Source organism: Sedimentibacter sp., from assembly GCF_038562225.1.
In the GTDB taxonomy this organism is placed as follows: Bacteria; Bacillota; Clostridia; order Tissierellales; family Sedimentibacteraceae; genus Sedimentibacter.
The window spans coordinates 461,372-519,042 of record NZ_JBCFAS010000002.1 but is presented as its reverse complement, the minus strand read 5'-3'; the positions used below and the strand labels follow the sequence as shown (position 1 = coordinate 519,042).

At 41.6% G+C, this 57,671-nt stretch carries 51 protein-coding genes and 1 pseudogene (2 of these 52 running past the window's edge); 46 read left to right on the top strand and 6 right to left on the bottom strand.

The window, feature by feature from the left end:
- The 6 genes from AAGU76_RS08895 to AAGU76_RS08870 all read left to right on the top strand — a co-directional run.
- A protein-coding gene (locus AAGU76_RS08895; RefSeq protein WP_342485120.1) for a metallophosphoesterase crosses the window boundary here: on the top strand, positions 1-978 show its 3' portion. The gene continues 111 nt to the left of window position 1, outside the view; 978 of the gene's 1,089 nt are visible here — the last part of the coding sequence; its start codon lies beyond the left edge, outside the window; the stop codon is at positions 976-978.
- Positions 978-3,671 (top strand): AAA family ATPase, encoded by a 2,694-nt coding sequence (locus AAGU76_RS08890; protein WP_342485119.1) that lies wholly within the window; start codon positions 978-980, stop codon positions 3,669-3,671. The genes AAGU76_RS08895 and AAGU76_RS08890 overlap by 1 nt, the downstream gene beginning before the upstream one ends.
- Before the next feature lie 8 nt (positions 3,672-3,679).
- Entirely contained in the window at positions 3,680-4,369 is a 690-nt protein-coding gene (locus tag AAGU76_RS08885) for a metallophosphoesterase (RefSeq protein WP_342485118.1), read from the top strand.
- Between the two features lie 241 nt (positions 4,370-4,610).
- Entirely contained in the window at positions 4,611-5,651 is a 1,041-nt protein-coding gene (tdh, locus tag AAGU76_RS08880; protein ID WP_342485708.1) for an L-threonine 3-dehydrogenase, read from the top strand.
- A 23-nt stretch (positions 5,652-5,674) separates the two neighbouring features.
- Positions 5,675-6,865, top strand: a complete 1,191-nt coding sequence (locus AAGU76_RS08875) for a glycine C-acetyltransferase (protein WP_342485117.1) — start codon at positions 5,675-5,677, stop codon at positions 6,863-6,865.
- Between the two features lie 245 nt (positions 6,866-7,110).
- The gene (locus tag AAGU76_RS08870) at positions 7,111-8,133 is read left to right on the top strand and encodes a branched-chain amino acid aminotransferase (protein ID WP_342485116.1); all 1,023 of its coding nucleotides are present in this window, start codon (positions 7,111-7,113) and stop codon (positions 8,131-8,133) included.
- A gap of 85 nt (positions 8,134-8,218) precedes the next feature.
- Here the strand turns inward: AAGU76_RS08870 and AAGU76_RS08865 are convergent, their stop codons facing one another.
- Complete coding sequence (locus AAGU76_RS08865) at positions 8,219-10,924, bottom strand: calcium-translocating P-type ATPase, PMCA-type (RefSeq protein WP_342485115.1); 2,706 nt, start codon at positions 10,922-10,924, stop codon at positions 8,219-8,221.
- Positions 10,925-11,117: 193 nt separating this feature from the next.
- Here AAGU76_RS08865 and greA point away from each other — a divergent pair, with 193 nt between their 5' ends.
- From greA to AAGU76_RS08810, 11 genes are all read left to right on the top strand, one after another.
- Entirely contained in the window at positions 11,118-11,594 is a 477-nt protein-coding gene (gene greA, locus AAGU76_RS08860; protein ID WP_342485114.1) for a transcription elongation factor GreA, read from the top strand.
- A gap of 122 nt (positions 11,595-11,716) precedes the next feature.
- Positions 11,717-12,661 carry a DUF1385 domain-containing protein gene (locus tag AAGU76_RS08855; RefSeq protein ID WP_342485113.1) on the top strand — a complete coding sequence of 315 codons (945 nt, stop codon included), beginning with the start codon at positions 11,717-11,719 and terminating at the stop codon, positions 12,659-12,661.
- A complete protein-coding gene (prmC, locus tag AAGU76_RS08850; protein WP_342485112.1) occupies positions 12,655-13,515 on the top strand; it encodes a peptide chain release factor N(5)-glutamine methyltransferase in 861 nt (286 codons plus the stop codon). Before AAGU76_RS08855 ends, prmC begins: the two co-directional genes overlap by 7 nt.
- 67 nt (positions 13,516-13,582) lie before the next feature.
- Positions 13,583-14,653, top strand: coding sequence for a peptide chain release factor 1 (gene prfA / locus AAGU76_RS08845; RefSeq protein ID WP_342485111.1), 1,071 nt, complete (start codon positions 13,583-13,585; stop codon positions 14,651-14,653).
- Positions 14,654-14,664: 11 nt separating this feature from the next.
- Positions 14,665-14,910 (top strand): RNA-binding S4 domain-containing protein, encoded by a 246-nt coding sequence (locus tag AAGU76_RS08840; protein WP_342485110.1) that lies wholly within the window; start codon positions 14,665-14,667, stop codon positions 14,908-14,910.
- Positions 14,911-15,060: 150 nt separating this feature from the next.
- A complete protein-coding gene (gene rbr, locus AAGU76_RS08835; protein ID WP_342485109.1) occupies positions 15,061-15,597 on the top strand; it encodes a rubrerythrin in 537 nt (178 codons plus the stop codon).
- A gap of 221 nt (positions 15,598-15,818) precedes the next feature.
- Positions 15,819-17,210, top strand: a complete 1,392-nt coding sequence (gene argH / locus AAGU76_RS08830) for an argininosuccinate lyase (protein WP_342485108.1) — start codon at positions 15,819-15,821, stop codon at positions 17,208-17,210.
- Complete coding sequence (locus tag AAGU76_RS08825; protein WP_342485107.1) at positions 17,200-18,360, top strand: malic enzyme-like NAD(P)-binding protein; 1,161 nt, start codon at positions 17,200-17,202, stop codon at positions 18,358-18,360. Before argH ends, AAGU76_RS08825 begins: the two co-directional genes overlap by 11 nt.
- 18 nt (positions 18,361-18,378) lie before the next feature.
- Positions 18,379-19,566, top strand: coding sequence for a M20 family metallopeptidase (locus AAGU76_RS08820; RefSeq protein ID WP_342485106.1), 1,188 nt, complete (start codon positions 18,379-18,381; stop codon positions 19,564-19,566).
- 15 nt (positions 19,567-19,581) lie between these two features.
- Positions 19,582-20,949 carry an amidohydrolase family protein gene (locus AAGU76_RS08815; protein WP_342485105.1) on the top strand — a complete coding sequence of 456 codons (1,368 nt, stop codon included), beginning with the start codon at positions 19,582-19,584 and terminating at the stop codon, positions 20,947-20,949.
- 157 nt (positions 20,950-21,106) lie between these two features.
- Entirely contained in the window at positions 21,107-22,507 is a 1,401-nt protein-coding gene (locus tag AAGU76_RS08810) for a YfcC family protein (protein WP_342485104.1), read from the top strand.
- Between the two features lie 132 nt (positions 22,508-22,639).
- Here the strand turns inward: AAGU76_RS08810 and AAGU76_RS08805 are convergent, their stop codons facing one another.
- Positions 22,640-23,806, bottom strand: coding sequence for a M20 family metallopeptidase (locus AAGU76_RS08805; RefSeq protein ID WP_342485103.1), 1,167 nt, complete (start codon positions 23,804-23,806; stop codon positions 22,640-22,642).
- Positions 23,807-24,022: 216 nt separating this feature from the next.
- On the opposite strand from AAGU76_RS08805, the gene murB reads away from it, so the two are divergent.
- The 15 genes from murB to rbsK all read left to right on the top strand — a co-directional run bounded on the left by murB (position 24,023) and on the right by rbsK (position 40,149).
- Positions 24,023-24,949: a UDP-N-acetylmuramate dehydrogenase gene (gene murB, locus AAGU76_RS08800; protein WP_342485102.1), complete on the top strand. Its 927-nt coding sequence runs from the start codon at positions 24,023-24,025 to the stop codon at positions 24,947-24,949.
- Between the two features lie 68 nt (positions 24,950-25,017).
- Positions 25,018-25,755 (top strand): PHP domain-containing protein, encoded by a 738-nt coding sequence (locus AAGU76_RS08795; RefSeq protein WP_342485101.1) that lies wholly within the window; start codon positions 25,018-25,020, stop codon positions 25,753-25,755.
- A gap of 15 nt (positions 25,756-25,770) precedes the next feature.
- Entirely contained in the window at positions 25,771-26,625 is an 855-nt protein-coding gene (gene rapZ, locus AAGU76_RS08790) for an RNase adapter RapZ (RefSeq protein ID WP_342485100.1), read from the top strand.
- A gap of 10 nt (positions 26,626-26,635) precedes the next feature.
- On the top strand, positions 26,636-27,604 hold the full coding sequence (gene yvcK / locus AAGU76_RS08785; protein WP_342485099.1) for a uridine diphosphate-N-acetylglucosamine-binding protein YvcK: 969 nt from the start codon (positions 26,636-26,638) through the stop codon (positions 27,602-27,604).
- A gap of 17 nt (positions 27,605-27,621) precedes the next feature.
- Positions 27,622-28,710 (top strand): SpoIIE family protein phosphatase, encoded by a 1,089-nt coding sequence (locus tag AAGU76_RS08780; protein WP_342485098.1) that lies wholly within the window; start codon positions 27,622-27,624, stop codon positions 28,708-28,710.
- Positions 28,711-28,719: 9 nt separating this feature from the next.
- On the top strand, positions 28,720-30,006 hold the full coding sequence (locus AAGU76_RS08775) for a glucose-6-phosphate isomerase (RefSeq protein ID WP_342485097.1): 1,287 nt from the start codon (positions 28,720-28,722) through the stop codon (positions 30,004-30,006).
- Positions 30,007-30,059: 53 nt separating this feature from the next.
- Complete coding sequence (locus AAGU76_RS08770) at positions 30,060-30,983, top strand: S1-like domain-containing RNA-binding protein (protein ID WP_342485096.1); 924 nt, start codon at positions 30,060-30,062, stop codon at positions 30,981-30,983.
- 112 nt (positions 30,984-31,095) lie between these two features.
- Entirely contained in the window at positions 31,096-31,797 is a 702-nt protein-coding gene (gene deoD / locus AAGU76_RS08765) for a purine-nucleoside phosphorylase (RefSeq protein WP_342485095.1), read from the top strand.
- Between the two features lie 26 nt (positions 31,798-31,823).
- Entirely contained in the window at positions 31,824-33,224 is a 1,401-nt protein-coding gene (locus AAGU76_RS08760) for an ADP-ribosylglycohydrolase family protein (RefSeq protein WP_342485094.1), read from the top strand.
- 1 nt (position 33,225) lies between these two features.
- Positions 33,226-34,374, top strand: coding sequence for a BMP family ABC transporter substrate-binding protein (locus AAGU76_RS08755; protein ID WP_342485093.1), 1,149 nt, complete (start codon positions 33,226-33,228; stop codon positions 34,372-34,374).
- A gap of 149 nt (positions 34,375-34,523) precedes the next feature.
- Positions 34,524-36,074, top strand: coding sequence for an ABC transporter ATP-binding protein (locus AAGU76_RS08750; protein WP_342485092.1), 1,551 nt, complete (start codon positions 34,524-34,526; stop codon positions 36,072-36,074).
- On the top strand, positions 36,064-37,134 hold the full coding sequence (locus AAGU76_RS08745; protein ID WP_342485091.1) for an ABC transporter permease: 1,071 nt from the start codon (positions 36,064-36,066) through the stop codon (positions 37,132-37,134). The genes AAGU76_RS08750 and AAGU76_RS08745 overlap by 11 nt, the downstream gene beginning before the upstream one ends.
- Position 37,135: 1 nt before the next feature.
- Positions 37,136-38,056: an ABC transporter permease gene (locus tag AAGU76_RS08740; RefSeq protein ID WP_342485090.1), complete on the top strand. Its 921-nt coding sequence runs from the start codon at positions 37,136-37,138 to the stop codon at positions 38,054-38,056.
- 237 nt (positions 38,057-38,293) lie between these two features.
- Positions 38,294-39,238, top strand: a complete 945-nt coding sequence (locus tag AAGU76_RS08735) for a nucleoside hydrolase (protein WP_342485089.1) — start codon at positions 38,294-38,296, stop codon at positions 39,236-39,238.
- 11 nt (positions 39,239-39,249) lie between these two features.
- The gene (gene rbsK, locus AAGU76_RS08730; protein ID WP_342485088.1) at positions 39,250-40,149 is read left to right on the top strand and encodes a ribokinase; all 900 of its coding nucleotides are present in this window, start codon (positions 39,250-39,252) and stop codon (positions 40,147-40,149) included.
- 91 nt (positions 40,150-40,240) lie between these two features.
- On the opposite strand, the gene AAGU76_RS08725 is transcribed toward rbsK, so the two are convergent.
- Both AAGU76_RS08725 and AAGU76_RS08720 read right to left on the bottom strand, forming a co-directional pair.
- A complete protein-coding gene (locus tag AAGU76_RS08725) occupies positions 40,241-40,441 on the bottom strand; it encodes a cold-shock protein (protein ID WP_342485087.1) in 201 nt (66 codons plus the stop codon).
- Positions 40,442-40,586: 145 nt separating this feature from the next.
- Complete coding sequence (locus AAGU76_RS08720; RefSeq protein ID WP_019230445.1) at positions 40,587-40,787, bottom strand: cold-shock protein; 201 nt, start codon at positions 40,785-40,787, stop codon at positions 40,587-40,589.
- Between the two features lie 302 nt (positions 40,788-41,089).
- On the opposite strand from AAGU76_RS08720, the gene AAGU76_RS08715 reads away from it, so the two are divergent.
- The 12 genes and pseudogenes from AAGU76_RS08715 to AAGU76_RS08660 all read left to right on the top strand — a co-directional run bounded on the left by AAGU76_RS08715 (position 41,090) and on the right by AAGU76_RS08660 (position 53,843).
- Complete coding sequence (locus AAGU76_RS08715) at positions 41,090-42,100, top strand: LCP family protein (protein WP_342485086.1); 1,011 nt, start codon at positions 41,090-41,092, stop codon at positions 42,098-42,100.
- 28 nt (positions 42,101-42,128) lie between these two features.
- Entirely contained in the window at positions 42,129-43,139 is a 1,011-nt protein-coding gene (locus AAGU76_RS08710; RefSeq protein ID WP_342485085.1) for an LCP family protein, read from the top strand.
- 55 nt (positions 43,140-43,194) lie between these two features.
- Positions 43,195-44,154 carry an LD-carboxypeptidase gene (locus AAGU76_RS08705; RefSeq protein WP_342485084.1) on the top strand — a complete coding sequence of 320 codons (960 nt, stop codon included), beginning with the start codon at positions 43,195-43,197 and terminating at the stop codon, positions 44,152-44,154.
- Positions 44,155-44,330: 176 nt separating this feature from the next.
- The gene (alr, locus tag AAGU76_RS08700; protein WP_342485083.1) at positions 44,331-45,485 is read left to right on the top strand and encodes an alanine racemase; all 1,155 of its coding nucleotides are present in this window, start codon (positions 44,331-44,333) and stop codon (positions 45,483-45,485) included.
- Between the two features lie 2 nt (positions 45,486-45,487).
- A complete protein-coding gene (locus tag AAGU76_RS08695; protein ID WP_342485082.1) occupies positions 45,488-46,675 on the top strand; it encodes a M20 family metallopeptidase in 1,188 nt (395 codons plus the stop codon).
- Between the two features lie 24 nt (positions 46,676-46,699).
- Positions 46,700-47,494, top strand: coding sequence for a M55 family metallopeptidase (locus tag AAGU76_RS08690; RefSeq protein ID WP_342485081.1), 795 nt, complete (start codon positions 46,700-46,702; stop codon positions 47,492-47,494).
- A gap of 11 nt (positions 47,495-47,505) precedes the next feature.
- Positions 47,506-48,864: a 23S rRNA (uracil(1939)-C(5))-methyltransferase RlmD gene (gene rlmD / locus AAGU76_RS08685; protein WP_342485080.1), complete on the top strand. Its 1,359-nt coding sequence runs from the start codon at positions 47,506-47,508 to the stop codon at positions 48,862-48,864.
- Between the two features lie 395 nt (positions 48,865-49,259).
- A complete protein-coding gene (locus AAGU76_RS08680; protein WP_342485079.1) occupies positions 49,260-49,487 on the top strand; it encodes a helix-turn-helix transcriptional regulator in 228 nt (75 codons plus the stop codon).
- 2 nt (positions 49,488-49,489) lie between these two features.
- Positions 49,490-49,767: pseudogene (locus tag AAGU76_RS08675) on the top strand (DNA cytosine methyltransferase); the annotation flags it as partial.
- Positions 49,742-50,152 (top strand): hypothetical protein, encoded by a 411-nt coding sequence (locus tag AAGU76_RS08670; RefSeq protein ID WP_342485078.1) that lies wholly within the window; start codon positions 49,742-49,744, stop codon positions 50,150-50,152. The pseudogene AAGU76_RS08675 and the gene AAGU76_RS08670, both read left to right, overlap by 26 nt.
- A gap of 878 nt (positions 50,153-51,030) precedes the next feature.
- Positions 51,031-51,546, top strand: a complete 516-nt coding sequence (locus AAGU76_RS08665) for a MerR family transcriptional regulator (protein WP_342485077.1) — start codon at positions 51,031-51,033, stop codon at positions 51,544-51,546.
- Between the two features lie 326 nt (positions 51,547-51,872).
- A complete protein-coding gene (locus AAGU76_RS08660) occupies positions 51,873-53,843 on the top strand; it encodes an FAD-binding protein (RefSeq protein WP_342485076.1) in 1,971 nt (656 codons plus the stop codon).
- Positions 53,844-54,016: 173 nt separating this feature from the next.
- Here AAGU76_RS08660 and AAGU76_RS08655 read toward each other — a convergent pair whose 3' ends face one another.
- Positions 54,017-54,430, bottom strand: coding sequence for a transposase (locus AAGU76_RS08655; RefSeq protein ID WP_342485075.1), 414 nt, complete (start codon positions 54,428-54,430; stop codon positions 54,017-54,019).
- Between the two features lie 92 nt (positions 54,431-54,522).
- On the opposite strand from AAGU76_RS08655, the gene AAGU76_RS08650 reads away from it, so the two are divergent.
- Both AAGU76_RS08650 and AAGU76_RS08645 read left to right on the top strand, forming a co-directional pair.
- Positions 54,523-54,822: a hypothetical protein gene (locus AAGU76_RS08650; protein ID WP_342485074.1), complete on the top strand. Its 300-nt coding sequence runs from the start codon at positions 54,523-54,525 to the stop codon at positions 54,820-54,822.
- Positions 54,823-55,262: 440 nt separating this feature from the next.
- Positions 55,263-55,622 (top strand): hypothetical protein, encoded by a 360-nt coding sequence (locus AAGU76_RS08645; RefSeq protein ID WP_342485073.1) that lies wholly within the window; start codon positions 55,263-55,265, stop codon positions 55,620-55,622.
- Positions 55,623-55,803: 181 nt separating this feature from the next.
- Here AAGU76_RS08645 and AAGU76_RS08640 read toward each other — a convergent pair whose 3' ends face one another.
- On the bottom strand, positions 55,804-57,671 hold the 3' portion of the coding sequence (locus AAGU76_RS08640) for an FAD-dependent oxidoreductase (RefSeq protein ID WP_342485072.1). The gene runs 58 nt beyond the window's last position; the window shows 1,868 of its 1,926 coding nt (coding positions 59-1,926); its start codon lies beyond the right edge, outside the window; the stop codon is at positions 55,804-55,806.

Genomic DNA, 57,671 nt, shown 5'->3' with positions numbered 1-57,671 from the left:
TTTGACGAAATCATAAAGACAGCCAAAAATGAAAAAATTCAATATTTGTTCATTGCCGGTGACATGACTGAAGGCGATTATACGGATTTCAAAAGCCTCAGCAGCTTATCCAGGAAATTCAAGTCCATTGAAAACACCACTGTCGTCATTGCGTGCGGCAAAAGCGACCCATACACCATCAACAGCCTGTATGAGTATATGGACTGGCCTGACAATGTCTATTTCATAAAAAGCACCGATTCTGTGGAAAAACTTATTTTTCCGAAAGACAATCTGTGCATACATTCTCTTAGCTGGGATAATTCCAAAAACAGCGAAAGGGAACAGCTCATATATGATATCTCCGTTGATGAAAGCAAAATAAACGTGTTGCTTTTAAACTGCCGCCTGGACAGCGACGATGAATTTTCCGTGAGACTTGATCCCATTAAGAACAAGTTTGACTACTGTGCCATGGGAGGAAAACACAACTTTGAACAGCTTAAACAAAACGTTGTGTACAGTGGCTCGCCGGAGCCTCTGGGTTTCGATGAAAGCGGAGACCACGGCTACATAAAAGGCACGCTGGAAAAGGAAAATCCTGAGCATTCCCTGGTAGTTTCAGCCAGAAGAAAGTTCACCACAAGAGAAATTAACCTTGACGTAAACTACAGCTTCAACAAGATTCTGGACCTCATCAAGTTTTCAGGAGACACATTTTCCAACATCAAGGATTATGTAAAAATAAATCTTACAGGAACCGTAAGCACAGACATATCCATGGATGAAGTGGAAAACGAAGCAAAACAATTTTTTTACTACATTGAATTTGAGGAAAACTATTCATACAAAAACACTGAGGACAAGATTTGCGACAGCAATGACTACAACATAATAGAAAGCTACAAGCTGCAGTTTGAAAACCAGCAGGATAAAAAGGAGCAGCAGGCATTTAAGCTTGGACTAGAGGTTCTCAGAAAGGAAAAGGTGGTAAGGTAATGTACATCAACAAACTGCATTTGAGGGCTTTTGGAAAATTTTCATTCAAGAAACTGTACTTTGGAAGCAGGTTCAACATAGTGTACGGTGAAAACGAGGCAGGAAAAAGTACAATCCACAATTTCATTGAAGCCATGTTGTACGGTTTTGAAGACGGTGAAACAGGACAGGAGAAATATAACAAGTACAAACCGTGGATCGGCGACCTTTACAGAGGTTCCCTGGGCATGAGCCTTGAAAACGGCGAGAAGTATGTGGTGTCCAGAGATTTTTTACTGGGAACCACACAGGTTTTCAAAAAAGAGTCCAGTGACCGCAGCGATCCGGAAATGGTCGAGGAAGAAATAGATAATCCGGGTGAATTTTTCTTAAACATGAGCAAGACTTCATTCAGAAATACCGTAAGCGTCAGGCAGCTGGGAAACAAGACTGAGCAGGAACTGGCGCGGGAACTGAAGAATAAGATAATAAACTTAAGCAGCACCAGGGATCAGTCCATATCCATTGAAAGGATAATCTCAAGGCTTAAAAGCATCAGGGAAGAGGCCGGCAGCGAAGACAACGGTAAGACTCTGCTGGGTCAGTACTCCCTGAGGCTTGCAGAGCTTAAGGCAGCGCGTGAAAATTCGCTCAATGCTTCCGGGCAGGTTATGTTTCTTGCCATGGAGAAAAAGAAGCTCAGAAATAAAATAAACGAGCTGGACATGCGCATGGATGAACTGAAAACACAGCTTCGGGATTATGAACTGTCAAAAGCCAGAGAAAGATTGGATAGGGCGCAACCTGTAAAGGCGGAGCTTGAAGAAATCAAATCATCATTGGCCAGGATTCAGATAGAAAACAGCTTTTCAAAGGAGGATTTCAGGGAAGCTGAAAATATCGAAAGAATTCTTCAGGACATGAGCGCCCAAAAACAAAAGCTTCTAGACCAGAAGCAGGATGCAGAGGAAAATTTGAAGTCGCTGGAAAGCCACCTGGCAATGCGCTTTGAAAAAGGTTTTTCCATTGACACCCTCAACGAAGACTACGCAAACTACATGGCCAGCGCCGCAAAAATAAGCGACATGAAAGCAAAGATACTTTCCGGCTATGAAAGTCTAAAAAGTATAAGCATGGATGAAATACTCAACTTCCTTGGCGATTTCTCAAGCGTGGAGGAAATCAACAAAAAAATTGATACCATAAATGTTTTTCTCGATTCAAAGGACTATGAGGCCATGAAGCGGTTCAAAAGGTCTCAGGGCATGAAGAGCTTTTTCCTTTTCCTGCTGGGCACAGTATTCCTGGGTGGGGGAGCGTACTCAGGTTACTACGGATATACCTACGGAATAATTGAATACTACTACGGGGCAGCAGGAATAATACCGGCCTTGATGCTGTATGTCTCCTCTTCCAGGAAAAGCGTCAGGGCAAGAAGCGCCAAAAATGAAATTGAAGGCATGGAATGCAGCTATGCTGATTATTCGGCTTCAAAAGCGCAGCTTGAAGCAGAAAAAGACGAGATAATCAAGAAATCAGGATGCGGCAATTTCGGTGAAATGACTGAAATCTGCAGTAAAAAAACCACGGAAAAAAACATAGCGGAAGAAAAGATGAGGCTTTTGAAGTTTGATGAAGAGAAGCTGAAGGAAACTGAACTGGAAAACAAAGAACTTGCGGGAAAACTGAAAAGGATTTTTTCTGTATTTGGTTTTGATGAACCGGATGCCGACAGCATAAAAGAAGTAAATGAAGCCTACAACAGAAGAGACAGCGTCAAATATGAAATATCAGAGCTTGTTCAGAAGTTTGACCAGCTGGTGCAAAACCTTAACAGGCTTGATAAGGAAGCTTCCTTCGAGGAAAAACGCCTGGAGATGATACTGGCATCAAACGGCATGGACAATCTTGAAAATTTCAAAAAAGCTGCAGTCCAGATGGAAAAGTACGAAGAGCTCATACAAAAAAGAGACCTCTGTGAAACAACACTGTCATCAATATTGGAAAATGAAGATTTTGAAGAATTGAAGGAAAAGACAAAAGGCCTGATGTTTTTTGAAACAAAGGAAGTAGACGAACAGAAATCACAGCTTGAGATATTCAGAATAAATGATGAGAAAACGAAGCTGAATGAAAATGTGAACAACATACACAAGGAAATCGCAGACATTGAATCCGGTACCAGAAGCCTTGCTGAAATTGAGGAAGAAATAGATTTTTATGAGGACAAAATAAGCACTTTCAAAAGAAAGATTGAAATTGCCGACATGGCTGCTGAAAAAATCATCAACATCTCAGATTCAATCAAGGGAGATTTCATGCCTCTTCTTAAAAAATCCATCAGCGACAACTTTTCATACCTGACCGGAGGAAAGTACTGTGAGGTTGCATTTGACGAAGACATGAATATAACGGTTATTGCTGAGGATAATAAAGACATGCACGTGGAGCTTGAAAGCCTCAGCGGAGGAACACTGGACCAGCTGTATTTGTCCCTGAGGGTGGGATTAAGCAGCATCTTAAGCAACAACATGGACATACCGCTCATATTTGATGACAGCTTCGTGCAGTACGACACAACCAGGCTGAAAAAGTCCATTGAGATGCTTTCCAAAGAAAGCGAAAGAAGGCAGGTAATTTTGTTCACATGCCAGGAAAGAGAAGCTGAGACAGCAAAACAGATGAACGTTAAGTTCAACTATATAAAATTATAAGGATGCATATGAAAATATTTGCTATAGCCGATTTGCATTTTGACTTCAAAAAGGAAAAACCTATGAATGTGTTCGGCGACAATTGGATTGACCACGAGGAAAAAATAATACATAACTGGAAAGCCGCGGTTGGGGAAGAGGATATTGTCCTCATACCGGGCGACATTTCATGGGCTCTTAAGCTTGAAGACTCCATTGGTGATCTGGAGAGAATCGACTGTCTGCCTGGAACAAAAATAATAGGGAAAGGCAACCATGATTACTGGTGGTCAACTTCAAGCAAGCTTGACAGGCTGGACCTGGGCACCATCAGGTTCCTGAAAAACAACAGCTATGAGTTTGAAGACTGTGTCGTATGCGGCACAAGAGGCTGGGATACCATGGAGGAACACACTGAAGAAGAAACAAACAAAAAAATATTCATGAGAGAAATGAACAGGCTGAAAATTTCCCTGGATTCAGCAAAGAAATGTTCAAAGCCCATAATAGTCATGCTTCATTTTCCTCCGTTTACAAGTGATGGCCTCCCCAACGAATTCTTTTCAATCCTAAAGGAATATAATACCCGTGACTGCATTTACGGCCATCTCCATGGAGAGGACGGCCATAAGAACATAAGGGAAGGTTTCATCGACGGCATAAATGTACACTGCGTTTCAAGCGACTACATGAATTTCGAACTGAAGTTAATAAGATAATTTAATTGATATTCGGATTTTTTCCGGATATTTTTTTGCATATAAAACTGTAAAAAGGCCATCATAACAAGGATGTTTGATATTTTGACAAAATGCAAGATGAATGTGATGCAAGCAGCAAAATTTGTACATGGGATGTAAACAAAAAAGATAGCCGGCTCTTGACACAGATACAAATCTAGAGTATTATTTATTTAGAAAAAAACGTTTTTATATGTAAGGATGGTGAAACATGGGGAAGATGGATGCGCTTGTTAAGAAATACAGAGAACCCGGATTATGGCTTGAACAGGTTGATATACCCGTTCCTGAAGAGGGAGAAGTAAAGATAAAAATCCATAGGACTTCAATCTGCGGAACAGATGTCCACATCTATGAGTGGAACAAATGGGCTCAGGATACGATACCTGTTCCTATGACCATCGGTCATGAGTTCGTGGGTGAAATTGTTGAGCTTGGAAAAGGAGTCAGGGATCTGCAGGTTGGAGATCTGGTTTCAGGAGAAGGGCACATAGTCTGCGGAAAGTGCCGCAACTGTCTGGCAGGTAGAAGACATTTGTGCAAGGATACAAAAGGAGTGGGGGTGAACCGTACCGGAATATTTTCTGAGTATGTAACACTGCCTGCAACAAATATTTGGCTTTGCGACAGTTCGCTTCCGGAGGAAATCTACAGCATTTTTGATCCTTTCGGAAACGCGGCTCACACAGCATTGTCTTTTGAAGTGCTTGGAGAAGACGTGCTTGTGACAGGGGCAGGACCCATCGGGATTATGGCAGCAGCCATAGCCAAACATGCCGGCGCAAGATTTGTGGTTCTCACGGATGTAAACAACAACAGGCTGGAACTTGCCCAGAAAATGGGGCATTTCAGGACTGTCAACACAAGGGAAGAAAGCTTGAGAGACGTCATGGCTGAACTGGGTATGAAGGAAGGATTTGACGTGGGCCTGGAAATGTCAGGCAACGGCATTGCTCTCAACCAGATGATCGATCATATGACTCACGGCGGCAAAATTGCCATGCTTGGAATTCAGGAGCCAGACACTGCAGTGGACTGGAACAAGGTAGTATTCAACGGACTTCACATCAAGGGAATCTACGGCAGAGAAATGTTTGAGACGTGGTACAAGATGCAGTCCATGCTGAAATCGGGACTGGATATTTCGCCCATAATAACCCACAGGTTCCATTACACCGAGTACGAGAAAGGCTTTGAAGCAATGCTCAGCGGAAAGTCCGGAAAAGTAGTTCTGGACTGGACTGAAAAAAGACAGCTTTAATAAATACGAAAGGGGATGGTAAAGTGTACGAAAACCATAAAAAACATTACACGGATATTTTGCAGGAAATAAAAGACAGCGGCCTTTGGAAGGAAGAAAGAGTCATAACCACACCTCAAAAAAGCAGGATAAATACAACCAGGGTCAACGGCGTTCTCAACATGTGCGCCAACAACTACCTGGGGCTTGCAGACAATCAACAGGTCATAGAGGCTGCAAAAAAAGCATACGACACATGGGGATACGGACTTTCATCCGTAAGGTTCATATGCGGAACACAGAGCATTCACAAACAACTGGAGGAAAAACTGAGCAGCTTTTTGATGACCGAAGACACCATTCTTTACTCTTCGGCATTTGATGCCAACGGGGGACTGTTTGAAACTATCACAACGGAAAATGATGCAATCATCAGCGATGAACTGAACCATGCAAGCATCATCGACGGAGTCAGACTTTCCAAGGCGAAAAAGTACAGATACAAAAACAATGACATGGCTTCCCTGGAAGAACAGCTGATTCAGGCAGACAAGGACGGAGCCGGGATAAAAATAATTGCAACCGACGGCGTATTCTCCATGGACGGTATAATTGCTAACCTTAAAGGAATATGTGACCTGGCAGACAAGTACAACGCCATGGTTATGGTAGATGACAGCCATGCTGTGGGATTTGTAGGCAAGACAGGAAGAGGAACACATGAATACAGGGACGTGGTAGGAAGAGTGGACATAATTACAGGAACTCTGGGCAAGGCTCTTGGAGGAGCCAGCGGCGGATACACCAGCGGGAGAAAGGAAATAATAGACCTGCTGAGACAGCGCTCAAGACCGTACCTGTTTTCCAATACGCTGGCACCGGCCATTGCTGGAGCTTCGCTGAAGGTTCTTGAGATGCTGTCTGAAAGCACAAGTTACAGGGATAAGCTTGAAGAAAACACAAAATACTTCCGACAGGAAATCAAGAAAATCGGACTAACCATAGTAGAAGGCGAACATCCCATAGTGCCCATAATGCTGGGTGATGCCGTGCTGTCGCAGAAGATGGCCGAGAAGCTTCTTGAAAAGGGAGTTTATGTAATAGGTTTCTACTATCCTGTTGTTCCAAAAGGAAAGGCAAGAATAAGGACGCAGATTTCTGCGGCACATTCAAAGGAAGACCTGGACTATGCCATCAGGGCGTTTAAGGAAGCGAAGGAAGAACTGGGAATATAATTGCCCGGGAAATATGCCGAAAAAGCTAAAATGATGCCTTATATGGTAGGAATTTTGCATTATGAATTTACGAAAAGCTTTTAAAGCTGAAAATTCAATATAAATAGTAAAAATTGTTTCGTTAATCCTTGACGAAACAGTTTTTTATTTTATTTTAATTTTTTTCGGGGACAAAATAATTGAAAAAAAAGTTGAAAAGGTATATACTAAATTGCAACAATTATTTTAATGAAGGAGGCAATGCAATGCAGAAAAAGGACATAAAATGGTCTGAACTTGGTTTTAGCTACATCAAGACTGACAAAAGGTACATATCTTACTGGAAAGACGGAAAATGGGATGACGGTCAGCTTGTTGAAGACAATAAAATTTCTATAAGTGAAGGTTCAACTTGTCTTCATTACGGACAGGAATGTTTTGAAGGATTAAAGGCTTACGGCACTAAGGACGGTGGAATCCAGCTGTTCAGACCGGATGAAAATGCTAAGCGTATGCAGAAAAGCTGTGAAAAGGTAATGATGCCTGCGGTTCCCGTTGAGAAATTCATAGACGCGTGCATGCAGGTAGTTAAAGCCAATGAAGCATGGGTACCCCCATACGGTTCAGGAGCTACTTTCTACCTTAGACCATACGTAATAGGAATCGGAGACAACATCGGAGTTAAACCTGCTCCGGAATACATATTCGGCGTATTCGGCATGCCTGTTGGTCCTTACTTCAAAGGCGGAATGAATCCGGTTAACTTTGTAACTACAGACGAAGACAGAGCTGCACCACACGGAACAGGAAAGAACAAAGTCGGCGGAAACTACGCAGCAAGCTTGCATTCACACCATGACGCTGTTGCAAAGGGATTTGCAGACTGCATTTATCTAGATCCTGCAACTCACACAAAAATTGACGAAGTAGGAGCAGCAAACTTCTTTGGTATTACAAAGGACAATAAGTTTATAACACCGCATTCGACTTCAATTCTTCCGAGTATAACAAGAATTTCCCTGATGCAGGTTGCAAAAGAATACCTGGGAATGGAAGCAATCGAAACTGATGTTTACATCGACCAGATTGACCAGTTTGCAGAAGCCGGAGCATGCGGAACAGCAGCTGTTATCACTCCTATCGGAGGAATAGAACACAAAGGCAACATGCACGTGTTCCACAGCCAGACTGAAGTAGGCCCTGTTACAAGAAAACTTTACGAAACATTGTACGGAATTCAGATGGGCGATGTAAATCCGCCAGAAGGATGGATTTATAAAGTCAATTAAGAATTAAGAGTTAAGAATATAAAAGAGATCCTTGATGTTCAGGCAATGTCTGAATTATCGAAGGATCTTTTTGTTTATGAATCTGTTACAGAAATTTTGCAACTTCTTCCTTTGAGTGGCTCAGCCGCATGAGGGACTTGCGCATGAGGTCCACTGGTATTACCGTAAGGGATAAGGACAAAACTGTCATGAATTCCCTCATGGTCAGCCCGTAAGTTCTGAACACACTATTGCCGAAAAACAAAAGCAGCATCTGTATGACACATACGATTCCCATGATGATAACAAATGACTTGTTTTTCAGTATGTTGGACAGAAGGTTTATCCTCTGGGTCCTGGAATTTAAGCTGTTGAATATGGCGCAGAACATGAAGAGGGCAAAGAAGCCTGTCATCAGGTACGCATCACCCTCAGACTTCCTGAACACTGCCTTTATACCCGGAAATTTCAAAAACAGGATGCAAAGAATGGTTGTGTAGATTCCCGTAAGGAATATCTGGTTGGCCATGTAGCCGTTGATGATCTTTTCTCCCTTCTTTTTAGGTTTCTCCTCCATGTATTCGGGAAGGGGGGCTTCTCCGGCAAAGGCCAGGCCTGCCAGGGTATCCATAACCATGTTTATCCACAGCATCTGTGTGACTGTTATGGGAGTTTCAATTCCTATGAACTGGCTTATGAGTGTGACGGCCATGGCGCACATGTTTATGGAAAGCTGGAAGATTATGAACTTTCTGATGCTTTTGAAGATGGTTCGGCCATAAAGGATGGACTTGCATATGGATGAAAAGTTGTCATCCAGTATGACTATGTCGCTGGCTTCCTTTGCCACCTCTGTGCCGCTTCCCATGGAAAATCCCACATCTGCCCTCTTAAGGGCCGGAGCGTCGTTCACTCCGTCTCCCGTCATTCCGGCTACCATACCCATTTCCTGTGAAAGCTTCACAAGCCTAGTCTTGTCAGAAGGCATGGCTCTTGCCACAACACGTATTTTAGGCATCATGCTCTTTACCTGAGCATCGGACATGTTCCTCAATTCATCTGAAGTCAGAATCACGTTGCCCTTGGCATAATCCAATAGATTTGCTTCCTTGGCGATGGATGAGGCTGTTTCTTTCCCGTCTCCTGTTATCATGACAATCTGCACTCCCGCCGCTGATACGTCTTCAATGCTTTTTGCCACATCATGCCTTAATTCGTCTCTTATGCAGGCAATTCCAACCAGCGTCAGTCTGGAAAAGCCGCCTGTCAGCTTGTCGAGGTTTTCTTCCGAGGTGGCCAGGGCAAGAAGCCTTGCGCCCGATGCGGCTGCATCTTTGGACAGCCTGTTAAGTTCAAATATGTTGTTCATTTCCGTCCTTGTTCCGTTTGTCAGGTAGCAGTGGGTGCAGAAAGGGAGAATCTTTTCAGGCGCTCCCTTTATGAGAGTTAGGTTAATGTCTCCTTCAACCTCCGAAGCTGAATACTTGTTCTTGCTGTTGAAGTTCACTTCCCTTGTCTTCAATATGTTTGCATTTATGAGAGGATAGTTCATGGCAAATCTCAACATGGCCCTGTCCGTGGAATTTCCTCCCACGGGAAGCTGCCTCCTGCCATCATGCCCGATTTTTGAGCCGTTGTTGTAGACGGATGAAACGTATATTATTTTCCAGAGCTTTTTTTCCTCCTTGAGCTTGTACATGTTTTCGTAGATGCTGCCGTCTCCCGTTATGAATTTTGACACCTGGAGCCTTCCTTTTGTGAGGGTTCCGGTTTTGTCCGTAAACAGGATGTTGAGGCTGCCGGCTGTTTCAATACCCACAAGCTTTCTCACCAGCACGTTGTCACGTATCATGCGCTTCATGTTGGAGGACAGCACGACGGTTATCATGACGGGAAGTCCTTCGGGAACGGCCACAACTATGATTGTTACTGCCATTGTGACAGCTCTTATAACGTCCTGAGCCAGGTTGTAGGGGTTTGATGCGTAGGCTGCTATTAAAGCTGCATCGAATCCATTGTCTATGACTATGGATTTGAAAAGGGAGGAGGACAGCACAAGGAATGCACCCATGTAACCCAGACGGCTTATGAATCTTGCCAGGTCAGTGAGCCTGCGTTTTAAGGGACTGTCCGACTTGTCCTGCTGCAGTTCCTTTGCCAAGTGCCCGTAGTAAGTTTTTTCACCCACGTGCTGAACGAGCATGGTACCGCTTCCCTGGTACACTATGGAGCTGCTGAATACAAGAGTGGGATTGGAAAGGCTCTTGTCGTCGTTGTCATCAAAGTTTACCATGGCAGCCGATATTTTATGAGCTTCCTTGGCCTCTCCGTTTAAGGAGGACTGATCCACATCAATCTGCCCGTCTATGAGCATGCCGTCGGCAGGAATCCTGTCACCTTGGGAAAGCAGCACAAAATCTCCCGCCACAACTTCGGAAGATGGGATTTCAGTCAGCGAACCGTTCCTGTACACCTTGCAGTTGGTTTTTTGAGCGTCCTCCACAAGCTTTTCAAAGGCAAGCTGGCTTCCGTATTCGGATATGCTGGAGACGAGAGTCGCTAGCATTATTGATACTGCAATTCCTATGGATTCATACCAGTTGAAGTTTCTGATGAACATCAGGATGTTGAGGCCCAGCGCCACAAGAAGTATTTTGATGGTAGGATCTCCGAAGCTGGCAGCATAATGACTGAAGAAATTTTTTCTCTTAACTGGTTCAATTGTGTTGGAACCGAATTTTTTTCTTGATACTGCAGCTTCTTCATTGCTTAGTCCTCTGTAATTTTTGTTGAAACTTTTCATTGCCTGCATATTTCACCTCTGATTCTTTTGTGATGTTGGTCTTTATTCAATATATGTGGACAAGATTAAAATAGAACCTGGAATATTTGCTCCGCAATATGGAAGCAATTGACAATGGTGTCGACATAAATAAGTTGAAATATTTTTTTTTTAGGTTATAATAGTTTTATTAGTTTAATGTCGTAATGAAGTAGGTGGAAGAATGGATAACAATAAAGAAATATTAGTAACTGAAGAAGGATATCAGGAACTCATCAACGAGATTGAGTACAGGAAGACAAGACTGAGAAAAGAAATTGCCGAGAGAATAAAGGGTGCCCTGAAGGAAGGCGACTTAAGCGAAAATTGCGAGTACCACGAATCGAAAGAAGAACAAAACAAAAATGAGTCAAGAATAATCGTGCTTGAGCATACTCTTAAGTACGCTAAAATAGTGAAACACAATGCAGCAAACAAGGATATCGTTCAGATAGGAAGCAAAGTGGTTTTAAAGGACATCGAATTTGATGAAGTTCTCGATTATTCCATCGTGGGAGCAACAGAAGCAGACCCCGTTGCAGGGAAAATTTCAAATCTATCGCCTTTGGGCTCGGAGCTTATGGGCAAAAAAAGAGGAACAACCATCAATGTGGCATCCCCAGGAGGATTGGTGAAGTACGAAATTCTGGAAGTAAGTTAAAGAAAGATTAAGCTTTGTGATGTAAAATTACAAAGCTTTTTATTTTTGTATATGTAAAATTAACTTGAAGAAATTACGCAATAATTGTATAATAGCATGAATGTATTAGAAAAGGGGACAAAATGAGCGATAGAGTTTTAAAAGAGGTCAAAAAGACCAGTATAGGGGGCCAGGCTCTTATTGAAGGCATCATGATGAAGGGCCCTGACAAAATAGCCACGGCTGTAAGAAAGCCTGACGGTGAAATTGAGGTTAAGGAAAGTGAAATCAATCAGATTTTTAAGAATAAATTTTTCAAGCTTCCATTGATAAGAGGAAGCTTTGTGCTAATAGATTCGCTGGTTAACGGCGTGAAAGAGCTCATGTATTCAGCCGAATTTTACGGAGACGACTACGAGGAGGATGCTGTAGACCGTTTCCTGAAGAAAATTTTCAAGGACAAGGCAGATACTGCAATAATATATGCATCCGTAGCAATTGCCCTGGTTTTTTCCGTGGGAGTGTTCATACTGGGACCTACACTTTTGACCAATGTATTAAAAAACCTGGTGAAAAACACATTTTTATTGAACCTGGCAGAAGGTGTTATAAGAGTAGGCTTGTTCGTAGGTTATGTGTACTTGGTCTCAAAGCTTGACGACATAAAAAGGGTATTCATGTATCACGGAGCAGAGCACAAGACCATACACTGCTATGAGCACGGGGAAGAGCTGACGGTTGACAACGTGAGAAAGTATTCCACGCTGCATCCACGCTGCGGAACAAGTTTCATGATAAATGTAATGCTCATAAGCATTATCGTATTTTCATTTTTCGGATGGCCGAACCCGCTCATGAGACTTGTCATAAGACTTGCAATGCTGCCGGTGATTGCGGGAATCTCATACGAGCTGAACAAGTATGTGGGAAAATGTCAGAAAGAGAATATTCTCACGAAAATAATATCCTATCCAGGATTTCTGATTCAGAAGATAACAACCAAGGAACCTGATGACTCCATGATAGAGGTGGCTATAGAAGCCATGAACAGAGTCATACCAGCAAACGGAGTAGATGATACATGGTAACAATTGAAAAATTGTTGAAAGATGGAATTGAAATAGTCAAAGAGAGGGATTACAACAATCCCTTTCTTGACGTGCAGCTTATTTTATGCCACCTGCTCAGCAAGGACAGGGTGTACCTGCACCTTAACAGAAAAGAGGAAGTGGAAGAAAAAACGGCTGAGCGTTTTTACGAGATGGCAGAAAAAAGAAACCAGGGCTATCCGCTGCAATATATGACCAATTCCCAGGAGTTCATGGGGATTGATTTTTATGTTCAGGAAGGGATACTTGTTCCGAGGCCCGATACGGAAACACTGGTTGAAAAAGTCATAAAAATCGTGAACACCACAGAAATGAAAGACAGGTACCTAAGAATACTGGACATAGGCACCGGAAGCGGTGCAATTGCAGTAAGCCTTGCATACTACCTGAAAAATGCCTGTGTAACAGCCATGGACATAAGCAAAGAAGCCATTGAAACTGCAGCTGTAAACATAGAGAAGAACAATATGAAGAACGTCACAACTCTTGAAGGTGACATATTCACACATGCATTTTCAGACGAAAAATTTGACATTGTGGTATCCAATCCGCCTTACATCAAAAAAGAAACAATAGGTGAATTACCGTTGGAAGTATCCGTATATGAGCCTAAGCTGGCGCTGGACGGAGGAGAAGACGGGCTGGAGTATTACAGGCAGATTGTGAAGGTTTTTGGTGAAATCCACACCAAGACTGCAGTGCTGGCTGTGGAAACAGGCCACGATCAGGCATTGGACGTGAATGAAATATTCAGCAAGTCGGGATTGTTCAGAAAGATCGAAACAGACAAAGACCTGGGCGGCAACGACCGTGTCGTGACTGGTTTCTTGTAGCTTTGAACCGGATATACTCAAAGCAGGATCATATAACCAATAGTTTAATAAAAGAAAGAGGATAGAAATGATAGATAAATTGCAGGCATTAAATGAAAAATATACGGAGCTCAGCGAAAAGATTTCCGACCCGGAAATCCTCAGCGATTCCCAGAAGCTTCAAAAGCTCATGAAGGAACAGGCTCAGCTGGAACCCATAGTAACGAAGTACAACGAGTACAAGGAAGTTGAAACCCAGCTTGAAGATTCAAAGGCAATGCTCAATGAGAAGCTTGACGATGACTTCAGGGAAATGGTGAAGGAAGAGGTTAAGGAGCTCAGTGTTAAAATTGAAGAGCTTGAACAGGAAATTAAAATACTGCTTCTTCCAAAGGATCCCAACGATGACAAGGACGTAATTGTGGAAGTGAGAGCCGGTGTCGGAGGAGACGAGGCAGGGCTGTTTGCAGGAGACCTGCTCAGAATGTACTTAAGGTATGCCGAAAGGCAGGGTTGGAAGACCGAGTTCATTTCGGTCAACGAACAGGGCATAGGCGGCTACAAGGAAGTAATATTCTCCATCAAGGGAAGGGGAGCATATTCAAAATTAAAGTACGAGAGTGGCGTTCACCGCGTGCAGCGTGTTCCGGACACGGAGTCCAGCGGGCGCATTCACACATCATCGGCTACGGTTGCAGTGCTGCCTGAGGTTGATGACATTGAAATAGAAATAAACCCCAACGATGTAAGGGTTGACGTGTTCCGTTCATCAGGAAACGGAGGACAGTGCGTTAACACCACAGACTCAGCCGTAAGACTTACCCATATACCAACAGGCATTGTTATTTCCTGCCAGGATGAGAAGTCGCAGCTGAAGAACAAAGACAAGGCGTTCAAGGTTCTAAAGGCAAGGCTTTACGACATGTACCAGCAGGAGCAGAATGATGAGCTGGCGCAGCAAAGAAAGAGCCAGGTAGGTTCCGGGGACAGAAGTGAAAGAATAAGGACGTACAACTTCCCTCAGGGAAGAGTCAGCGACCACAGAATAGGTCTTACCCTTTACAAGCTTGACTCGTTCATAGACGGGGACATCACGGAAATGCTGGATGCTCTCATGACTTCCGACCAGGCCGAGAAGCTGAAGAACCTGGCCGATTAAACGGAGGCGTTATGCGAATAGATAAATATCTTAAAAACGCGCGCGTCATAAAGCGCAGAACCATTGCAAAAGAAGCCTGCGACCAGGGAAGGGTGCTTGTAAACGGCAAGCCGGCCAAACCTGGAACAGAGGTTGAAACAGGCGATGAAATAGAGATAATCTTTGGCACCAAGCCCATGAAAATCAGGGTTGAACAGGTGCTGGAACATGTGATGAAAGATGATTACAAGGAAATGTACAGCATAATTAATGATTAAAGCCTGAAAAAGCGGGTATATATTTATTGTTGGGTATGGAAAATATTGCGGAAATTGAAAAAATTACGCATAAGAAGATTAAATCAGAATATTTTTGCACTGCCCACATCCTTGGAATGTAAGGGATAAATAAATCTTAAGAGGTGCGTTATGGAATTAAAAGGAAGCAAGACAGAACAAAACTTAATGACTGCATTTGCAGGTGAATCTCAGGCACATGTGAAGTATACCTACTATCAGAATCAGGCTAAAAAAGACGGATATGTACAAATCAGCAAGTTCTTTGAAGAAACAGCAAGAAATGAAAGAGAACACGCAAAACTGTGGTTCAAACTTCTTCACGACGGCATGCCTGAAACTCCGGTTAATCTGAAAGATGCGGCAGCAGGAGAAAACTATGAGTGGACAGATATGTATGCAAACTTTGCAAAGGTTGCAAGAGAAGAAGGCTTCAATAAGATAGCCTACCTTTTCGAAGGAGTTGGGGCAATCGAAAAAGGCCATGAGGAAAGATACCTGGCTCTGCTTGAAAACATTGAAACAGGAAAGGTATTCAAGCGTGAGGGAGAACTTGTTTGGCAGTGTGACAACTGCGGACACATCCATGTAGGCAAGGAAGCTCCAAAGGTATGTCCTGTTTGCGACCATCCGCAGGCACACTTCCAGCTTTACACAAAACCGTACTAGAAGCAATTAAGAATTAAGAATTAATGGTAAATTGCCGGAACTATCCGGCAATTTTTTCTTTTTGCTTGAAGAATATTCTAAGTATGTTATAATAAAAAATAAAAATGATAGTTAATAATGAATTTTGAATAATTACAATTCAGCCGGGCTGAATTGCACCGTTAACTCTTAACTTAATTCTTCATTCTTCATTTTTAATTAATATACTGAAGGAGAAAAAAATGGCTAGCCTATGGAGTGGTAGATTTGAAAAGGCGATGGATGAAATTGTTGAGGAATTCAATGCATCCATATTTTTTGATAAAAGACTGTACGACTGTGATATAGCAGGAAGCATCGCACATGTCACAATGCTTTTTGAGCAGGGAATCGTCAGCGAAGAAGAAAAGAACAGCATAGTGGAAACGCTTAAAGAAATCAGAACAGAAATAAAAGAGGGTAAGATTACTTTTACTGTTCACGATGAAGACATACATATGGCCGTGGAGAGCATCCTCATCAAAAGGCTTGGGGAAACAGGAAAGAGACTTCATACCGCCAGAAGCAGAAACGATCAGGTTGCAGTGGACACAAGGCTTTATGCAAAAAGGGAAATCAGAGAGATAATAGAAAACTTGAAGTACATGGAGCATGTTCTGCTGGAAAAGGCGGATAAGTACCATGACAAGATAATGGTTGGCTTCACGCACATGCAGCATGCGCAGCCTGTAACTATAGGCTTCCATCTAATGGCATACTTCCAGATGTTCAAAAGGGACATAGAAAGGTTTGAACAGTGTTTTGAAAGAACCGACTACAATCCTCTGGGCTCCTGCGCACTGGCAGGAACCACGATTCCCATAAACAGACACAGGACAGCAGAGCTACTGGGATTTAAGAATGTCACTGAAAATGCCATGGATTCCGTCAGCGACAGGGACTACATACTTGAGATATTAAGCGATGCCTCCATATGCATGATGCACATAAGCCGCATGGCTGAAGAGTTTGTGTACTGGAATTCACAGGAATTTTCATACATATGGATTGATGACAGCTTCTGCACAGGAAGCAGCATCATGCCGCAGAAAAAAAATCCTGACATGGCTGAGCTGTTAAGGGGCAAGACAGGAAGAATTTACGGAAACCTCATGCAGCTTCTGACTGTAATGAAGGGAACACCGCTGGCTTACAACAAGGATTTCCAGGAAGACAAGGAAGGTCTGTTTGACACAGTGGACACCCTCAACAAGAGCCTTGTTATCTTTGCAAAGATGATAGAAAAAACAGAGTTCAGGATGGAGAACATACAAAAACACCTGGGACAGGGATTCCTGAACGCAACGGACATTGCCGAGCATTTTGTGAAGAACAAGATTCCATTCAGGGAAGCTCATGAAATAGTGGGCAAGATGGTCAAGTACTGCGAGTCTAACAACAAGGACTTTGTGGATCTCTCTGACGAAGAACTTCAAAAGATAGATGCAAGGGTAAGCAGGAAGTCTCTTCCTGATTTAACCATGGAAGGCTGTGTAAACGGAAGAGTTTCCTACGGAGGAACGGCACCTGTTGAAGTTAAAAGACAAATCAAAGCCGGAAGACAATGGCTGGAAGGAGAACAAGATGAACTATAATGAAGAAGCATTGAAGATGCACGAGAAATTCAAAGGAAAGATTGAAGTCGTAAGCAAGGTGAGGGTTGAAAACAGGGATGACCTGAGCACCGCGTACACGCCGGGGGTGGCAGAGCCCTGCAGAAAGATACATGAAAACACAGAGGACGTTTATAAATACACTTCAAAAGGAAACTTGGTGGCAGTGCTGTCAGACGGCTCTGCCGTTCTGGGCCTGGGAAACATCGGCGCTGAGGCTGCAATTCCGGTAATGGAAGGAAAGGCTGTGCTTTTCAAAAATTTCGCAGGAGTTGACGCATTCCCAATTTGTGTAAAGTCACAGGACATAGAAGAAATAATAAAGACGGCAGTAAACATTGCTCCGGTTTTCGGAGGAATAAATCTGGAAGACATACAGGCGCCAAAATGCTTCGAAATAGAGGACAGGCTTAAAAAACTTCTTGATATTCCGGTTTTCCACGATGATCAGCATGGAACAGCCATAGTGGTGTCAGCGGCACTAATCAACGCTCTTAAGCTTACAAAAAAGAAGCTTGAAGAAGTAAAGATTGTTTTGAACGGACCGGGAGCAGCAGGAACTGCCATAATAAAGATGCTTCTATCACTGGGAGCAAAAAACATAATAGCCTGTGACAGCAAGGGTATAGTTGTGGAAGGCCGCCAAGGCGGACTCAACGCCCACAAGACTGAGCTGGCTCAAATTACCAACAGCGAAAAACTGAGCGGATCTCTTTCTGATGCGCTGACAGGAGCAGATGTGTTCATCGGTGTGTCGGCTCCGAATTCGGTTACGGAAGATATGGTGAGAACAATGAACAAGGATTCCATAATCTTTGCCATGGCCAACCCAACTCCTGAGATTATGCCTGGACTGGCTAAAAAAGCAGGCGCCAGGGTTGTGGGAACGGGAAGATCAGACTTCCCCAACCAGATAAACAATGTGCTGGCATTTCCGGGAGTGTTCAGAGGAGCTCTTGACTGCCACGCAAAACAGATTACCGAAGAAATGAAAAAGGCTGCTGCTTATGCCATAGCTGGTCTTGTTTCTGACGAGCAGCTTGCCGAGGACTTCATAATTCCGGGACCATTCAACAACAAGGTTGCAGGCGCTGTAGCAGAAGCAGTTGCGAAAGCTTGGGAAACGGAATAAATATATATGGAGGCTGCAATGATAAAATACAGTGCTGATTTAAACAGCAGCGATGTTGTCAAACTGACACAAGAGCTTATCAGAATACCCAGCCATAAATACACAGAAAACAGAGAAGCTGCAGTTGCTGAGTTTATTTACGAATATTGCACCAAGCACGGTCTTGAAGCTGAATATCAGGAGGTGGAAGGACCAAGAAAAAATGTTCTGGTCAGGCTAAGAGGAAAAGGGACAGGAAAGACATTGCTGTTCAACGGGCACATTGATACCGTGCCCCCTTATGAGATGACTGTTGAACCATACGGAGGGCTGATTGTGGATTCCTTCGTCACAGGCAGGGGAGCCAACGACATGAAGGGCGCCGTAGCCTGCATGATAACGGCCATGCTTCAGATAAAAAACAAGGGAATAGTCCTTGGAGGAGATATTGTGCTTACTGCTGTGGCAGGTGAGGAAGAAAAAAGTGACGGAACCGAAACAGTTGTTAAGAGCGGCATCAGAGCAGATGGAGCCGTTGTAGGCGAACCTTCCAATTATGGATATGCGCTGGGGCACAGGGGGCTTGAGTGGCTTGAGATTAAAATTCAGGGAAAGGCAGCCCACGGCGGAATTCCTGAAATGGGCATCAATGCCATATCAAAGGCTGCAAAACTTATCAGCAGGATTGAAAGCAACCTTATGCCAAAGCTCAAAGAAAGACAAAATGAGTGGATGGGACCTTCGGTGATGAATTTCGGACTCATAAGCGGCGGAACCCAGCCAAGTTCTGTTGCAGACAGCTGTGTAATCCAGATAGACAGAAGATATCTTCCGGAAGAAAACGTTGATTCAGTACTCCGCGAATACCAGGACATAATAGATGAGCTGAAGAATGAAGATCCTGACTTCCAGGCAAGTATTTCAAGGATGGAATCTAATCTCATGGTGGGTTTTGACCATGCTCCGCTAATAGCCCAGCCGCATTCTGAAATAGCAAAGACCGTTACAAGTGTTTTAAGGCAGTACATAGGCAAGGAACCGACAATTGAAAAACGAAGAGGATGGACGGATGCAGGCGTTCTTTCAACCTACGGAAAAATTCCGACGGTTGTTACTGGCCCGGGAGATTTGAAATATTCCCACACCAGGGACGAAAAAATTCCGGTAGCCGACCTGGTTAACTATGTTGAAATATATACAAGAATAGCAGAGGAGTTCTGCAGGTAACTAATGGAGGGAAAAATGCTGGATATTAAAATAGTGAACGGCTTGATAATAGATGCCGAAAACAAGAAGATCATTGAAGGAGATTTGGGAATAAAGGATGGTAAGATTACCGCTGTCGGAATCGTGCCGGAGTCTGCCCAGAATGTAATAGATGCAAAGGGCAGGTACGTTTCGCCGGGCTTCATAGATATCCACATGCATGAGGAAGATTTGGAGCTGACTCAGAAGAAGGGCTACGACATTGGTGACACCATGCTCAACATGGGCGTTACCACCTGTGCTGTAGGAAATTGCGGCAACAACAGACAAAGCATAGAAGAGCTGTACCGGTTCATAAATGAAAAAGGAAATCCCGTTAACTACATTTCCTACATCGGACACAATTTTCTGAGAACCCAGGCAGGCAACACGGACATCTACAAGAAATCCACCAGGGAACAAATCAAAAAAATGCAGGAGATGGTTAAGAAGGCTGTTGACTTCGGAGCCATAGGCGTGTCCTTCGGACTGGAATACTGTCCGGGCATCGACACGGAGGAAGCCATCGAAATCACCAGCGAAATTCAGGGAAGGAAAGACCTTCTGCTGGCAGCTCATTACAGAAAGGACGCCAAGTATGCCCTGGATGCCATAAATGAAATGGCCCTCATAGGCAAGGAAACAAAAATACCGTTTCAGATATCACACATCTCAAGCTTAAGCGGATACGGAAACATGACAGAAGCACTGAAGCTCATTGAAGATATAGTGAACAGCGGAACAGACATGCTGGTCGATGCTTATCCCTACGATGCATTCAGCACCTACATCGGTTCAGCCGTGTTTGACGAAGGATGCTTCGAACTGTGGAACAGGAGCTATGATTCAATCATGCTTACAGAAGAGCCTTTCAGAGGCATGTTCTGTGACAGGGAGCTGTTTGAGAAGGCCAGAAAGGAGTATCCCAACATGCTGGCTGTAGCATATGTGATGAATGAGGATGAAATAGTTCAAGCACTCAATCATCCGCTGGTTATGGTGGCAAGCGACGGAATATACAGAAATCACTCCGGCCATCCAAGAGGAGCCGGTACATTCCCAAGGGTCATTGGGCACTACGTGAGAGATCAAAAGAAGATGGACTTTTTTGACGCAATATACAAGATGACATACATGCCTGCAAAGCGTCTTATGCTTAGACAAAAGGGGCTCATAAAGGAAGGCTATGATGCAGACATTACTATTTTTGACTACAACACAATCATAGATAAGGCAACGTTCCAGGACCCTCAGGTGAGACCTGAAGGCGTTGATTTTGTAATCGTAAACGGCAAAGTTGCAATAGCTGACAACATTACGGTGAACAACACCCATGGAAGGTTTTTAAAAAGAGGAGAAGCATAAATATTAACTCTAGGAATAAATATGCACAACGCTTATTTATTATTAAAAAATGCTTGCGTAAGGGTCTTCTATATGCTAAGATTATTAAAATATCAAAAATTAATCAATAAAATGATTAATTTTTGATTTTAATTAAATCATTTAAAGGAGGAGATTTATGGAAAAAGAAAAGAAAAAAGGAAGAGTGCCTCATACCTATGTAATTTTGTTTGCAATGATCATTATAATCGCACTTCTTACCTACGTAATTCCAGCAGGACAGTATCAAAAGGTTGAATCATCTACAGGAAGAATGGTTGTTGATCCTAATTCTTATGCACAGGTCGACCCGACGCCGGCCAAGCCTTTCGACGTGCTTAAGGCATTTCCAAAAGGCCTTGCAGCCGCACAAAGCATCGTATTTTTCATCTTCATCGTAGGCGGATCCTTTAATGTGGTTAACCAAACCGGAGCTATTGAAGCTGGTATCAGCAAGGTAGCTTTAGGTCTGAAGGGAAAAGAAAAGCTGTTAATACCTATCATCGTATTCATATTTTCAATAGGCGGAGCAACCATCGGTATGGCTGAGGAAGCAATAGTATTTGTTCCGATCGGTATTGCGCTGTCAAGAGCTTTAGGCTATGATGCCATCGTTGGTATGTCAATTGTTTCATTAGGAGCTGCAGTAGGCTTCACATCAGGTTTCATGAATCCTTTTACAGTAGGTGTTGCACAGAGCATTGCTGAACTGCCTATGTTTTCAGGTATCGCTTTGAGGCTTGTAATCTGGGTTTGCACTCTTGTGCTTGTAATCGGCTACATTTACAGATATGCAAACAAGGTTAAGGCAGATCCCACAAAGAGCTTGGTTTATGAGCTTGAGCTTCAGGAAAAGGACCATGCCATAGACCTGAGCAACGTAAAGGAAATGACAAAGAGACACTCCTTAGTGCTTATGGTATTCGGAATAGGCATGGCAATACTGATATTTGGAGTATTCAAATTCGGATGGTACATCACTGAAATAGCTGCCATATTCCTGGCTATAGGTATAATCGGCGGTCTTGTAGGAGGAATGAACCTGGACGAAATGGCTACCACATTCATTGCAGGTGCAAGGGACATGACTACAGGAGCACTGGTAGTAGGTCTTGCAAGAGGAATCCTGGTTATAATGGAAGGAAGCTTGATAATCGATACAATAGTATTCGGTATGGCTTCTGCTGTATCATCACTGCCTAAATCAGTGAGCGCTGTGGGAATGCTTTTGGTTCAGTCAATATTGAACTTCTTCATACCTTCAGGTTCAGGACAGGCTGCTACAACAATGCCTATAATGGCTCCTCTTTCTGAGGTAATAGGACTTTCAAGACAAACAGCTGTTCTTGCTTACCAGTTCGGCGATGGTATATCAAACTCAATAATTCCTACTTCCGGCGTGTTGCTGGCAAACCTGTCAGTAGCCAAGATCAAGTATGAAACATGGGTTAAGTACGTAGCACCTCTGATGGGGCTGTGGACATTGCTGGCTGCCGTATTCATGGTAATAGCAGTACTGATCAACTACGGACCGTTCTAGAATAAGAAAATATTAAGAACCCGGCATATGAAATGCCGGGTTCTTCTTCGATGACGATCAGAGTGACAAAATCATAATTTGCAATAAACAACCCCGACAATCATTGGAATGCCGGGGTTGTTTTATTTATTATTATTTTTCTGTGCTTTCAAATTCTTTTCTGATTTTTTCGTAAAGCTCTTTATTTTCCATTACCTCTGCTGCTGTAAGAACCAGAGCTGCAATCGTGTTTTTCATCTGTTCCTTTGCATAATCCGTCAAAGTTGCACTTGCCATTTCTCTTGTGTGGCCTGCTATGGAAGGGTCGTTTGTAATGTCGAAGTATGGATGGATTGCAGGGCATACCTGGCTTACCTGTCCCGCATCGATGCTTCCTGTACTCTTTGAAGGTTCTTTCATTACTATTCCTGCAACGTCATATATGCTCTTGTTGAATGTATCGGACAAGGCCTGGTTTGTTACCATGTTGTCGTAGTTGAACTCGTACTTTGTGATCTTGAGCTCACATCCAGTTGCAAGAGCAGCTCCTCTTGCACAGTTCTTCACCTTTTCCAGAAGTTCCATGTTATATGTCTTGGATGTGGAACGTACGTAAAACTGTGACTTAGTGTAGTCGGGCACAATATTGGCTGCCTTTCCTCCGTCAAGAATTACACCGTGAACTCTTGAATCACTTTTGAAGTGTTCTCTCAGTGCGTTGATGCTGTTGAATGTCTGAATGGCTGCATCAAGGGCATTTATTCCCTTTTCCGGTGAAGCTGCTGCATGGGCAGTCTTTCCGAAGAATTCAAACTGTACTGGTTCCAGGGCCAGTGAAGATCCGCTCTTTGTATATTCGCTGCCCGGGTGTGCCATCATGGCGACATCAACGTTGTCAAATTCATGGTTTGCAACATATGTAACTTTGGCTCCGCTTGTTTCCTCTGCTGGTGTACCGAATACTACAACCGTGCCTCCGATTTCGTCAACTATTTCTTTTAATATTATTCCTGCTCCTGTGCTCACAGTACCCAGCAGGTTGTGGCCGCATCCATGTCCTATGCCTGGAAGAGCATCGTACTCAGCCATGTAGGCAACGGTAATTCCTTCTTTTTGGCTCTTGTATTCTGCCTTGAATCCTGTGGCAACACCTGAGAAATTTTCCTGAACGGTGAAACCGTATTTTTTTAGCAGACTGGTGTGAAGAGCACAGGCTTTGTGTTCTTCGTATCCAAGCTCCGGATTGTTGTAAATTTCAAGGCTAAGTTCATTAAGCTCCGGAGAAAGCTCATTTATTAAATCCAACACTTTTTCTTTCATATTAAACTCCCCATTAATTTATTTGTTGTCAATTACTATCGAAACATAATAATATTTATTCACGAATAATATTACCATCATTAAAAAACGATGTCAATTTATAATATAAAAATATTATAGGATATTGCAATTGAACTAACATTATAATAAAATATATCTTTTAAAAATATGAAAGAAATGATAAAATATATTAAGATGATTAGAAAGGGTGAAGTAATGGAATATCAGAAAAAAACAGATGAACTTTACCGGGAGCTCTCCTTGTATTCAAGGGGAACAGTCCTTAAAGATGAGCCATTAAAAAATCACACTTACTTCAAGATAGGCGGTCCGGCAGACATATTGGCAGAGCCTGAAGATACAGATGATTTAAAAACAGTTTTGAAGCTGATAAAAAAACATGGTGCGGATTGCTTTGTTATAGGAAACGGAACAAACCTTCTGGTGTCAGATGCCGGATACAAGGGTATAATAATTAAAGTCGGAGAAAAATTCAATTATTTTTCAAGAAATGAAAACAAGGTCACAGCAGGAGCAGGAACGCTTTTATCTGTGATTGCCAAGTACCTGGCAAGAGAAGGCCTGGCAGGTTTTGAATTCGCCAGCGGAATACCCGGATACCTGGGAGGAGCCGTTTACATGAACGCAGGTGCCTACGGCGGAGAGATGAAGGATGTCGTAACAAGCGTGAAGTGCATGGATATGGACGGAAATGTCCATGAATTTTCACAAAAGGACATGGAATTTTCCTACAGGCATTCTAAAATAACCGATTCTGATATGATAGTGCTCGAAGCACAGCTTGAACTTAACTTTGGAAACAAAGAAGAGATAATGGAAATAATAAGAGACTTGAACGAGAAACGCACTTCAAAGCAGCCGTTGAACCTTCCAAGCGCAGGAAGCACATTCAAAAGACCGGAAGGCGGATATGCTTCTAAGCTTATTGAAGATGCAGGACTTAAGGGCCTCAGATACAAAGGCGCAATGGTATCCGACAAACACAGCGGATTCATCGTAAACTATGACAACGCCAGCTGTGAGGACGTTCTTGGGCTCATGAGGATAGTAATAAGCACTGTATATGATAAATTCGGCATAATTTTAGAACCTGAGATAAAAATAGTAGGAACAAAACTTTAAATAATTAAGAATTAAGAGTGAAGAGCGAAGAATTAATTCTTAACTCTTAATTGAATTTTGGAGGGTTTATGAAATTAAGAGCTGATTACCATATACATTCCACATATTCAAGGCGCGGCCACGGTAAGTCAACCATACAGGAAATAGCATCCATTGCTGCGGAAAAGGGCCTTGAAGAAATTGCCGTAACCGACCACGGCCCTAAGCATTACATGTTCGGGGTGCTGGAAAGCCGCATGGGTGAAGCCAAAGGTATTATCGAAGACATGCGAAGACAATATCCTGATCTTAAGATACTGTATGGTGTGGAAGCCAACATACTGGATTATGAAGGAACCACCGATATAAACGGCGAGGTTCTAAAGCAATGTGACATAATCCTATGCGGGTTCCACCTGGGAGCATTGTTTTCAACGCCGCGGGATTTCTGGAACTTCATTGTGAAAAACCGCATAGGAAGAAAGAACCGCAGGGTCAGGGAAGAAATGACCGCAAAAAACACAGAAGCTTTTCTCAAGGCCATGGATAGATACAAAATTGACATACTGACTCATCCGGGTGACAAGATTCCTCTGGATATCGACAAAATAGCCGCAAAGGCCCAGGAAAAGGGAATTATTCTGGAAATAAACAACAGCCACGGACACCTGAACAGCGAAGAAATAAAAATAGCAGCAAAGTACGACGTGAAGTTTGCCATCAATTCAGATGCCCATGTAAAGGAAAGGGTTGGAAGCTTTGATGAAGCCCTAAAAGCGGCAAAGGCAGCAGGACTCGATTTAAAAAGGATAATAAATTTGATATAAGAAAGAAGGGAGAATATGGAGTTTGTAATCATTACTGGGATGTCCGGAGCAGGAAAGAGCCAGGCCATCAAAATCATGGAAGACATAAACTATTACTGCATGGACAACATGCCTCCAGCTCTCCTTCCTAATTTTGCTGAACTGTGCAACAGTTCTTCCAAGGATGTAAACAAGGTTGCAGTAGTAGCAGACATAAGGGGAGGCATCTTTTTCAAGGACTTGTTCAACAGCTTGGAAGAGCTAAAAAATAAGGGCATAAAGTATCACATACTTTTTCTGGACGCTTCGGACGACGAGCTTGTTAAAAGGTACAAGGAACAAAGGCGTCCGCATCCGCTCAGCACAACGGGTACAATCATAGATGGTATACACAATGAAAGGGTTAGCCTTGAGGAAGTAAAGAAAAGGTCTGATTATATCATAGACACAACCAACATGAAAATAGGAAGGCTAAAGGAAGAAATTCACAACATCTTTCTTCAGGGCAACATCACTTACAACATCAACATTACGGTCATGTCCTTCGGCTACAAGTACGGACTGCCGCAGGATTCGGATCTGGTTTTTGACGTAAGGTTTCTTCCCAATCCGTTTTATATAGAGGAGCTGAAATCTTTTACGGGTAATGACAGGAATGTTCAGGACTATGTCATGAGTTTTGATACTACAACAACATTTATTGAAAAATTAAAAGACATGCTCTTTTTTCTTTTGCCTCACTACATGGCTGAAGGAAAGTCCAATCTGGTTATTTCCATTGGCTGTACGGGTGGCAAGCACCGTTCGGTGACAATAGCCAACCATATTGCTGCCATATTGAGCGGCGAGAACTACAGGGTTCTTTTAAATCACAGGGATATAGGAAAATAGGGGAGAATATATGAAGATAGTGGTATTCGGAGGGGGAACCGGCCTCTCTATATTGCTCAGAGGGCTTAAAAGGTTCACCAGGGACATTTCTGCCGTGGTAACCGTGGCAGACAACGGTGGGGGCTCCGGTGTGCTTAGGGAAGACTTGGGTATGCTGCCGCCTGGTGACATGCGAAACTGCATAATAGCACTTTCCGACATTGAACCTACAATGGTAAGTCTCATGCAGCACCGCTTCAAGGAAGGATATCTCAAGGGGCAGAGCTTTGGAAATCTGTTCATAGCAGCAATGTACGAAATATTCGGGGATTATGAGCATGCCCTTAAGGAAATAGGCGGTATATTCAGGCTGTCGGGCAAGGTTCTGCCCATGACGCTGCAGGATGCGCAGCTTAAGGCTTTTCTTGACAACGGAGACATCATTCTCGGAGAAAAGGATATTCCGGAGTATGTGAGCAAGTCGGGATGCATAATTGACAGGATTTCTCTTGTGCCCGAGGAATGTTTGCCTCTGGATGAAACGCTGAAGGACATCAGCGAAGCAGACATAGTTGTTCTTGGACCGGGAAGCCTTTATACCAGCGTCATACCGAACATACTTGTTGGAAACATTACTGAGGCTATTGAAAATTCAAAGGCCAAGGTGTTTTATGTGTGCAACCTCATGACCCAGCCCGGTGAGACGGACAATTACAATGTGTACGACCATGTAAGCGCCATAATAAAGCACAGCAGCAGATACCTTATTGATTATGTAATAGCCAATGATGAGCTTATTTCCGAGGACCAGATTCAGAACTACAAGTTCAAGGGAGCAAAACAGGTAGTCGCAGACCGTGAACAGATACAAAAACTTGAAGAAATGAACATAAAGGTAATAAGCAGCAATTTCATAGATATAAAGAAAAACTACATAAGACACAATTCTGAAAAAATAGGTCAATTACTTTACAACTACTGCAAGGAAAAAAATTCGTAAATCAAGGATGTGATCCTATGGGACAGTATAATAAAATAGACGAAACCCAGCTTTCCATAGTCGACGGCATGATTGACTGGGTGAGGGTTGTGGACAGGAGCAATATTGTGCTTTATGCCAACAAGAAGATGCGTGAAGACCTGGGAGACGAAATAGTTGGCAAAAGGTGCTACGACGTTTTTTGCCGTCAGACCAATTGCGACTACTGCATATCCAAAGTTACCATGGAGCATGGCTCCATATTGAAGAAACAGTCCACTTTAGGAGACCATACATACATGGTGATTTCTTCGCCTTTGAAGGATGACAGCGGTGAAATTCTTGGTTCCGTGGAGGTATTCAGGGATATAACCACAGAAATAAAGCTGTCTAAAAGCATCAGGGAAAAAAACAGGAAAATGAGCGACGACATAAATTTTGCCAGGAACATGCAGATTAGAATGCTTCCTCCAAAAGGTATGTACAACGGCGTCAGCATCGACTATCTTTATGAGTCTTCAGAAGTGTTAAGCGGCGATTTCTTCGATGTATTTAAAATCGACGAGGACAATACCGGAATTTACATATGCGATGTGGTTGGACACGGCGTTTCCGCGTCACTGCTGACAGTTTTCGTAAGGCAGTCTTTAAGAACCATAGCAAAGGGCAACATACATTTAAACACGATCATGAAGGAGCTTCACAAGACGTTTTTATCCTTGAATCTGGACTATGACAAGTATTTTTCTGTGTTCTTCGGAATATACAACAAGAAAAGCTGCCGGTTCACGTATGTGAACGCAGGCCATAATTCTGAGCCCATCTTGCTGCGAAAGGACAAAAGCGTGACCATGCTTAAGTCAAAAGGCTATCCCATAGCAAATATTTTCGATAACGTTCAATACGACGTGAGCACCATGGAGCTTTCTGTTGGTGACAGGCTTTTCTTCTACACGGATGGAATAACGGAGGCTGTAAACTTAAAGGGAGAGCAGTATGGTGTCGACAACGTCATAAACATAGTCAGGCAGGAAGGAAACATACTGGAAAACATAAAGGCTTCTCTTGACAGCTACTGCAAGGACCAGAAGGATGATTACGCCATGCTGATGGCAGAAATAATTTAGGGGGTTGGAATGAAAGACATAACACTTGATTTGAACGGAAGCTTTGTAACAGAAGAAGATATGAATGCAATTGAACCAGAAATAATGAAATCTCAGGAACTGCTTTTGGACAGAAAAGGAATCAGCAGCGACATGACAGGCTGGCTGGATTTCTTGAACACCATGGATGAAGATGAATACCGCCAGGTTAAGGAATGCGGCAGATTCATAAATGAAAACTGCGACGCGTTCATACTTTTGGGAATAGGCGGCTCCTACCTGGGAGCAAGGGCAGCCGTTGAAGCAATCAGGGGAGACTTTCACAATGAGCTTAGAAAACCTGCAATTTATTATGCAGGCCAGAACTTAAGCGGAGCGTACCTGAAGAAGCTTGTGGATGCGGTCAGACATAAGGAAATCTGTGTAATAGTGGTGTCAAAATCGGGAACAACTCTGGAAACGGCCCTTTCCTTCAGAGTCATAAGGGAACTGATGGATGAGAAGTACGGGGATGAGGCAAAAAACCGAATATTTGCAGTAACGGACAAGAGCCGCGGCGCATTGAAAACAATGGCAGATTTGTACGGCTATAAAACATTCGTAATACCAGATGACATAGGAGGAAGGTATTCTGTCATTACTCCTGTGGGACTGTTGCCCATGGCTGCTGCAGGACTGGATACGGATGAGTTTTTGAGCGGTCTTAAATCAGGGGTGCAGGAATACGGAAACAGGAATTTTCATGAGAACATATGCTGCCAATATGCGGCAGCCAGAAACATATTGAACAGAAAAGGCAAGGAAGTCGAGGTGCTTGTTAATTACGAGCCTTCCATGACCAACATTGCAGAGTGGTGGAAGCAGCTTTTTGGAGAAAGCGAAGGAAAAGAAGGAAAGGGAATTTTTCCTGCCAGTCTCAACTTCACGACGGATCTGCACTCAATGGGACAATTCGTACAGGATGGCAGAAAGATATTGTTTGAAACTACATTAACTGTTGGAAATACCGCTGATGAAGTTACAGTACCCTATGAAGAAAATGACTTTGACAAACTGAATTACATATGGGGGAAAAATTTCAGTTACATAAACCAGAAAGCCTTTGAAGGGACATTCATGGCTCACAGCGAGGGAGGCGTGCCCGGAATAACTGTTGGAATACCTGCAGTGAACGAGTTTTATGTCGGGAAGCTTTTTTACTTTTTCATGATGACATGCGCCATAAGTGGGTATACTAACGGTATTGACCCCTTTACGCAGCCTGGTGTGGAAGCTTACAAAAAAAACATGTTCAAGCTGCTGGGAAAAAACTGTTAATCTGCAGGTTGAAATCTGTTTCAAGTTATCAAACTAAAAAACAAGGAGAACATATGATAAAATTAGGAGAAATGCAAGAGCTTGAAATAGCTAAAAAGGTGGAATTCGGAGTTTATCTGAAAAACCCAAAGGACGATAAAGGAGAAGAGAAGATTCTGCTTCCCCAGAAGCAGGTGCCGGAAGATGCCAAAGTCGGCGACAAAATGACTGTGTTTGTTTACAGGGATTCCAGTGACAGGATAATAGCCACCACAAAAAGACCAAAAATAGTAATGGGCGAAATCGCATATCTGAAGGTAGCGGAAATGTCAAGAATAGGAGCCTTTCTAAACTGGGGACTTGAGAAGGACCTGTTCCTTCCATTCAAGGAACAGGTGGGAGAAATCAGGCTTAACGGAGAATACCTTGTGGGACTTTACGTTGACAAATCTGACAGACTTTGCGCAACCATGAACCTGTTCAAGGTTTTAAGGACAGATTCGCCTTACAAAGTCAACGATATTGTTAAGGGTACGGTGTTCAGCCTCAAGAGAGGTCTGGGTGCAATGGTTGCCGTTGAAGGCAAGTACCTGGGACTCATCCATGAAGGCGAGATTTTAAAACCTATGAGACCGGGAGACGTGATTGAAGTCAGAGTAAGCAACGTTAAGGAAGACGGAAAGCTTGACCTGAGCCTTAAGGATGCACCCAGGCTGCAGATAGACAAAGACGGGGAAAAAATCTTAAGCATACTCATGAAGAGCAAGGGCAGGCTTCCATTAAACGACGACAGCAGCCCGGAAGACATAAGCAGCATGCTGAACATGAGCAAGGGTTCCTTTAAGAAAGCAGCAGGAAGGCTCATGAAAAAGGGATTGATCGAGATGACAAGAGAAGGAATACGCATGGCTGAAAAGGGCACAAGCGACACAAGAAGGCCGAGAGAATCCTCCAGGCAAAAAAGCAGCAGAGGCAGTTCAAACATTAAAAGGAAGTAGCCTAAAGTATTGACAAAAATACCTTTAAGAAGTAGTATTTATAGTGCGTATGCAATAGGCATGTTTTTGCGTGCCAAGAAAAATAACTAAAGAATAGAAAAGGAGAATTTTTATGCCCACACCTCACAACACTGCAATACAAGGACAAATAGCTGAAACGGTTCTTTTGCCCGGAGATCCGCTGAGGGCGAAATTCATCGCAGAAAATTTCTTAAGCGATGTGGAACAGTTTAACGCTGTAAGAAACATGTTCGGTTACACAGGAACATACAACGGCAAAAAAGTTTCTGTAATGGGTACAGGAATGGGTTGCCCATCTATCGGAATTTATTCTTATGAATTGATACATATGTACGGAGTTAAAAACCTTATAAGAATCGGATCCTGCGGATCTTATGACCCTAAGCTCGAACTGTTCGACATAGTTCTGGCCATGGGAGCAAGCACAGACTCCAACTACGCTTCACAGTACAACCTGCCGGGAACATATTCAGCAACAGCTTCCTGGGACCTTCTGTCAAGGGCTAAAAGTGTTGCAGATGAAAACAACATTCCGGCAACAGTAGGAAACATAGTTACTTCAGACATATTCTACCACGATCAGCCTGACAGCTGGAAGCTGTGGGCAAAAATGGGATGTATTGCAGCAGAGATGGAAACATACGCATTGTATTGCAATGCTTCAAGAGCAGGCGTTAACGCCCTTACAATACTTACAGTTTCCGATTCCATAGCCAGAGAAGCTGAAACAACACCTGAACAAAGGGAAAAAGGCTTCAAGGATATGATGAAGATAGCTCTGGAACTGGCATAGAATACTTACAAACAGAAAGGATTCTTATGAAGAAAGCTTGGGAAACAGCACATGAATTATACTCCAATGCCAAGCCAACCGTATTAAGCTCCGAAGAGCAGGGATGGACAGCTCTTAAGGCGGTTTCGGATTTCTATGATGGACTTCTGGGACTTGACTGGTCCAGCAACGTACCCGGTTCGGGAGCTCCGGAAAAAATAATGGTGGCTGCTGTTCAGGCATTGGAAAACAGAGGATTTGTTGTGGAAGGAGCCTATGAACTTCTTGAAGAAGGCATGAAGGCTCACGCTGATAACGACAAGGTCCTGCTTCAGAAAATTTCAGCAAAGCTCAGAAACGAGTTCATGAACGCCAAGAAAGACGTAGATTCGCCATACTGGAATTACAGGTACTATGACAGCTTTGAAGAGTATGAGAAGGATGTTGTCTTCAGGGATGCTGTTGCTGTGGACTCACAAAGTGAAACGTTTAAGGACCAGATAAGGGCTGCATGGATGTCTCAGCTGGTAGGGGCTGCCATGGGAACCATGGTCGAAGGATACACGTCACAGAACCTTTACGAAGCATTCGGTGATGTGAAGGATTACATTAGGGAACCAAACACCTACAACGACGACATAACGTTTGAACTGGCGTTTCTCGATGCCTTCGGTGAGAAGGGATACGATGTTACAAGCGAGGATATAGCGTTGTCGTGGATAGGTCTCATACCATGCGGATGGTCTGCTGAAGAACTTGCCTTAAGAAACATAAGGGCAGGCTTCATGCCACCGGAAAGTGCAAAGTTCAACAATCCGTTCAACGAATGGATTGGAGCTCAGATGAGAGGAGCCATCTGCGGTATGGTGGCACCCGGAGATCCGAGGCTGGCTGCAAAACTTGCATGGACTGACGGGGAAGTGTCTCACATCAATAACGGAATACTTGGGGAAGTATTCAATGCTGTAATGGTATCCCTGGCGTTTGTGGAAGATGACGTGAAAAAAATTGTAGAAGAAGCCATTTACATGATTCCTAAAGAAAGCGAATATTATTCCGTTGTGAATTTTGCGTACGAATGCTGCCATAAATACAGCGACTGGCACCTGGCTCTTAAGGACTGCCAGGAAAAGTATAAGAAATACAACTGGATTCATGCCTATCCAAACGCATGCTGTGAAATAATAGCGCTCATGTACGGTGAAGGCGATTTTGAAAAGACACTGAACATAGTGACCATGTGCGGTATAGACGCAGACTGCAATGCAGGCATGATTATGCCTGTTCTGGGTATTCAGAAGGGAATGCGTATCATTCCAAAACGACTGATCGTTCCGGCATTTGACAAACTTGTGACTTACATGCGAAGCTACGAGGAAATAACGCTGGATGATTTGGTCGGTGATACTTTAAATAATATAAGAAAAGCAAAAAGTAGGAGGAACTAAAATGAAAAAAGCACTATCTTTATTACTAGTAGTCATGATGATTTTCTCTTTGGCTGCTTGTGCAAAGCAAGAAACACCTGCACCATCTCAACAACCTGCAGAAACACCGGCTGCAGAAACACCTGCAAAACCTTACAAAGCAGCACTTTTGTTAAACGGTACATTGGGAGACAAATCATTCTTTGATTCAGCTAATGAAGGACTTGCAAAATTAAGAGATGAATTGGGTAAAGACGTATTTGATTTCAAGGTTGAGCAAATGGGAGCAACTGCTGCCGATGAGCCAAAATGGACACCAACATTGCTTGACTACTGCGAAAGTGGAGAATATGACGTTATAATCATAGGAACATGGCAGATGATCGAAGGTTTGGCTGAAGCTGCTGAACAATTCCCTGACCAGAAATTCATATTCTTCGATGAAACTTTTGACTTCTCTTCAGGAAACTACAACAACATCTACAACGTACTGTACAAACAAAACGAAGTATCATTCCTGGTTGGAGCTGCTGCAGCTATGATGACTACAGATTCAACTCTTCCGATGGCTGATCCTTCAAACAAGATGATAGGCTTCCTTGGCGGAATGGAAAACCCAATAATCAACGACTTCTTGCTTGGATACATCCAGGGTGCTAAATACATGGATCCTGAAATAAAAGTTGCCATAGCTTACGTAGGAAACTTCTATGACTCAGCAGTAGGCAAAGACCTTGCATTGGTTCAGTACCAAAACGGAGCTGACGTTGGATATAACGTTGCCGGTTCTGCAGGATTGGGACAAATCGACGCAGCTGCAGACGCAAAGAAATATGCATTCGGCGTTGACTCAGACCAGGCAGCATTGTTGCCTGAAAAAGCAGATTTCATACCGACATCAGCACTTAAGAATGTTGGAAACTCTCTGTACAGAGCAATCAAGCTTGACATGGAGGGAAAACTTGGATACGGATCAGCTGAAAAACTTGGTTTTGCAGAAGGCGGAGTTAACCTTGTAAAGGATGCTCACTATGAACAAATGCTTCCGGAAAACATCAGAACAAAAATAGATGAACTGGAAGAAAAAATCAAGAGCGGAGAAATAACTGTTGATACAGCAATGGGAAAATCAACAGAAGAAATCGAAGCAATAAAGGCATCGGTACAATAGTTTGAAATCTTATCAACAGTCAGGCTCCAGCCTGGCTGTTGATGCAATTTACTATAAAAACAACTGCGAAGAAATATTAATGATTAACAAGTGTTTACTATGCATAGTTCTCAGTTGTTAGTTATTAATTTAAAAAAACGGAGGTAACAATGAGCGAAAAAGTGCTGCAAATGAACAATATGATGAAGATATACCCCAACGGGGTTGTTGCAGTTGAAGACGTGACATTTGAATTGGAAAAAGGGGAAATACACGCTCTGCTTGGAGAAAACGGAGCGGGAAAAAGCACGCTTATGAAAGTGTTGTTCGGTATTGAAGCGCCTGAACAGGGACAGATTATCTTAAACGGCACTGAAACAACAATAAAGTCTCCTCAGGATGCAATAAAGAAAGGCATTGGAATGGTGCACCAGCATTTTATGCTCGTACCTTCTCTGACAGTTGCTGAAAATATAGTCTTGGGAACAGAACCTAAAAAAAGCATGTTCATAGATATGGATAAGGCTGTTGAATTATCCGGACAAATAGCTGAAAAGTACAATTTTGAAATAGATGTGACTGAAAAGGTTGAGGAACTTCCGGTAGGAATCAAGCAAAAGGTTGAAATTCTTAAGGCTCTTTACAGGGGTGCAGACATACTCATACTGGATGAGCCAACGGCAGTACTAACTCCGCAGGAAACAGACGAATTGTTTGTGCAGCTCAAAAAGCTCAGGGAGCTGGGACACACAATAATATTCATTTCCCACAAGCTTGATGAAATCAAGGAAATATGCGACAGAGCCACCATAATGAGAAACGGAAGAAGCAAGGGAACATACTACGTGAAAGACATTTCGACAAAAGAGATGTCTAGGCTCATGGTAGGCAGAGACGTGGTTCTTACATTTGAAAAGAAACCGCTGGAGCTTAAGGAAACTGTCATGAAGGTCAGAGACCTGTGCGTTTCAGGCTCCACAGGAGTAAAAAGAGTCAACGGATTGTCCTTTGACCTGAAGGCAGGAGAGATTTTCGGAATAGCCGGTGTTGAGGGAAATGGACAAGGACACCTGGTTGAAGTGCTGACGGGGCTGTCCAAGAAGTACAGGGGAGAAATAGCAATATTTGGCCAGGAGGCCAAGAGACATACCATCAAGGAGATCAGGGAGCTTGGAATGGCACATATTCCCGAAGACCGAATGACTCTGGGATGCGCGAAAAATATGAACATAAGGGACAACATGTTTTCAATCCAGTATGACAAGCCCGAATACTCAGGCAAATTCATGCTCAAGACTAAAAAAATAGAGAAACGGGTAAATGAACTCATAAAGGAATATCTTGTAAAGTGCAAATCATACAAACAGAGCGTTGGAATGCTTTCCGGAGGAAACATTCAAAAGGTAGTAGTTGCCAGGGAGTTTTCAACCAATCCCAAAATTATAATCGCCAATCAGCCTACCAGAGGTATAGACGTAGGTGCTGCATCCTTTATAAGACAGAGAATAATCGAGTTTCGCGATGCAGGAAGCGCAATAATACTTATTTCTGCCGATTTGAATGAGATTCTGGAGTTAAGCGACAGACTTGCTGTCATATATAAGGGACAATTTGCAGCCGTGTTCAATGACGTTAAGAAAGTAACAGAAGCAGAATTGGGAGAGTACATGCTGGGGATAAAAAAAGACGACAAATTGGAGGGTATAATATATGAACAGTAATACAAAGTTTAATGTGCTCAGGACCGTGTTGTCGGTAGGCATCGCACTTCTCATATCATTTTTGATAATATTTCTGACGAGCCAGGAACCGGTTAAGGCAATAGTCCAGCTGTTAACTGGACCCCTGCAGAGCACCAGACGTTTCGGCAATGTTATAGAGGCAATGATTCCTCTCACATTCACAGGCGTTGGCATCAGCATAATGTTCGCTGCCAGTGAAATAAACCTTGCCGGTGAAGGAGCCTTCCATTTGGGCGGTTTAGTAGCAACCTACATTGCCATAAACTCAGCGCTTCCGCCAAGCATAAGCCCCATTGTCTGCATTCTTGCAGCAGGATTTTTCGGTGCCATGGTAACAGCAATACCTGCTGTAATGAAAATAAAGACAGAATCTGATGTTCTTGTTTCATCACTCATGATGAACTACCTGATTCTGTACTTCGCAAACTATGTGCTCAGCAATTTCCTAAGGGACCCCAATGCAGGAGCGGTTGTTTCATTTGCAGTACCGCAGAACATTCAGCTGCCGACAGTATTTTCAGGTACCAGAATACATGTGGGTTTGTTCATTGCCTTGGCAGTGGCAGTGTTCGGCTACATTTTCATGTTCAAGACAAAAATAGGATATGAGCTTCGCCTCACAGGAGAAAACAGATCCTTTGCAAGATATTCCGGAATAAGTGTAGTTAAGATAACCCTGGTTTCACAGCTTCTGGGAGGCTTCATCTTCGGTATAGGCGGAGGCGTTGAGCTCCTGGGAATGTATAACCGCTTCACATGGACTTCTTTGCTTGGATACGGATGGGATGCCATCATCATTACGACGTTGGCCAAGAAAAATCCTCTTTATGTTCCGTTCGCAGCGTTTTTCCTGGCATACCTGAGAACAGGAGCTTCAATCATGGCCCGTTCAACGGATGTCGTTACAGAAATAGTTACAATAACTCAGGGAATAATCATTCTGCTTGTTGTTGCTGAACAGTTCCTGAGCAAGTATAAACACAAGATGATAGCAAAAGAAGCTAAGGCTACACTGACTAATGAAAAGGAGGGTGAATAACATGATGCTTAATGCTTTATTATCGCCGGAATTTTTTAACGCAACCCTCAGAGCTACAACTCCAATCTTGTTTGCCGCTCTGGCTTCAGCCGTGGCTTCTAAATCTGGAATAGTTAATATGGCTCTTGAAGGTATAATGCTGTTCTCAGCCCTGTTCGGGGTTTTGTTCAGCGCAGCTTTCCAGAGCGCATGGCTGGGACTTTTGGTAACAATGGCCATAGGTGCATTGATAGGATTCTTTCTGGCATTTTTCGTACTGAGGCTAAAAACCGATGAGATACTTGCCGCAATTGCAATAAACCTGATTGCAAACGGCGCCACCATACTGATTCTGCTTGCTGCTTCCGGTGACAGGGGAGTGTCGTCCTCCGTAAAGAGCCTGCAAATTCAAAGAATTGCCATACCTCTAATAGAAAAAATACCTTTTATCGGTGCTGTAATATCAAACCAGAACATTTTGACATACTTCTCCCTCATAATGGTTGCGGTGGTACACATTTTCCTGTACAGGACACCGCTGGGACTGAGGATTCGAGCCGTAGGAGAAAACAAGGATGCTGCTGAATCCGTTGGTATCAGCTCAAAAAAGGTTCAGTACATATCTCTTATTATAAGCGGTGTGCTGGCTTCAATGGGAGGTTTCTTCCTTTCAGGCGGATACCTTACATATTTCACAACAGGCATGAGCGCCGGTAGAGGTTTTATTGCCCTGGCTGCTGCATCAATGGGAGGAAACACTCCCATAGGAGCTTTCCTGGTTTCGCTTTTATTTGGTGCCGCACAGGCGTTTGCAAACATACTGCAGCTTGGCTCGTGGCCATATGAACTCATACAGATGCTTCCATACATCACGACGCTTCTGGGGCTTGGCATCTACAGCTACATCAGAATGAAAAAAAGACAGAGGCTCATGGGGAAATAAACCAATTAATAATTAAGAATTAAAAGTGAAGAATTAAGAATTGATGAAGATTTGCGCCGGACGCAAATCTCAGATTGATAGTAATGAATTGTCATCCTGAACGTTAGCGAAGGATCTCATTGTTTAAATTATGAGATTCTTCGGGTTAGCCCCCAGAATGACAGCTGAAATTACATTGTCATATATCTGGGGTTCTGGCACAAATCTTTCAATTAGTTGAAGTATATTGGAGGAATAATGGAGAAGAGAAATATTATTATAGACTGCGATCCGGGAATCGATGATGTGGTTGCCCTTTGCTTTGCGGCAGCTCACTTGGACAAATTCAATATTTTGGGCATAACAACCGTGGCAGGAAATCAGTCAATTGAAAAAGTCACAGAAAACGCACTTGGGCTCATGTCGTTTTTAAACAGCGACATAAAGGTTGCAAGAGGAGCCAAAGGTCCCTTGATAAGAGAAAAACGCCCTGCTGCCCATGTACACGGTGAAAACGGAGTGGGAGACTACCAGTTCCCGCACACCAAGACTTTGTATTCCAACAATGCGATAACATTTATGAGAGATGCCATAATGGAATGCGACGGCAAGGTTACTCTGGTGCCTGTGGGACCACTGACAAACATAGCGCTGCTGATTAAAACCTTCCCGGAAGTAATTGAAAAAATAGATCTGCTTTCCATAATGGGAGGGGCAACATTCGGAGGAAATATAACTGCAACGGCTGAATTCAACGTCTGGGCAGATCCGGAAGCAGCAAGGATTGTGTTTGATTCCAAGCTTCCCATCGTAATGAGCGGGCTGGATGTGACTCACAGCTGTGGATTCTTCAGGGATGATGTGAACAACATGTTGAAAAGTGAAGGAAAAATTTCGCGCATGTGTGGAGAAATACTCAATTACTACTTCAAGGGTGACCATGTGAATAATGGAACCTTCACACCGGTTCATGATGCCAGTGCAATAATGTACCTCATTCATCCTGAACTTTACGCATTCAGACACATGCCTGTGACAGTTGACTGTTCTGAGGAACTGGGCAGAGGAAACACGATTGCCGACGTAAGGGAATGGTTTGAATATGACAAGACTTATCCAAAGGTACTGACTGGAGTGGATCTCGAAAAATTCAGAGAACTTCTTCTTGAAGGCATTTACGGCCTTGATGAAAAAGTTAGGTAAAGGAGAAATTTATGGGTAGAGCAGTAGTTGTAGGCAGCATCAATGTGGATTTGGTTTTCACTTCCGATGTGAGGCCTAAGGCAGGCGAAACCGTTCTGGGCACCACCTTTTCAACCATCCCGGGAGGAAAGGGAGCCAACCAGGCTGTGGCGGCAAGCAAGCTGGGAGCTGAAAGCTTCATGATAGGATGTGTAGGCGACGACTCCAACGGTGAATTTTCAATAAACAACCTTAACAGCATGAAGGTTGACACATCCTTTATCGAAAAAATCAAGGGCATTCCCACTGGTGTGGCAAACATAATAGTAGCCGAACAGGATAACAGCATCATAGTTATACCTGGTGCCAACTATGAAATAACTATAGAGACCATAGACAAGTACAAGGACATCATCCTGTCAGCTGACATAGTCCTTCTTCAACTTGAAATTCCAATGAAAGTAGTCGAATATACGGCTAAGCTCTGCAGAAACAACAACGTCAGGGTTCTTCTAAACCCTGCTCCTGCACTGGAGCTTCCTCAGTCTCTCATCGAAGATGCTTCATATATCACACCAAACGAACATGAGCTTAATATAATTCTCGGCAAGCAGGATGATCTTGATGAGACGTTGAAAAAGTATCCCAACAAGGTAATCGTCACAATGGGTTCAAAGGGAGTTAAGTATTTTGACGGGAGCGAACTAAAAATTGTACCTTCATTCAAGGTTGAGGTTGTGGATACCACAGGGGCAGGAGACACATTCTGCGGCGGCCTGGCTGCTGCATTAGTAAGAGGAGACAGTCTTTCGGAAGCAATAATGTTTGCTAATAAGGCAGCTGCTCTTTCAATAACGAAACTGGGAGCACAAAGCGGCATGCCAACCCTTGAAGAAATAATGAAGAATGAAGAATTAAAAATTAATAATTAATGAAAAAAACAGGCAGGGCCTGTTTTTTCTTATAATTCTTAATTCTTCACTCTTAATTCTTAATTTGTTTAGTGCTTAATTCTTAATTGAACTAGATTACTGTTACGTTTGCAGCCTGAGGGCCTCTGGCTCCTTCAACTATTTCAAACGAAACGCTTTGTCCTTCTTCCAAAGTTTTGAATCCTCCGGATACTATTGCTGAAAAATGAACGAACACATCTTTTCCGTCCTCGCATGAAATAAAACCGAATCCTTTTGCTGCATCAAACCATTTAACTTTACCTTTTTTCATTAAATCCTCCGCCTTTTATAAATATTATTGTTTTATTAATGAAAAAGAACTACGACAGTAGTTCTTATCACGTTTCATTGAAATACCAATATTAATATAATAATGCCAAATCTATATTAAAATGTATTATTTCTCAAAACATTTACTACGCTACAGTAACGTTGCTAGCCTGTGGGCCTTTTTGTCCATCAACTATATCAAAGTTTACTTTTTGACCTTCTTCAAGAGTTTTGAAGCCATCTGAAACGATTGCAGAAAAATGAACGAACACATCTTTTCCGTCGTCGCAAGAGATAAATCCGAAACCTTTCTTAGAATCAAACCATTTAACTGTGCCTGTTTTCATTAAAAAAATCCTCCGATATTAAAAAAGATACCTGTATTGTAACAGTTTTTTCGATAAATTGCAATACATATTTATTAAAAAAGCCAAAAAAATTTTTGTGATTAAAAATAACTGGTATTTACAGCTTAGTAAAAACAAACGGCATGCTTGCAAATGTTTTTACAAATCGAATAGAAAGCGCATAATGCGTATATTTATTTATATATTTTTTGTTTAATACCAATTGAAATAAATGTAAAGCTTTGATATAATTATTTGGTATAATAAATCATATAAACCGCAAAAATATAAGGTGCACACCAATGATAAGACATTTTCTGAAGATTTTTTTTGCCTCGCTTGTTTTGATTACGGTCATTTTAAGCGTTTCATCATTAGGATACATTTTAATAGTTGACAGAGACATGGTTATAGGGACCATCAAGGGTGTTGACACAGGTGAAGAAAAAGATGAAAAGAAATATTTTTACGAATCTTCAACCTTTGACTACACAAGCAATATAGGAAAAGCAGCAAAAAACAGCAAACGATTCAACGTGCTTCTGGTGGGACTTGAAGGACACAGAACTGACACCATAATGGTTGCAAGCTATGATATCGAAAAAAAGACAGCTGATTTGATTTCCATTCCCAGAGATACTTATGCTCCGAGAAACGCTGAAGACAGCCCTGATCTAAAGAAAATAAATTCCGTCTATGCCAAGGAAGGCATAGACAGCCTCGTGACAACTGCACAGGATTTATTAGGAATACCTTTAGAAAAGTATGTTATAATCGACTATGAAGCTGTAGTTGCTTGTGTGGATATGCTTGGAGGTGTGGAGGTTGATGTGCCTTTTCACATGCAGTATACCGATCCTTACGATGATCCTCCGCTTTACATTGACATCCCGGAAGGACACCAGCTTTTAAACGGAGAACAGGCCCTTAAATATGTAAGGTTCAGAAAAGGATACAGCAATCAGGATTTGGGAAGAATTCAGGCGCAGCAGCAATTTTTAAAATCAGCCTTGAAAAAGGCTCTGGGACTTAAGCTTCCGTCTCTCATAAAGGAAGCATATTCCTATGTGGAAACAAATGTTACGCTCACAGACATATTGAGTCTCGCAACAGATGTTGTGGGCTTTTCTGCTGACAATGTAAGCGTGACAACACTGCCGGGAGTTGAAACTCCTCTTGAAGGACTGTCTTTTTACATACCGGATGAAGACGGTATAAATACTTTGGCTGAAACCCTGTATGCCATGAATCAGTCGGAAAACATCCAGCCATCAACAGAACAGACAGATGGACAGTCAAAACAAGTTAATTGACCTTAATTAAACTGAAAGGCGGAATCATATGAAACAGTTTTTTAAAGTATTTTTTATGTCTTTGCTGGTATTCACGCTGGTCATATCTGCCGGAATATTATCATATGCCAAGTTCTTTACTCCTGAAAATATGTCTGAAGATCCTTTAGAAGGCTTTGAACAAACGGCACAGGACGATGAAAGCACGGAATTTGACACTCAGCTGGAAAAGGCCATACATGAAAGCAACCGCATCAATGTTCTTTTAGTGGGACTTGAAGGAACGAGATCAGATACCATTATGGTTGCAAGCTTTGACAGAAAAACAAAGGAAGCAAACCTGATATCCATACCCAGAGACACATATTATTACAGGGAAGGGTATTCCAAATATGCAGATACACAAAAAATCAATGCCGTTTACGGTATGGAAGAGGAAGGCATAAAAGCCCTTGTGAAAGCAGTGGAAGAAATAACAGGTATTCCTATTGACAATTACGCAACGGTTGATTATGACGGAGTCAGGGCTGCTGTGGATGCAATCGGGGGTGTAGAGGTGGATGTACCTTTCCACATGAGATACACAGATCCATATGCTGATCCTCCACTGAACATTGACATATCAGCCGGCAAACAGATAATATACGGTAACAAGGCAATAGAGTTTTTGAGGTTCAGAAAATCAAACTATGAAGGATATTACGGTTATATCAACGGAGATCTGGGGAGAATACAAGCCCAGCAGAACTTTGTTAAGTCTGCGGTAAAAAAGGCTTTAAGCCTCAAGCTTGTGAATGTAGCAACTGCAGTATATCCCTATGTTGAAACGGACCTGACGCTTACAAACATGCTTTCATTGGCCAAGGATGCCATTGGTTTTTCAACAGAAAATCTTGAATCAACCACATTGCCCGGCACAGACAAGATGATGGCAGGGTTGTCATTCTATTTTGCAAACGGAGAAGAGATGACAAAGCTCGTGTATGATCTGTACCATGTGAACTTAACCGCTGAGTCAGGTGAAGAAGACGTGGCTGACGCAAATTCGAACAACCGATAAGATTCCTCGCCTAGGGCGGAGAATCTTTTTTTTAGAAAATAAAGGGGGAACATAAATGAAAAAACCACTAAGGCTTCAAAGAGGGGACAGGGTAGCAGTTGTAGCTCCTTCCTCGGCAACTGACCTGAAAACCGTGGAAGAAGGACAGAAAAAAGTAAGGGCACTTGGCCTTGTACCGGTGATGTTTCCAACGTGCTACACAAATTACGGGCATCTTTCGGCACCGGACAAAAACCGTGCAAAAGACATAAACGATGCCTTCAGTGATGACAACATAAAGGGCATCATATGCCTTAGGGGAGGCTATGGTACTCCCAGGATACTGAACATGCTGGATTATGAAATGATATCAGAAAATCCGAAGGTGTTCATGGGCTTTTCGGATATAACGGCACTTCATGTGGCTTTCAACCAGTTATGTGCCATGACTACGTTCCACGGTCCCATGGCAACTTCAAATTTTGCGAAAATCAAGGAAGACAGGGTGAAGTTTGATGAATATACGCTAGACAGCATAGAAAAAAACCTGTTTTCCAATGAACCTTCTGGAATACACATAAATCCAGGGGATGAAGAACTAAAAAGCTACGGGGACAAAGATGCAGAAGGTATGCTTACCGGTGGAAACCTTACGCTTCTTACTGCTGCCATGGGCTCTGCGTTTGAGGTTGACACCAGGGGAAAAATATTGTTTATCGAGGAAGTTGGAGAACCAATCTATAAAATAGACCGGATGCTTACAACCCTTGCGATGGCAGGAAAGTTTGATGACTGCAAAGGTGTGATACTGGGCACGTTTGTAAACTGCCAAAGAGAGCAGAAATCCTACGAGGGCGGACTGGACCTTACCCTTGAGGAAGTAGTTGAGAATACAATTGTTCCTTTCAATAAGCCTGTAATTTACAACTTCAAGGCAGGTCACAGCTTTCCGCAGCCCACGCTGCCTCTTGGAACAAAGGTGAGAATAGATGCGGGAACAAGACAGGTGGAATTTCTGGAAAGCGGAGTTGTTTAGTGCAATTAAGAGTTAAGAGTTAAGAATTATAAGTTTGGAGCCATGTTACGGGAATAAAAATGGCGACTATGTCATTCTGAGCGAAGCGAAGAATCTCCACATGAATTCGTGACAAGTTTTAAGATTGAATATTTAGTAATGCACCTTTAATTACTGAATTTATATAAGGGGGAATTATGGAACCGTTATTAAGAGACACCTATGTTGAAATCAATCTCGACAACATAGCATTCAACATGAGAAAAATCAAAGAAGCTACAGGAAGCAGCGTTGCAGTTGCCGCAGTTGTCAAGGCAGACGGTTACGGCCACGGCGCAGTGGAAATTGCTAAAACCATCATGGAAAACGGAGGCGAGTATCTGGCAGTGGCAACGCTGACGGAAGCACTGGAGCTTAGGAAAAAACACAAAAATTACAGCATACTCATAATGGGTTACACGCCGGACGAGTACCTGGAGTTTGTTGCAGAAAACAACATCACGCAGACAATATTCTCCATGAATCAGGCAGTCATCCTTGATGAGCTTGGGAAGAAATACAGAAATAAGATGAAGGTACACATAAAGTACGATACGGGCTTCAACCGACTGGGATACAAAGATTGCTCAGAAAGCGTCGCTGAGATAGACAGCATGTTTGAGCTTGAAAACCTGGAAGTTGAAGGAATATTCTCCCACTTCGTACTGGCAGGGCCAGAGGACGATGACAAACAGTACAGAAGCTTCATGAGTGCCGTAGCAGAATTGGAAAGCAGGGGACGGACCTTTAAATACAGACACATCTGCGACAGCATATCGGGTATTGATTATCCGCAGTACAGACTTGACATGATTCGTCCGGGCGCCATAATCTACGGCCTTAAGTCCTACAGGGATGATACAGTCAAATTGAAGCAGGCTATGACTTTCAAGACAAGGATATACTACATCAAGACGCTGGAAAAGGGTGAAGGCGTAAGCTACGACTACCTTTGGAAGGCAGAGAGAAGATCGGCGGTGGGAACTCTCCCTTTCGGATATGCGGACGGCTATCCCCGAAACATGCGGGACAAGGGATTTGTGACCATTCACGGCAAAAAGGCTCCTATCATAGGTGTTATATGCATGGACCAGTGCATGGTTGATCTCACAGACATACCTGAAGCCAGAGTCGGTGACGAAGCAATAATTTACGGCGATGGCACAAACAACACCATGGATATAAACCAGGCAGCACAGCTTGCAGGAACCAACAAGAATGAAATAGTGTGCCGCATCTCAAGAAGGACACCGAGGGTTTACATAAAGGACAATGAAATTTACAAGAAGGTCAATTATCTGTTGCAGGAGTAATCATGGACATTAAAAAGAGAATAAATGAAATATATGATGAAATAGTGGATATCAGAAGAGATTTTCACAAGAATCCCGAGCTCAGCCAGCAGGAGTTCAGAACCCAGAAAAAAATCCGGGAATATTTAAACAGCTGGGGCATTGATAACTACGTATGCGCCGACACAGGAGTGGTGGCGGTCATAAGAGGCAAAAAAGACGGAAAGACAGTCGGTCTCAGAGGTGACATTGACGCACTGCCCATATCAGAGAAAAACAACTGTACGTACTGCTCTCTGATTCCCGGAGTAATGCATGCATGCGGCCACGACGCACACACCGCCATACTTCTCGGAGTTGGAAAAATAATCAGGGAAATGGCAGATCAGGATGAAAATTTTGCTGGCAATGTGAAGCTTTTCTTCCAGCCGGCAGAAGAAACCATAGGAGGCGGCAGCCGCATGGTTCAGGAAGGATGCATGCTTAATCCTCAAGTGGACTATATGCTGGGTCTTCACGTCATGCCATACATAGATGCCGGAAAGGTGGAGCTTAAATACGGAAAACTGAACGCTTCAACAGACACCATACAAATAAAGATAAAAGGTAAATCCGCCCACGGAGCATATCCGGACAAAGGCATCGATGCGATTGTAATAGCAGGAAACGTGATCGTTTCACTTCAGACCATCGCCAGCAGAAACATTTCTCCCCTTAATTCAATAGTAATAACCCTTGGAAAGATTTCAGGAGGAGTAAAGGACAACGTCATTGCAGATGAGGTAGTCATTTCGGGAACCCTGAGGGCTCTTGATGATGAAACCAGAAATTACGCCAAGAACAGAATAAGAGATATGGTTACAAACACCTGTACTGCATTTGGCGGCCAGGGAACTGTGGAATTTACACAAGGGTACCAGGCACTCATAAATAATGATGAGATTGTGGATGTGGTAAAAGAAAACGCGGATAAGCTTCTTGGCAGGGAGAACATAGTGTTCAAGGAATTTCCTAGCCTGGGTGCCGAGGATTTCTCGTACTTTTCTGATGTTGCAAAGGGAGCGTTCTTTCATCTGGGCTGCGGCAGCACAGAGAGAGGAATATCGTCACCGCTTCACACTGAATGCTTTGACATAGATGAGGAATGTCTGAAAATAGGAATAAATCTTCAGGTTAAAAACATACTGACGCTTTTGAAAAAAGGTCAATAGAATAATATAATAGTGGAGGGAATCATGAAAGTATTTATAAGTGTAGACATTGAAGGAATAACAGGGGTTACTTCCTGGAGCGAGACAGAAATGAGCAGCCAGGACTACAGACAGTTTGCAGAGCAGATGACCAAGGAAACTGTTGCAGCCTGTGAAGGAGCAGTTGCAATGGGCGCAAAGGAAATTTTCGTAAAGGATGCCCACGACTCAGCAAGAAACATAGACATTACAAAGCTTCCCAGGTGCGCTAAGCTAAGCCGCGGATGGACCAGCTGTCCGGACTCCATGGTCGCAGGATTGGACGAAACATTTGATGCCGCAGTCTTCATAGGATACCATTCGGCTGCAGGAACAGACGGAAGCCCCCTGGCTCACACCATGAACCTTGGAAACTGCTACATGAAGGTTAACGGTGAATACGCATCGGAATTTACCATAAACTCATACCTGGCTGCCCGTTACAATGTGCCGGTGGTATTCTTAAGCGGAGACAAGGCTCTTTGTGAAGCAGCAAAAAAATTAAACTCCGGCATTGAGACTGCTGCAGTGAAGGAAGGTGACGGAGGAGCCACCGTAAGCATCAATCCCGACTACGCCTGCCAGCTCATAAAAGAAGGTGTAATAGCAGGGCTTAAGCACATTGACGAATGCAGGATAGAAATACCCGAAAAGTTTGACGTAGAAATATATTACAAGGAACACACTGAAGCAAAAAGGGCGTCATACTTTCCGGGAGTTCAACAGACAGGACCTCATTCCGTGCGCTATACCGCAAAGGATGTGCTGGAATTTGCCACAACAAGAATGTTTATTCTTTAAAAGGAGTCTTTATGTTTGAAAAAGGAAAAAAAACAGAAGTTGAAATAATAGATTTGAACCACGAAGGAAAGGGAGTCGCCAAAAGGGACGGATTTGTTGTGTTTGTTGAGAAGACGGTTCCGGGCGACACAGCAGAAATAAAAATAACTGATACAAAGAAGAACTTTGCCCTCGGTAATCTCATTAGAATCGTAAAGCCGTCACCTGACAGGATAGAGCCGCTTTGCAGCCATTACAGCCAGTGCGGCGGATGCCAGCTCATGCACATGGACTACAAGTCTCAGCTTAACTACAAGAGAAACAGGGTGCAGAACGAATTCAGAAGAGCATCTGTTAATGTAGACGAAGCTGCAATATATGATACCATGGGCATGGAAGAGCCTCTCAGGTACAGAAACAAGACTGCATTTTCCGTTGCACAAAAAAACGGTGAAACCATCATAGGCCCCTACGAAGAAGGAACATACAACACAGTAAACATCGCAGGCTGCATGCTTCAAAACAGCCAGTCAGACAAGGCGGTGGAGTACTTCAGGCAACTGATGGAAAAATACGGAGTTTCAGCCTATGACAAGAATACAGGAAAAGGGACGGTAAGGAACATTGTCATAAGAAGCAGCAGGAACAATGAACTCATGTTTATAATAGTCACATCGACGGATAACTTCCCAAACTCCTTGCAGATAGCCCGTGAGCTGTCACAAAGCGTGAAGGAAATTAAGACAGTGGTCCAGAATATTAATTCAAAAAACACAAACCTTGTAATGGGATATAAAAACATCACCCTTTTCGGAGAAGGAACCATAGACGATACCATCGACAACCTTGTTTTTAAAATTTCCCCTGAGACATTTTTTCAGGTTAATCAAAGCCAGACCGAAAAACTTTATTCAACAGCCATAGAATACGCCGGTCTTACAAAGGATGACGTGTGTTTTGACATATACTGCGGCATCGGTACAATTTCACTGATGGCAGCAAGACGTGCAAAAAAAGTATACGGAGTTGAAATTGTTGAGCAGTCCATAATAAATGCCAAAGAAAACGCCCAGAGGAACAACATAAAAAATGCCGAGTTCTACGCAGGAAAGGCAGAGGTAGTCCTTCCGAAACTGTACAAAAAAAATATAAAGGCAGATGTGGTCATAGTGGACCCGCCCCGTAAAGGCTGCGAAAAGGAAGTCATAGACACCATAAAGAGCATGCAGCCTCAAAGGGTTGTCTATGTATCCTGCAACCCGTCCACGCTGGCAAGGGATGTGAAGCTCCTGGAGGAAGGCGGCTACAAGCTTAAAAAAATCCAGCCTGTAGACATGTTCCCCTGGACCCACCATGTGGAAACAGTTTGTCTGCTAACGAAGAAAGTTTGATTTCACAAGGGTTTGAGCCTTATTTCAAAAGTAAATGTAGGTGTGTTTTAAGAAAATATAAAAAATCCTCTATCTCCTTGTTGCAGGGGGGATAGGGGATTTTTACATTTTAGCATAAGGATATATGATTTAGCATAAGGCTAACTTTTAGGCAAAAGGTATATGATTTAGCAAAAGATTATTGTTTCTATAAGTATATTATTCTAGATTTATTGAGTAGTATAGTTTTAAGGCGATAGTCTGTTTTATTATAATAATGATTTTAAGATGAATAGAAACTATCTATTATTAGCGAGAAATTCTAATATTTAGATTAAACTTTATTGATAAGTGGATATTTAAATGATAAAATATTAAGAGAATTACTAATTCAAAAAATAGATAAAGGTGATTTGATGCATACAAGTTACAAAAAACTATGGATATTACTTATTGAAAAGAATATGACAAAAAGTGAGTTGCGAAAAAAGGCCAAGTTGTCTACGGGAGTTTTTACACGCTTAAACAAGGAAGAAGATGTATCACTTGCTGCACTTAAAAGTATATGTGAGATTTTGTCCTGTGACATTGGAGACATTTGTAGCTTGATTTCAAACGATAAAAATACAGAACGAGAGGGATAAAAATGCTAAAGACAGTTGATTTATTTGCAGGGTGCGGAGGTATGTCCCTGGGATTTCAGAATGCAGGATTCAATATAGTAGCGGCATATGATAACTGGGAACCTGCAGTAGAAACATATAAAAGAGCTTTAAACATCCAATTTTTTTAAAGGACGTATCAGAGAGAGGCATAACCGATGAGATATTAGGATTGCAACCTGACATTATTATTGGGGGTCCACCTTGTCAAGATTTCTCTTCAGCAGGACATAGAGATGAGAGTCTTGGAAGAGCTGAGTTGTACAATCTATGTAGATGAAACATTCTACAAAAAGCGTAAGCCAGATCAAATAAAAATTGAAGACGGAAAGTACTATCGCAGTCTGTCTAGAAATCAAGAGTGCATTTTCACAGCAATTGATGCGTCAGGTAATATTGTGGCCTTAATTAATGGAACTGGAAAACCATCTCAGAAATATTACTGGGAAATATTAGGAAACCGCATAAGAAGTGAATCACATATCATCCACGATAAAGAACGTTCACATAGAATACTCGTCTATAAATTAAACTTAACCGAAGATGTATATGATTCAAAAGAAGTTAAGAAACTATCTTCAAGATTATTTAAAATTTTTCGTATTCATAAGAAGTGGTGTCAAATCGCCACTAAATCATGTCTATGAAATTATTCGAAATGGGTTTATCTAAACCCATATCTCGACCATATATAGAGGTGTTCAAAGCAAAAGATGCAGAAGACCATGCGAATTAGGCGTGATAAATAAAGATAGTTAATTATCAGTGGGATTGATATTATGGAGTGAAAGACATTAAAATGCCCGCAATGCGGAGCAAGTCTTGAAATTAAAAATGGCATAGACATCTTTTACTGTAAGTATTGCGGACATAAAATTATTTTAGATGTGCAAAGTGATTCTGCTATAAAGACATCTACGAAATACTAACTTATATTTTCGGCTCTTTGCAATGTCTGGGTAATACTCTATCTAATTTTTTCCCTTACGACTTATTTGCACATATGTTTCATCTAACTCGATGGCAGTATCTAAAATACTTGGATTTTTCAATTGTTCTAATGCATGCGTTAATTTGTGACGCATACGAAAAGCGGTTGATTCATTCACAGCAATTGCTGCTGTACATTGCAAGAAAGAAGATTCTGAAAGTGTTTCTGAAGCGAATATATTCCATTTATCTTGTGTTTGATTTAGTTGAAGTACATTTTGGATATTGGGTTAATTTGAATATATTCACTGTTTTATTAGTTGCGACATAGTCATCAATTTGCATAGTTATTTTCTTGATTTGATAGGGTTACAAATCTTTGCTAATTTCTTCTGTTAGATATGTATTGATTTTCATATAGGATTACCTCGTTTCGTAATTCTATAATACTAGGTATTGTTACATCATTTATGTCAGTACCTCAACAAATTGCGCGTTAAGCCAATTTATTTTAAAAATTTAAAACGTAATATAATTGAAAAAAGGTTGACATTGTAACGTACCAACCTTGTATAATCAGCGTGAGGAGGACTTAATGAATAAATATGTATACCAAAGAGGAGAAATTGCAGATATTCTTGGCATTAGTAAGGATGTTCTTCGCTATTATGAAGCCAAAAATCTAATTCATCCTCATCGAAATAATGAAAATAGATATCGTTATTATTCTGAAAAAGATTTACCTAATCTTATTGCTATTCGCACACTTCGTTCATATGGTTTTTCTATGCAACAAATGGAAACACAACAGTGTTCAATAGCTAACAGTGCTTTCGTTGAAGAAATAGATGAATTACTCAAAAAAATGGATCGTGAAATTATTTTACTAAAGCAAAAGCGTGATGAAATTGAGAAAATGAAGAAAAAAGCACTTATATTGCAAAATGAACAAGATGGATGTCAAATACTTACCAACTATATATCAGGATGGTTTATAGCACAGTTTGATAACGATGATTACGAAAAAGAAAAGAAGAGCATTATAGATAAAGTTAGAGAATTGCTGCCTATTTCTCAATATGGTTTGCTTATACACGACCTTTCGTCATGAAATGAAATAGAAGATATACCGATTACTAAAAGTGGACTTTTTATTTCTGATGAGAATACATCTTTATTGAAGGATTTGGAAAGTTTTAAAACTATAGCGTATCAGTTTTCTCCTTTAACTGTCTGTCATTTCTTTATGAAAAGTGACGATGCACCGTGGATTAATAAAAGATTTATTTTAGATGCAATTGACTATGTTAATAAAGAAAACTATGAAATAGACGGCACATGTCTTTTATTCTTATTACCAGAGACTGTTGGATCAGAAAATGCTTATTTTGAATGTATATTACCTATTCACAGAAAAATTTAGATGGAGGAATTTTAATGAAACGTTTTTTTAGCATGTTATTGATTACATCACTATTATTATCTTCAACAGCATGTCAATCTAAATCGGTTGACAGTTCAGAATCAAAGATAACTCAATTACGAGATGGGGTTTATGTTGAAAGTGTGTATGGAAATAACTATACACTACCTTTTGAGGTGAGTGTTACAATTGCAAATAATGCAATTAGTGCAATAGAGGTTACAAATGTAGGTGGCGAATGGTCTGAATATAATGATGCTATTATCCAATCTGCCATCTCTACGTTTATCCCTCGAATAATTGAATCACAAAGTATTGCTGTAGATGCTACAACAGGTGCAACAATGTCTTGTGCGGGTATTCGAAACGCTGTGAGCATGGCTATAAAAGAAGCAGGTGGTGATTCTTCTGATTTTAGTAAGAAGATAGAAAAAAGTACAGAAACTATTGTGATTGACGGATATGATGTAATTGTAGTAGGTTTAGGTGTTTCTGGTGTAGCTGCTTATAGTAGTGCTGCGCAATCAGGAGCAAAAGTATTTGGACTTGATTCAGCAGCTCGAGTAGGGGGAACATCATCTCTAGTTACTGGTCCTATGGCAGTAAATCCGGATTCAACAATGGTTCAAAATGGAATTGATGTTGATGAAAAACATTTCGCTGAAACATGGAAAAATGATACAGACCATAAGGCAAAAGATGATATGATTGACTTAATAGTAGATAAATCAGGAGATGCTATTGATTGGACAATAAATTCATTGGGATTTGAATTCTACCCAACAACATCATTCTCTTATGAAGAATTTCCAGTATGGGCTATATATAATACTGAAAATAAATCGATAAGTGAAATGTTCATTGGTGCGATGGAACAAAGCAAGACATTGAATTCACAAAATGATTATCAGTTAGAATTAAAAGCTGAATCTATTCTAACAGATAAGAATGGTATGGTTAGTGGTGTAAAAGCTATCTCTTATGATGGAACAACATATGAAATACATGCTCCTTCCGTTATTTTATGTACAGGTGGTTTTGGTGGTAATAGAGAAATGACCAAGGAACAATTTGGATACCCTATTAGTTTACATGGTATGTATCAAAATGATGGTATTATGATTGAGGATGCTATTGATAATTTACAAGCAGATACATTTGCTATGGATTCTGCAGGGATGTGTCATTCTGGACGAGTTGCAAATCCAATTCGTCTAGATAATATTGTTCCATCCCACAACAAGGTATTATCAGCTATTTCCAATAAAGCAGATGTATTAGCAGTTAATGAAAATGGAACGAGATTTACAAATGAGGAAGCTGGGTTAACTCTAGCAGAATATTATTGGAAGGGTGGTACAGAGTACTACTATGTTATTGTTTCTGAGTCATATTTACAAAATATAAAAGAAAATGGCTTAGATTCAGTATATATGATGGTGAATTCTCAGGACTTTACCAATACAGAATGGTATCCTTCGGTAAATAGTGATCCTTCTTATGAGTTATCTCCAAATGATCCAATTACAGATATGGATGAACTTATCAAGGGATCCATAGATGCAAATAATTTGTATAAAGCAGATTCAATAGAAGCATTAGCCGAAAAACTAAAAATGCCTGAGCTAGTTGCGTCATTTACAAAATATAATGAGGATTGTGATAATGGTATTGATACAGAATTTGGAAAAGATTCTTCATTACTAAAACATATTGATGATTCTGAAGCTGTTTATGCAATTAAAGCTAAACCATATTGCTATACAACAAATGGAGCATTGAATGTAAATACAGATATTGAAGTTTTAGATACATCAGGAAATGTAATTTCAGGATTATATTCATGTGGCACAAATTCTATGGGAGTATTCTTTACTAAGGATACAGGATATATAGATTATGGCGGTGTGGCACATGGATGGGCTATTACTTCGGGCATGCTTGCTGGTGAAAATGCCGCAACATATGCAAACTCAAAAAATTAATATTTCAGAAAGAGAAGGGCTCACCAAATAATATTGGGGGCTAGCCCTGAACTTTTGGGGAAACCCAAAGATAAAATAAAAAAGAGGTACAAGTCAATTTTACAACAAATTGATTTGTACCTTTTATAATGAATGGTTTTGTAAATAAAGCGTATGCATTTTTTCCTTTCTATTTACTTTTTATATGGACCTCTTGGATTTGTTTTTCTGGTCTGAACTTTTTTTAATGTTTTAGGTTTACCTAGTATTGGAGCATCCTTCCGATTTGCCCAAATGATTCTTTGTCTGGCAAACTCAAAATTATCAAATCCTCGTGAAATGCGTTTTAAATCTTTTGGTTCACGATTGAACCCTTCCATAACCCCGTTGGATAATCTACGTCCTCCAGCGAAAGTAAAGGACATAGCAATTTGAGTTTTATATCGATTTAATACATTAGAAAAATCTCTAAATAAACGTTCATCGCAATGACGATAGTATTCAATAAGAAGTAGTAAATCTTGATAAGCTTCTTGAGGATTTCCATCATGGGTTTGATTGAAAGTAATATACAATTCTTTTAATTCACGTAGATCCCTTTTCTCCAAATGGGGGATACTTGATCTAATGGGAACAATAATTATTGATCCACAATACGATTATATTATTTCATGCAAATAATCTTCAAAGGAGGTTATATATGTTCTATCTTGCCGAAATATCTTGCGCTATAAATGGTATATTTATAGCTGAAAAGTTGATGTTAAAGCCATTTAAGGAAAAAAAGAATAAACTGCTTATTATATTTGGTAAATACTTAAGCCCTATCCTTGCGATACTTTCTTATATGTCCCGTTATCTATTTTTAGATGATACGTTAAAAAATATACCATTATTGGCTCATTTGGGCATAGGTTTATTATGGGGATTCTTTATGGGTTGCACTAGCTACTATGCTAAGGTAAGAATTGCTAAACGGAAAGAGGACCAATTTCAATAAAACGTTACATGTGCGAGAGATCAATTTTAAATAGTCCAATGACAAGGGGACGGCAGACTACGTAAAAATACAAGCGAACAAACATATAAAAAATTCAACTAATGTTGGTTTGTCAAACATATGTTACACACTGATACTAAAAAAATCTAAAACTTGTTTAGGTGAACGCCATAATAAATGACGCATAGGAAAATTGTTGCAATCTCATACATATACAGCTGCTACCTTCGATTCAGGAACCATATCATGGAATTCTGATGATAAAGCCCCTTCAATATCATTAAGTTTTAGCAATGCACCACAAGCATGGACAGCTACAAATATCTATAAAATACTTAGTTGGTCAAATAACTAAGATTTTATGATTTTCATTATAAATGAGTGGTTATTTCATAACTACTCATTTATAATATAAAGTAGAATAGTCAAGAAAATAAGAAATGAAAGAAAGAATCACAAGATTATTCAAAGGACAAATAGAGCTATTTTTCAGCGACATTATTGAGAAGATTGATGAGAAATTCAAAGAGACCGTTGATGAAAAGATAATCACATCAGCGAACTTGCTTACTGACAACATTAATCTTTGGTACTTAAAGAACAATCTGAAAGTTCCGGCTTTACAAGTTTCGAGTTGTGAAAGCAGTATTGTAGTTAGCAATAAAATTGTTTGGTTTGGTGTAATATATAATCCGCTTTCGAGAAAATACATTTCCGCCAAGAAACCACCAGCTTCCCGCGACATCATTATTGTCGCCTCAAGGCACGTTGAGTGCGTGGTGAAGTTGGAAAAACGGTAAAAGTGAGTAAACCCATGGATTAGTCCACTGGTTCTAGATGAAGATGTGGTCATGGCTGGTTTGGTATATTCAGTTAACGATAAGAAAACAGTATTCGACATTAAGAACTGTCGAATACTGTAATTTAAATTAAATTTGTACTTTCATCAATAATTGAGAATACACATAATTATTTTATTATTTATTGCTTAACCTTAGAAAGAGCATCAGTTACTGCTTGTATTATTGCTTTGCTGGTAGTTGTTGCTCCGGATACGGTGTCTACTTCCGTTGACTGGGCTTCTACAATTGCTGATGGTATTTTTTCTATGGCTGGGTCTGAAATTCCTTTTGTTTCATTTTGCGAAAGTATTTCAACAGATGCAATTTTTTTGCCATCCATTGTAACTTTTACTGTTAAATTACCACCCATACCAGAACCTACACCAATATACTCATTAGCTGAAGTTTCAAAAGTTTGACTAGCTTTAATTTTGAAATTAACTGGCGTTTTTCCATCCATTACTGATTTCTGATCAACATCATCTTTTGCAGCAGCTGCAGCAATTCCTGATATACGTCCAAATGATATGCATTCTGAAAGATTACCTGCTCCTTGGTATATGTCACCCCATATAGCACCAAGTTCACCAGCGCTGTAAAGGTGAGGTATTGGAGTGCCATTTGTATCTAATATACGACCTTCAGCATCCCTGCGTGGACCACCTTGTGTATTTGTAAACGTTGGAACTACCTCAAATGCATAATAAGGACCTGTTGTATTTAAAGGATTCAAAGTTTCTTCGTGTCTGCCAAATTGAATATCTTCACCATTAGCACAGTATTCATTATATTGTTTTACAGTTGATGTTAAACTGCCTGCAGGAAGTTCTAATTTTTCAGCTAATTCATCAAGAGTAGCCGCTTCAACTATTATACCTTGTTCAATTTCATCTGATTTATCATCGCCCCAGGCATGATAGATAGTAGTATTAATAGCAGTTGAATCAAACACACAATAAGCTGGAAGAGAAACTGGCATACGAAGTTTCATACCATGAAAATCTATAAAGCCGTGACCTGGTGTAACAGATTCATCTATAAAACGTGTGCCGTCTGCCCCTACAAATATAACGTTACCTAAGGTGAATTTTGTAGATAACAGTGGGTGCTCTCCCTGAATAGCGTAACCATACGATCTGCCTGTTATTTTGTCAATAGCGTTTAAATCTGGACCTGCTATATTACCCATGTGCCATAAATCTGCCCCTACTTCCATTGCCATTTTGATTCCATCGCCAGTGTTGTATAAGGCTCCCTTGCTATATCCGTATGGAAGTTGAAGGTAATCTTGTATCATTTGCTGATTGTTTTCAAATCCACCTGTACAAAGAACTACTCCATTTTTTGCACGAATATTGTATTTTTTGCCTTCAACCCCTGCTACTACACCATGGACAATCTTAGTTTCAGGATCTTGAATTAATTGTTCGCCAGGTGCTTCATACCATACATCTATTAAATCGCTCTTTTCTACTACAGAGTGTAAAAAATTATAGGCTCCAGCGTCAAAAAATTTTCCATTAATGCCCCAGGCATTCATCAAATCCCATCCTTCTATGTCACGGAACTCGCCTATTGCTTTTGCACTAACTATAGCATTACCACCTAATGAATTGATCCAATCAGCATTTGTAATAATAGTATCAGTAAATGCAGCTAATACATCATCTTCTGGAGTGTTATATTTACCACGAATTCTCTTAAAGTATTCGAGAGCTTCATCACGGTTTTCAGGTTCAACAGTTACAAATCCCTGACCAGCATATTTACTGTTTCCACCTTCTTCTCCTTTAGGTGCTTTTTCAAGTAGTAAAACCTTTGCGCCCTTCTCAGCAGCTTGAATAGAAGTTGCAGCACCTGCCATGCCATAGCCGACAACGATTACATCGTATTCAGCATCCCATGATATAGTATCTTCAAAAACTTCTTTCTTATTTCCCACCTCAGTTTGAGCAGGAGTAGATGTTTCCTGTTGTTTTGTTGTTGTCTGTGTTTGACATGCTGTCA

Excerpts from the sequence above, each read along its gene's own strand:
- AAGU76_RS08890 (WP_342485119.1), top strand. The coding sequence starts at position 978 with ATGTACATCAACAAACTGCATTTGAGGGCTTTTGGAAAATTTTCATTC.
- AAGU76_RS08885 (WP_342485118.1), top strand. The coding sequence starts at position 3,680 with ATGAAAATATTTGCTATAGCCGATTTGCATTTTGACTTCAAAAAGGAA.
- tdh (WP_342485708.1), top strand. The coding sequence starts at position 4,611 with ATGGATGCGCTTGTTAAGAAATACAGAGAACCCGGATTATGGCTTGAA.
- AAGU76_RS08870 (WP_342485116.1), top strand. The coding sequence starts at position 7,111 with ATGCAGAAAAAGGACATAAAATGGTCTGAACTTGGTTTTAGCTACATC.
- AAGU76_RS08865 (WP_342485115.1), bottom strand. The coding sequence starts at position 10,924 with ATGCAGGCAATGAAAAGTTTCAACAAAAATTACAGAGGACTAAGCAAT.
- greA (WP_342485114.1), top strand. The coding sequence starts at position 11,118 with ATGGATAACAATAAAGAAATATTAGTAACTGAAGAAGGATATCAGGAA.
- AAGU76_RS08855 (WP_342485113.1), top strand. The coding sequence starts at position 11,717 with ATGAGCGATAGAGTTTTAAAAGAGGTCAAAAAGACCAGTATAGGGGGC.
- prmC (WP_342485112.1), top strand. The coding sequence starts at position 12,655 with ATGGTAACAATTGAAAAATTGTTGAAAGATGGAATTGAAATAGTCAAA.
- prfA (WP_342485111.1), top strand. The coding sequence starts at position 13,583 with ATGATAGATAAATTGCAGGCATTAAATGAAAAATATACGGAGCTCAGC.
- AAGU76_RS08840 (WP_342485110.1), top strand. The coding sequence starts at position 14,665 with ATGCGAATAGATAAATATCTTAAAAACGCGCGCGTCATAAAGCGCAGA.
- rbr (WP_342485109.1), top strand. The coding sequence starts at position 15,061 with ATGGAATTAAAAGGAAGCAAGACAGAACAAAACTTAATGACTGCATTT.
- argH (WP_342485108.1), top strand. The coding sequence starts at position 15,819 with ATGGCTAGCCTATGGAGTGGTAGATTTGAAAAGGCGATGGATGAAATT.
- AAGU76_RS08825 (WP_342485107.1), top strand. The coding sequence starts at position 17,200 with ATGAACTATAATGAAGAAGCATTGAAGATGCACGAGAAATTCAAAGGA.
- AAGU76_RS08820 (WP_342485106.1), top strand. The coding sequence starts at position 18,379 with ATGATAAAATACAGTGCTGATTTAAACAGCAGCGATGTTGTCAAACTG.
- AAGU76_RS08815 (WP_342485105.1), top strand. The coding sequence starts at position 19,582 with ATGCTGGATATTAAAATAGTGAACGGCTTGATAATAGATGCCGAAAAC.
- AAGU76_RS08810 (WP_342485104.1), top strand. The coding sequence starts at position 21,107 with ATGGAAAAAGAAAAGAAAAAAGGAAGAGTGCCTCATACCTATGTAATT.
- AAGU76_RS08805 (WP_342485103.1), bottom strand. The coding sequence starts at position 23,806 with ATGAAAGAAAAAGTGTTGGATTTAATAAATGAGCTTTCTCCGGAGCTT.
- murB (WP_342485102.1), top strand. The coding sequence starts at position 24,023 with ATGGAATATCAGAAAAAAACAGATGAACTTTACCGGGAGCTCTCCTTG.
- AAGU76_RS08795 (WP_342485101.1), top strand. The coding sequence starts at position 25,018 with ATGAAATTAAGAGCTGATTACCATATACATTCCACATATTCAAGGCGC.
- rapZ (WP_342485100.1), top strand. The coding sequence starts at position 25,771 with ATGGAGTTTGTAATCATTACTGGGATGTCCGGAGCAGGAAAGAGCCAG.
- yvcK (WP_342485099.1), top strand. The coding sequence starts at position 26,636 with ATGAAGATAGTGGTATTCGGAGGGGGAACCGGCCTCTCTATATTGCTC.
- AAGU76_RS08780 (WP_342485098.1), top strand. The coding sequence starts at position 27,622 with ATGGGACAGTATAATAAAATAGACGAAACCCAGCTTTCCATAGTCGAC.
- AAGU76_RS08775 (WP_342485097.1), top strand. The coding sequence starts at position 28,720 with ATGAAAGACATAACACTTGATTTGAACGGAAGCTTTGTAACAGAAGAA.
- AAGU76_RS08770 (WP_342485096.1), top strand. The coding sequence starts at position 30,060 with ATGATAAAATTAGGAGAAATGCAAGAGCTTGAAATAGCTAAAAAGGTG.
- deoD (WP_342485095.1), top strand. The coding sequence starts at position 31,096 with ATGCCCACACCTCACAACACTGCAATACAAGGACAAATAGCTGAAACG.
- AAGU76_RS08760 (WP_342485094.1), top strand. The coding sequence starts at position 31,824 with ATGAAGAAAGCTTGGGAAACAGCACATGAATTATACTCCAATGCCAAG.
- AAGU76_RS08755 (WP_342485093.1), top strand. The coding sequence starts at position 33,226 with ATGAAAAAAGCACTATCTTTATTACTAGTAGTCATGATGATTTTCTCT.
- AAGU76_RS08750 (WP_342485092.1), top strand. The coding sequence starts at position 34,524 with ATGAGCGAAAAAGTGCTGCAAATGAACAATATGATGAAGATATACCCC.
- AAGU76_RS08745 (WP_342485091.1), top strand. The coding sequence starts at position 36,064 with ATGAACAGTAATACAAAGTTTAATGTGCTCAGGACCGTGTTGTCGGTA.
- AAGU76_RS08740 (WP_342485090.1), top strand. The coding sequence starts at position 37,136 with ATGATGCTTAATGCTTTATTATCGCCGGAATTTTTTAACGCAACCCTC.
- AAGU76_RS08735 (WP_342485089.1), top strand. The coding sequence starts at position 38,294 with ATGGAGAAGAGAAATATTATTATAGACTGCGATCCGGGAATCGATGAT.
- rbsK (WP_342485088.1), top strand. The coding sequence starts at position 39,250 with ATGGGTAGAGCAGTAGTTGTAGGCAGCATCAATGTGGATTTGGTTTTC.
- AAGU76_RS08725 (WP_342485087.1), bottom strand. The coding sequence starts at position 40,441 with ATGAAAAAAGGTAAAGTTAAATGGTTTGATGCAGCAAAAGGATTCGGT.
- AAGU76_RS08720 (WP_019230445.1), bottom strand. The coding sequence starts at position 40,787 with ATGAAAACAGGCACAGTTAAATGGTTTGATTCTAAGAAAGGTTTCGGA.
- AAGU76_RS08715 (WP_342485086.1), top strand. The coding sequence starts at position 41,090 with ATGATAAGACATTTTCTGAAGATTTTTTTTGCCTCGCTTGTTTTGATT.
- AAGU76_RS08710 (WP_342485085.1), top strand. The coding sequence starts at position 42,129 with ATGAAACAGTTTTTTAAAGTATTTTTTATGTCTTTGCTGGTATTCACG.
- AAGU76_RS08705 (WP_342485084.1), top strand. The coding sequence starts at position 43,195 with ATGAAAAAACCACTAAGGCTTCAAAGAGGGGACAGGGTAGCAGTTGTA.
- alr (WP_342485083.1), top strand. The coding sequence starts at position 44,331 with ATGGAACCGTTATTAAGAGACACCTATGTTGAAATCAATCTCGACAAC.
- AAGU76_RS08695 (WP_342485082.1), top strand. The coding sequence starts at position 45,488 with ATGGACATTAAAAAGAGAATAAATGAAATATATGATGAAATAGTGGAT.
- AAGU76_RS08690 (WP_342485081.1), top strand. The coding sequence starts at position 46,700 with ATGAAAGTATTTATAAGTGTAGACATTGAAGGAATAACAGGGGTTACT.
- rlmD (WP_342485080.1), top strand. The coding sequence starts at position 47,506 with ATGTTTGAAAAAGGAAAAAAAACAGAAGTTGAAATAATAGATTTGAAC.
- AAGU76_RS08680 (WP_342485079.1), top strand. The coding sequence starts at position 49,260 with ATGCATACAAGTTACAAAAAACTATGGATATTACTTATTGAAAAGAAT.
- AAGU76_RS08670 (WP_342485078.1), top strand. The coding sequence starts at position 49,742 with ATGAGAGTCTTGGAAGAGCTGAGTTGTACAATCTATGTAGATGAAACA.
- AAGU76_RS08665 (WP_342485077.1), top strand. The coding sequence starts at position 51,031 with ATGAATAAATATGTATACCAAAGAGGAGAAATTGCAGATATTCTTGGC.
- AAGU76_RS08660 (WP_342485076.1), top strand. The coding sequence starts at position 51,873 with ATGAAACGTTTTTTTAGCATGTTATTGATTACATCACTATTATTATCT.
- AAGU76_RS08650 (WP_342485074.1), top strand. The coding sequence starts at position 54,523 with ATGTTCTATCTTGCCGAAATATCTTGCGCTATAAATGGTATATTTATA.
- AAGU76_RS08645 (WP_342485073.1), top strand. The coding sequence starts at position 55,263 with ATGAAAGAAAGAATCACAAGATTATTCAAAGGACAAATAGAGCTATTT.